Source organism: Paenibacillus sp. N3.4 (genome assembly GCF_008017805.1).
In the GTDB taxonomy this organism is placed as follows: Bacteria; Bacillota; Bacilli; order Paenibacillales; family NBRC-103111; genus Paenibacillus_E.
Window position 1 is genome coordinate 57,672 of sequence record NZ_VRTT01000020.1, and the last position, 48,958, is coordinate 106,629.

At 42.1% G+C, this 48,958-nt stretch carries 48 protein-coding genes and 6 pseudogenes (1 of these 54 running past the window's edge); 43 read left to right on the top strand and 11 right to left on the bottom strand.

The genetic code is table 11. The annotated features are described in order from the left end of the window. The 4 genes from FU659_RS12420 to FU659_RS12435 all read left to right on the top strand — a co-directional run. Positions 1 to 575, top strand: partial view of an ABC transporter ATP-binding protein gene (locus FU659_RS12420; protein ID WP_147947870.1) — the 3' portion only. The gene continues 265 nt to the left of window position 1, outside the view; only the last 575 of its 840 coding nucleotides appear in the window; its start codon lies off the left edge, out of view; the stop codon is at positions 573 to 575. Next, positions 550 to 1,263 carry an ABC transporter permease gene (locus tag FU659_RS12425; RefSeq protein ID WP_261807798.1) on the top strand — a complete coding sequence of 238 codons (714 nt, stop codon included), beginning with the start codon at positions 550 to 552 and terminating at the stop codon, positions 1,261 to 1,263. The genes FU659_RS12420 and FU659_RS12425 overlap by 26 nt, the downstream gene beginning before the upstream one ends. A gap of 131 nt (positions 1,264 to 1,394) precedes the next feature. Beyond that, entirely contained in the window at positions 1,395 to 2,423 is a 1,029-nt protein-coding gene (locus FU659_RS12430; RefSeq protein ID WP_147947871.1) for an ABC transporter substrate-binding protein, read from the top strand. A gap of 27 nt (positions 2,424 to 2,450) precedes the next feature. Then, a complete protein-coding gene (locus tag FU659_RS12435) occupies positions 2,451 to 3,371 on the top strand; it encodes an MBL fold metallo-hydrolase (RefSeq protein ID WP_261807799.1) in 921 nt (306 codons plus the stop codon). A 388-nt stretch (positions 3,372 to 3,759) separates the two neighbouring features. On the opposite strand, the gene FU659_RS12440 is transcribed toward FU659_RS12435, so the two are convergent. Continuing rightward, a complete protein-coding gene (locus tag FU659_RS12440; protein ID WP_147947873.1) occupies positions 3,760 to 4,161 on the bottom strand; it encodes a hypothetical protein in 402 nt (133 codons plus the stop codon). 267 nt (positions 4,162 to 4,428) lie between these two features. Here FU659_RS12440 and FU659_RS12445 point away from each other — a divergent pair, with 267 nt between their 5' ends. The 12 genes and pseudogenes from FU659_RS12445 (at position 4,429) to FU659_RS12500 (ending at position 14,443) form a co-directional block, all read left to right on the top strand. Further along, complete coding sequence (locus FU659_RS12445; RefSeq protein WP_147947874.1) at positions 4,429 to 5,073, top strand: chromate transporter; 645 nt, start codon at positions 4,429 to 4,431, stop codon at positions 5,071 to 5,073. Between the two features lie 20 nt (positions 5,074 to 5,093). Continuing rightward, positions 5,094 to 5,636, top strand: coding sequence for a chromate transporter (locus FU659_RS12450; RefSeq protein ID WP_147947875.1), 543 nt, complete (start codon positions 5,094 to 5,096; stop codon positions 5,634 to 5,636). 210 nt (positions 5,637 to 5,846) lie between these two features. Then, entirely contained in the window at positions 5,847 to 6,458 is a 612-nt protein-coding gene (locus tag FU659_RS12455; RefSeq protein WP_147947876.1) for a helix-turn-helix transcriptional regulator, read from the top strand. A 27-nt stretch (positions 6,459 to 6,485) separates the two neighbouring features. Continuing rightward, positions 6,486 to 7,274: a pyruvate, water dikinase regulatory protein gene (locus tag FU659_RS12460; protein ID WP_147947920.1), complete on the top strand. Its 789-nt coding sequence runs from the start codon at positions 6,486 to 6,488 to the stop codon at positions 7,272 to 7,274. A gap of 43 nt (positions 7,275 to 7,317) precedes the next feature. After that, positions 7,318 to 8,283: a class II fructose-bisphosphatase gene (gene glpX / locus FU659_RS12465; RefSeq protein ID WP_147947877.1), complete on the top strand. Its 966-nt coding sequence runs from the start codon at positions 7,318 to 7,320 to the stop codon at positions 8,281 to 8,283. A gap of 134 nt (positions 8,284 to 8,417) precedes the next feature. Beyond that, positions 8,418 to 9,086 carry a hypothetical protein gene (locus FU659_RS12470; RefSeq protein ID WP_147947878.1) on the top strand — a complete coding sequence of 223 codons (669 nt, stop codon included), beginning with the start codon at positions 8,418 to 8,420 and terminating at the stop codon, positions 9,084 to 9,086. Positions 9,087 to 9,292: 206 nt separating this feature from the next. After that, positions 9,293 to 10,387 (top strand): Gfo/Idh/MocA family protein, encoded by a 1,095-nt coding sequence (locus tag FU659_RS12475; protein ID WP_147947921.1) that lies wholly within the window; start codon positions 9,293 to 9,295, stop codon positions 10,385 to 10,387. Between the two features lie 21 nt (positions 10,388 to 10,408). Beyond that, entirely contained in the window at positions 10,409 to 11,488 is a 1,080-nt protein-coding gene (locus FU659_RS12480) for a Gfo/Idh/MocA family protein (RefSeq protein ID WP_147947879.1), read from the top strand. 148 nt (positions 11,489 to 11,636) lie between these two features. Then, positions 11,637 to 12,418: pseudogene (locus tag FU659_RS12485) on the top strand (SDR family NAD(P)-dependent oxidoreductase). A 497-nt stretch (positions 12,419 to 12,915) separates the two neighbouring features. Next, positions 12,916 to 13,542, top strand: a complete 627-nt coding sequence (locus tag FU659_RS12490; RefSeq protein ID WP_147947880.1) for an HAD family hydrolase — start codon at positions 12,916 to 12,918, stop codon at positions 13,540 to 13,542. A 24-nt stretch (positions 13,543 to 13,566) separates the two neighbouring features. After that, positions 13,567 to 14,250, top strand: coding sequence for a hypothetical protein (locus FU659_RS12495; RefSeq protein ID WP_147947881.1), 684 nt, complete (start codon positions 13,567 to 13,569; stop codon positions 14,248 to 14,250). A 19-nt stretch (positions 14,251 to 14,269) separates the two neighbouring features. After that, the gene (locus FU659_RS12500) at positions 14,270 to 14,443 is read left to right on the top strand and encodes a type 1 glutamine amidotransferase family protein (RefSeq protein WP_187274115.1); all 174 of its coding nucleotides are present in this window, start codon (positions 14,270 to 14,272) and stop codon (positions 14,441 to 14,443) included. A gap of 77 nt (positions 14,444 to 14,520) precedes the next feature. Here the strand turns inward: FU659_RS12500 and FU659_RS12505 are convergent, their stop codons facing one another. Both FU659_RS12505 and FU659_RS12510 read right to left on the bottom strand, forming a co-directional pair. Continuing rightward, entirely contained in the window at positions 14,521 to 15,885 is a 1,365-nt protein-coding gene (locus FU659_RS12505; RefSeq protein WP_147947882.1) for a hypothetical protein, read from the bottom strand. A gap of 147 nt (positions 15,886 to 16,032) precedes the next feature. Next, positions 16,033 to 16,461, bottom strand: coding sequence for a cell wall hydrolase (locus FU659_RS12510; RefSeq protein WP_147947883.1), 429 nt, complete (start codon positions 16,459 to 16,461; stop codon positions 16,033 to 16,035). 256 nt (positions 16,462 to 16,717) lie between these two features. Between FU659_RS12510 and FU659_RS12515 the strand changes: the two genes are divergently transcribed. The 3 genes from FU659_RS12515 to FU659_RS12525 all read left to right on the top strand — a co-directional run bounded on the left by FU659_RS12515 (position 16,718) and on the right by FU659_RS12525 (position 18,483). Then, complete coding sequence (locus tag FU659_RS12515) at positions 16,718 to 16,939, top strand: hypothetical protein (RefSeq protein ID WP_147947884.1); 222 nt, start codon at positions 16,718 to 16,720, stop codon at positions 16,937 to 16,939. A gap of 14 nt (positions 16,940 to 16,953) precedes the next feature. Continuing rightward, the gene (locus tag FU659_RS12520) at positions 16,954 to 17,592 is read left to right on the top strand and encodes a hypothetical protein (protein WP_261807800.1); all 639 of its coding nucleotides are present in this window, start codon (positions 16,954 to 16,956) and stop codon (positions 17,590 to 17,592) included. 216 nt (positions 17,593 to 17,808) lie between these two features. Next, complete coding sequence (locus FU659_RS12525; RefSeq protein ID WP_147947885.1) at positions 17,809 to 18,483, top strand: hypothetical protein; 675 nt, start codon at positions 17,809 to 17,811, stop codon at positions 18,481 to 18,483. 363 nt (positions 18,484 to 18,846) lie between these two features. Here FU659_RS12525 and FU659_RS12530 read toward each other — a convergent pair whose 3' ends face one another. Continuing rightward, positions 18,847 to 19,029: a sporulation protein Cse60 gene (locus FU659_RS12530; RefSeq protein WP_147947886.1), complete on the bottom strand. Its 183-nt coding sequence runs from the start codon at positions 19,027 to 19,029 to the stop codon at positions 18,847 to 18,849. Between the two features lie 337 nt (positions 19,030 to 19,366). On the opposite strand from FU659_RS12530, the gene FU659_RS12535 reads away from it, so the two are divergent. Beyond that, positions 19,367 to 19,822, top strand: coding sequence for a GreA/GreB family elongation factor (locus tag FU659_RS12535; RefSeq protein WP_147947887.1), 456 nt, complete (start codon positions 19,367 to 19,369; stop codon positions 19,820 to 19,822). An 83-nt stretch (positions 19,823 to 19,905) separates the two neighbouring features. Here the strand turns inward: FU659_RS12535 and FU659_RS12540 are convergent, their stop codons facing one another. The 3 genes and pseudogenes from FU659_RS12540 to FU659_RS12550 form a co-directional block, all read right to left on the bottom strand. After that, positions 19,906 to 20,958: a Ger(x)C family spore germination protein gene (locus FU659_RS12540; RefSeq protein ID WP_147947888.1), complete on the bottom strand. Its 1,053-nt coding sequence runs from the start codon at positions 20,956 to 20,958 to the stop codon at positions 19,906 to 19,908. Further along, on the bottom strand, positions 20,955 to 22,025 hold the full coding sequence (locus tag FU659_RS12545) for a GerAB/ArcD/ProY family transporter (protein WP_147947889.1): 1,071 nt from the start codon (positions 22,023 to 22,025) through the stop codon (positions 20,955 to 20,957). Before FU659_RS12545 ends, FU659_RS12540 begins: the two co-directional genes overlap by 4 nt. Then, positions 22,018 to 23,351 (bottom strand): annotated as a pseudogene (locus tag FU659_RS12550) (spore germination protein). The gene FU659_RS12545 and the pseudogene FU659_RS12550 overlap by 8 nt, the downstream one beginning before the upstream one ends. A gap of 429 nt (positions 23,352 to 23,780) precedes the next feature. Here FU659_RS12550 and FU659_RS12560 point away from each other — a divergent pair. From FU659_RS12560 to FU659_RS12630, 16 genes are all read left to right on the top strand, one after another. Continuing rightward, complete coding sequence (locus FU659_RS12560) at positions 23,781 to 24,620, top strand: MurR/RpiR family transcriptional regulator (protein ID WP_483874506.1); 840 nt, start codon at positions 23,781 to 23,783, stop codon at positions 24,618 to 24,620. Next, on the top strand, positions 24,613 to 25,647 hold the full coding sequence (locus FU659_RS12565; RefSeq protein ID WP_147947892.1) for a serine hydrolase domain-containing protein: 1,035 nt from the start codon (positions 24,613 to 24,615) through the stop codon (positions 25,645 to 25,647). The genes FU659_RS12560 and FU659_RS12565 overlap by 8 nt, the downstream gene beginning before the upstream one ends. A 28-nt stretch (positions 25,648 to 25,675) precedes the next feature. After that, on the top strand, positions 25,676 to 25,846 hold the full coding sequence (locus tag FU659_RS35430) for a hypothetical protein (protein WP_187274117.1): 171 nt from the start codon (positions 25,676 to 25,678) through the stop codon (positions 25,844 to 25,846). Next, positions 25,839 to 26,987 (top strand): ABC transporter substrate-binding protein, encoded by a 1,149-nt coding sequence (locus tag FU659_RS12570; protein ID WP_187274118.1) that lies wholly within the window; start codon positions 25,839 to 25,841, stop codon positions 26,985 to 26,987. Before FU659_RS35430 ends, FU659_RS12570 begins: the two co-directional genes overlap by 8 nt. 22 nt (positions 26,988 to 27,009) lie before the next feature. Next, positions 27,010 to 27,939: a carbohydrate ABC transporter permease gene (locus FU659_RS12575; RefSeq protein WP_147947893.1), complete on the top strand. Its 930-nt coding sequence runs from the start codon at positions 27,010 to 27,012 to the stop codon at positions 27,937 to 27,939. Between the two features lie 15 nt (positions 27,940 to 27,954). Next, positions 27,955 to 28,779, top strand: coding sequence for a carbohydrate ABC transporter permease (locus FU659_RS12580; protein ID WP_147947894.1), 825 nt, complete (start codon positions 27,955 to 27,957; stop codon positions 28,777 to 28,779). A gap of 1 nt (position 28,780) precedes the next feature. Further along, the gene (locus FU659_RS12585) at positions 28,781 to 29,803 is read left to right on the top strand and encodes an N-acetylglucosamine kinase (RefSeq protein WP_147947895.1); all 1,023 of its coding nucleotides are present in this window, start codon (positions 28,781 to 28,783) and stop codon (positions 29,801 to 29,803) included. A gap of 33 nt (positions 29,804 to 29,836) precedes the next feature. Continuing rightward, a complete protein-coding gene (murQ, locus tag FU659_RS12590; RefSeq protein ID WP_147947896.1) occupies positions 29,837 to 30,760 on the top strand; it encodes an N-acetylmuramic acid 6-phosphate etherase in 924 nt (307 codons plus the stop codon). 268 nt (positions 30,761 to 31,028) lie between these two features. Beyond that, a complete protein-coding gene (locus tag FU659_RS12595; protein ID WP_222708534.1) occupies positions 31,029 to 31,493 on the top strand; it encodes a hypothetical protein in 465 nt (154 codons plus the stop codon). Positions 31,494 to 31,769: 276 nt separating this feature from the next. Then, entirely contained in the window at positions 31,770 to 33,092 is a 1,323-nt protein-coding gene (locus FU659_RS12600; protein ID WP_222708535.1) for an ABC transporter ATP-binding protein, read from the top strand. Then, the gene (locus FU659_RS12605) at positions 33,074 to 33,865 is read left to right on the top strand and encodes a cyclic nucleotide-binding domain-containing protein (RefSeq protein ID WP_147947899.1); all 792 of its coding nucleotides are present in this window, start codon (positions 33,074 to 33,076) and stop codon (positions 33,863 to 33,865) included. The genes FU659_RS12600 and FU659_RS12605 overlap by 19 nt, the downstream gene beginning before the upstream one ends. Positions 33,866 to 34,257: 392 nt before the next feature. Further along, positions 34,258 to 34,761 carry a TlpA family protein disulfide reductase gene (locus FU659_RS12610; protein ID WP_147947900.1) on the top strand — a complete coding sequence of 168 codons (504 nt, stop codon included), beginning with the start codon at positions 34,258 to 34,260 and terminating at the stop codon, positions 34,759 to 34,761. 149 nt (positions 34,762 to 34,910) lie between these two features. After that, positions 34,911 to 35,288 carry a hypothetical protein gene (locus tag FU659_RS12615; protein ID WP_147947901.1) on the top strand — a complete coding sequence of 126 codons (378 nt, stop codon included), beginning with the start codon at positions 34,911 to 34,913 and terminating at the stop codon, positions 35,286 to 35,288. Between the two features lie 76 nt (positions 35,289 to 35,364). After that, complete coding sequence (locus FU659_RS12620) at positions 35,365 to 35,856, top strand: nucleotidyltransferase domain-containing protein (RefSeq protein ID WP_147947902.1); 492 nt, start codon at positions 35,365 to 35,367, stop codon at positions 35,854 to 35,856. A gap of 61 nt (positions 35,857 to 35,917) precedes the next feature. After that, positions 35,918 to 36,619, top strand: coding sequence for an HAD family hydrolase (locus FU659_RS12625; protein WP_147947903.1), 702 nt, complete (start codon positions 35,918 to 35,920; stop codon positions 36,617 to 36,619). Then, positions 36,603 to 36,998, top strand: a complete 396-nt coding sequence (locus FU659_RS12630; protein ID WP_147947904.1) for a hypothetical protein — start codon at positions 36,603 to 36,605, stop codon at positions 36,996 to 36,998. Before FU659_RS12625 ends, FU659_RS12630 begins: the two co-directional genes overlap by 17 nt. A 146-nt stretch (positions 36,999 to 37,144) precedes the next feature. On the opposite strand, the gene FU659_RS12635 is transcribed toward FU659_RS12630, so the two are convergent. Then, positions 37,145 to 37,927: a DUF3888 domain-containing protein gene (locus FU659_RS12635; RefSeq protein WP_147947905.1), complete on the bottom strand. Its 783-nt coding sequence runs from the start codon at positions 37,925 to 37,927 to the stop codon at positions 37,145 to 37,147. A gap of 418 nt (positions 37,928 to 38,345) precedes the next feature. Here FU659_RS12635 and FU659_RS12640 point away from each other — a divergent pair, with 418 nt between their 5' ends. Beyond that, positions 38,346 to 38,969: a HEAT repeat domain-containing protein gene (locus FU659_RS12640; protein ID WP_147947906.1), complete on the top strand. Its 624-nt coding sequence runs from the start codon at positions 38,346 to 38,348 to the stop codon at positions 38,967 to 38,969. Between the two features lie 155 nt (positions 38,970 to 39,124). On the opposite strand, the gene FU659_RS12645 is transcribed toward FU659_RS12640, so the two are convergent. Then, positions 39,125 to 39,490 (bottom strand): hypothetical protein, encoded by a 366-nt coding sequence (locus FU659_RS12645; protein ID WP_147947907.1) that lies wholly within the window; start codon positions 39,488 to 39,490, stop codon positions 39,125 to 39,127. Next, on the bottom strand, positions 39,487 to 41,094 hold the full coding sequence (locus FU659_RS12650) for a glycosyl hydrolase family 28-related protein (protein ID WP_147947908.1): 1,608 nt from the start codon (positions 41,092 to 41,094) through the stop codon (positions 39,487 to 39,489). The genes FU659_RS12645 and FU659_RS12650 overlap by 4 nt, the downstream gene beginning before the upstream one ends. 684 nt (positions 41,095 to 41,778) lie before the next feature. Between FU659_RS12650 and FU659_RS12655 the strand changes: the two genes are divergently transcribed. The 5 genes and pseudogenes from FU659_RS12655 to FU659_RS38290 all read left to right on the top strand — a co-directional run. Beyond that, positions 41,779 to 43,734, top strand: coding sequence for a GTP-binding protein (locus tag FU659_RS12655; RefSeq protein ID WP_147947909.1), 1,956 nt, complete (start codon positions 41,779 to 41,781; stop codon positions 43,732 to 43,734). A gap of 332 nt (positions 43,735 to 44,066) precedes the next feature. After that, positions 44,067 to 44,360 (top strand): MbcA/ParS/Xre antitoxin family protein, encoded by a 294-nt coding sequence (locus FU659_RS12660; RefSeq protein WP_187274119.1) that lies wholly within the window; start codon positions 44,067 to 44,069, stop codon positions 44,358 to 44,360. Positions 44,361 to 44,414: 54 nt separating this feature from the next. Then, positions 44,415 to 44,879, top strand: a complete 465-nt coding sequence (locus FU659_RS12665) for an SRPBCC family protein (protein WP_147947911.1) — start codon at positions 44,415 to 44,417, stop codon at positions 44,877 to 44,879. A 121-nt stretch (positions 44,880 to 45,000) separates the two neighbouring features. Further along, positions 45,001 to 47,925: pseudogene (locus tag FU659_RS38800) on the top strand (ATP-binding cassette domain-containing protein); the annotation flags it as partial. Next, positions 47,905 to 48,357, top strand: a pseudogene (locus tag FU659_RS38290) (formylglycine-generating enzyme family protein); the annotation flags it as partial. The pseudogenes FU659_RS38800 and FU659_RS38290, both read left to right, overlap by 21 nt. 120 nt (positions 48,358 to 48,477) lie before the next feature. On the opposite strand, the pseudogene FU659_RS12675 reads toward FU659_RS38290, so the two are convergent. Next, positions 48,478 to 48,726, bottom strand: a pseudogene (locus FU659_RS12675) (ABC transporter); the annotation flags it as partial. Between FU659_RS12675 and FU659_RS37135 the strand changes: the two are divergent. Beyond that, a pseudogene (locus tag FU659_RS37135) lies at positions 48,715 to 48,958 on the top strand (hypothetical protein); the annotation flags it as partial. The pseudogenes FU659_RS12675 and FU659_RS37135 sit on opposite strands and share 12 nt — an antisense overlap.

The window sequence follows — 48,958 nt, forward strand, 5'->3', positions numbered from 1 at the left end:
GGCTGACGGTACTCGATAATGTAGCTTTTGGTTTGAAACAACAAGGGTTATCGAAGAAAGAGCGATATGTACTTGCTGTTGAACAAATTAAAGCGGTGCATTTGAGCAAATTCACCGACCGCTATCCTCATGAGCTTTCAGGGGGGATGAAGCAGAGGGTAGCCATCGCGCGGGCGCTCGTCATGGACCCTGACATTCTTTTAATGGATGAACCATTTGCTGCTCTAGATGAACAAACGCGATTTATTTTGTTGAAGGATTTGGAAGAAATTTGGCTTAAAACGGGCAAAACGATTCTGTTTATCACACACAACATTCGTGAGGCTGTCATCTTGTCGGATCGCGTTGTGGTGATGGCCACGCAGCCGGGCAGAGTGAAAAAGCAATTTACGGTGCAAGCTTCCCGACCGCATCAACATGGCGATCCGCTTATTCATGCTTTGGAAGGTAAAATCATGGAGGCACTGACGGATGAGCTAGAGAAGGTTGTCAGAGAGGAGTTGGGTTATGCATACAGCCTTAAGAAGGACGCTGTTTCTCATAGCGCTGTTGATCGTATGGGAGCTGGGATTTAGAATTTTTCAGTGGGGGTGGAAATTCCCTTCTCCGCTGCAAACATTCCAAGCTTTTTATGATGGTTTCGCTCATGGACATCTTCTTAGCGCTATAGGCGCAAGTCTTCGCCGTTTGCTCATTTCATTTATTATATCGATCGGTCTGGGAACGATACTGGGTTATTTGTTTGCGCGATATCGTTTTTTTGATGAAACCTTTGGTTTTGTGGTTGTGGCGCTGCAAACAGTACCAAGCATTGCGTGGCTGCCTTTTGCCATCATTTGGTTCGGCTTGAATGATACCTCAGTTATCTTCATAACGACGATTGGCGCCACATGGACGATGTCCATGGCGAGCCGAACAGGTATTTTGAACATATCGCCACTTCATCTGCGAGCCGCCCAAATGCTCGGGACAGGCAGTGGATACCGCTTATTCTTTCAAGTTCAGCTGCCTGCTGCATTTCCTCATTGGATCACCGGCATTCGAGTGGCCTGGGCATTCGCTTGGCGAGCCCTTGTCGCTGGCGAGCTGATTGCCAAAGGAGTTGGCCTTGGTCAAATGCTGCAAGATGGACGCGGCCTAGGGGATACGGCTTCCATTCTGTGCGTTGTTATCATAATCGCGGTTATTGGCACGATATCGGATCATTTCTGTTTTAAACAATTGGAAGACAAGATTGTGCTTCGTTTTCAGCTTAAAAAATGAATGAGGAATAACGAAGTCAGTTTTCTGACGAAAACTCTAGGATTATGCTTACGAAGTCAGTTTTCTGACGAAAACTCTGAGATTATGCTTACGAAGTCAGTTTTCTAAAGAAAACTCTAGGAGGATTACATATGAAAAAGATCGGGTTGGTTTTAAGTTTAGCTATTATTGCATCGTTGGCTTTATCCGCTTGCGGTCAGAGTAAAGACACGGCTTCCATAGAAGCGAGCACAACGGTGAAGATTGGTATTCTCAAAAATGTTACGCATGCTCCGGGTTTCGTGGCGTTGCAAAATAATTACTTTCAACAAGCGTTCGGGAAAAATGCCAAAATTGAAGTGACTGCTTTCGATAACGGGGCGGACTTCGCCACCGCAATCGCAACGGATCAACTTGACATTGGTTATGTCGGACCAGGTCCTGTGATCAATCAATATTTGAAAAGTAAAAATATTCGAGTCATAGCCGGTGCCAATAATGGCGGAGCTGTTTTGGTAGCTCGCAAGGATGCTGGCATTAAATCCGTGAAAGATCTTGTCGGCAAAACGGTAGCCGTCGCAGCTAAAGGCGGAACACCTGATCTTTCGCTTCGGTTGCTTCTCAAACAAGAAGGACTGAAAGTATCCACAGATACTTCCGGAGTACAAATTGTGACCCGAGCCCCGGCGGATACGCTCGTTGCTATGCGCCAGAAAGAGGTGGATGCCACGTTAATCGCAGAACCCTGGGGCACCCAAATGATTCAGGAAGGAACAGGCACCATCTTAGTTGATTGGAACAAAATCCCCCCTAAAGACGGCAATTATCCGTTAACCATTTTAGTTGCCAGCGATAAGTTTATAAAAGAACACAGGGATTTAGCCAAAAAAGCGGTCAAAGCGAACAAGCAAGGCATTGATTTTATTCAGCAAAACCCGACCAAGGCCTATGAATTGATCAGTGATGAGCTGAAGCAATTAACCGGTAAAGGGATGGAGCCTACGCTTATTAAAGCCGCTATCGATCATTTGAAATTAACCCAAGATATTTCACTGGATGATATAAATGAGCAGGCAAAAGCTTCTTTTGACTCCGGGTATTTGAAAGTAAAGGCGGAAGAGTTGGATTTCTCCAAGTTTCTCGACTTATCTCTATTAGATGAAGTGAAAAAAGAAAAATAAGATTCAATCCATAAGGAGGCCATTCATTTGTTTATACAACCACAAGAAAACCTTTTGCCGGACTTTCATGAGCACCTCAAAGTAGTGATTCTTGGCACGGGAACACCAAGGGCCTTTTATGGAAGAGCCAAAGCAGGCGTGGCCGTACTCGCAGGAGACAAGGCGTTCCTGTTTGATTGCGGCGGCGCAACGGTTGACCAACTGATTCGAACAGGGGTTATGCCGCAGCGCATATCGGATGTCTTTTTTACCCATCATCATAGTGATCATAATTCTGGATTCTTTGATGTGTTCATTACGAGCTGGCGCACGCATGTGATTGCTGATCGGGTTTTTGAAGGGCGAAATGTCCCAATGAACGTATATGGACCTACAACGACGAAAGCGATTATCGGTAAAATGAGAGAGGGCTTTGATTTTGATGTCAACCTTCGTGTTACTTATAATGTTTCAGCCGGTGAGGGGGCTAACATTAACTATTTTGAGAACAATGAAGGTGTTGTTTATGACCGAGATGGGGTCGTTATTACTGCATTTGAGGTGGATCATCGACCGGTTGCCCCGGCTTTGGCTTATAAAATCGCGTATAATGGTAAATCTGTCGTTATTTCCGGTGATACGATCCCTGTGGATAAAATGGTTGAATATAGTAAAGGGATTGATTTACTTATTCATGAATCTTATAACAAAACCTGGTTGGACGCGCTCATTGCGAAGTTTCCGGAGCAAACGGTTGGCCTTTCCAATCCGGCTAAGTATCATTCAACTACGCTTGAAGTAGCGGAAATCGCTCGCCAAGCAGGGGTTCCTCATCTAGTGCTTACCCACCATATTCCAGCACCAGCTGCGAATGAGGAAGCGGAAGCGGCATACACGGAAGGCATGCGTGATATCTTTGCAGGTAGAATAACGATGGCCAGAGATTTAATGGCATTTGAACTTGTATAAATATGGCTTTCCTCGACATGGTCGGGGAAGAAGCATCCCAAGCGTGCTGCCACTTTTCGCATCAATAAGCAGGTTTTTCGTGCTTACAGAGCCATCGGCGGTCACCATGTCCTCTGTAACGCTGAAAAACCGAGTTACAAGTGAAGCATCCCAAGCGTGCTGCCACTTTTGGCATCAATAAGCAGGTTTTTCGTGCTTACAGAGCCATCGGCGGTCACCATGTCCACTGTAACGCTGAAAAACCGTGTTACAAGTGAAGCATCCCAAGCGTGCTACCCCTTTTTTGCAATTTTTCCACCGCTATCCGATCTAACTAACGCGACCACCTAAAAATCCTAATCCACATTGATTAGGGTTTTTAGTGTGGTCGATCAACTGCACATTTCAGTTAATCCAATTTCTCCAGATGCCCATGATTGTGGCGAAGCAGGCTGACGGCTTCTGAATAATCGGCTTCTTTAACTTTTGCCGAAAGCACATAGTGAAGATCTTTGAGATCTTCTTCTTTAAATTCATCGGTATACGCAGGATCATGGATGGATACGTCATCTCCTAACAGTGAAGCAACAGCCCCATAGCTGCCAACAATACCGACCCCATTGTTAATACCTGATCCTCCCACTGAACCAGCGCCAGCTATTAGCGGGATAAGCAGACGTCCTTCGCCTGAGTAGCCTGCTTCAAGACTGCCCACCTCCAACAATTCGGGGTCATATTTCAATAGTGAAATTCTTGCGTCCTCCGCTTCATTTTCAGTATGGAAATAAGCTTGTATCATTTTACTCATCATAGATCACTCCTTCAATAGTTATAGTAGGTTGTGCTTATCTTATGCTTACCCAAAAGAACGAAAATCGAAGCAGGAGAGTCGGAGATAGGGAAGCCCATCTTATTTTCAAAATGAATTAAACTTAGCTGATTAATCGGGATGGTTGGTATTGATTTGGAAAGTGTCTCGCATTATAAGCGCAAATATAGAGAGGGATTAATATAATTGATTGGACATTTCCTCTACTTTAATTCAAAATAGAATTAAGTGCAGAGGAGGTCAACCATCATGCGAACTATAAATGTAAAAAAAATACTATCTATTTTCTGGACTTTCCTTCAAATCAGCCCACTGACCTTCGGTGGCGGCTATGCGATGATTCCAGCTATTGAAAGAGAAGTCCTTACTTCAAAAAAATGGATGTCTGAGGAAGAGATGTCTGAGGTGCTCGCCATCGCTAGTGCTGCTCCCGGTGGAGTGGGCGTCAATGTATCCGCCATGGTAGGTTATCGGATTACTGGAATTTGGGGAGCAATAGCAGCCGTCATCGGCATAACGCTTCCTACATTTTTCATTGTTATCTTACTAAGTATCGTTTACTCTTATCTCCAAGATTATCCGAAAATGCAAGCAATTATGAAAGGGATCCATGCCGGAATTGTAGGACTTATTGTCGCTGCTGCCTATAGAATGGCTAAATCATCAATTATTGATAAATTGACGTTACTTGCTGCTGTTTGCACGGTTATCGTTCTTATCGTTGTTCCTATACATCCAATCTTTGTGATTATTTTTGGTTTAGTGCTTGGTGTTGCCGTTGTCTTCCTGAAAGAAAGGTTGGGGATGCCTAGCCCGCTTGAGAGATCAGAAGCCAAGGTTCACGGTGCTAATCGTTACGCTTCGTCTGATTACTTCATGGCTGACGGCATTTAAGAGATGAGGTGTTCAATCCAATGCTTTTTAGTCTGTTTCTAACATTTTTGAAGATCGGTTTCATTTCTTTTGGCGGTGGATATGCGATGATTCCTGTCATTCAGCGGGAAGTGGATATTCACCAGTGGATGTCGGCCGATGATTTTAATGAGATTGTTACATTGGCAGGCACCGGACCGGGACCTATCGCAACGAATTGTGCAACATTGATAGGCTTGCAAACCTCCGGAGTGACCGGAGCCATAGCTGCCACATTAGGAATGGTTCTTCCGTCGCTATTACTGATCATTCTTTTAGCTGCTTTCTTATATAAGTGGCATTCGAATAAATGGTTTAAATCTTCTTTTTATGGTTTGAAGCCAATCGTGACCGGATTTATTATTTTCGCCGCCATTCACTTTGGTTGGTCTGGCCTTGGTGATGTTGGTTTTCATATTTCTTGGCATCAAATTGCAATGATTCTGATTGCCGTTGGGGCATTTACAAGTATCATTAAATACAAGCTGCACCCTTTTTTCGTCATCGTATTAGCAGGGGGCATGGGAATTGTTTTTTTTCAATAACCATAAATGAATCCGTATCCTTTATTCCTTTTGACAGGGGGTAAAGGTTTTTTTATTTATTGTGTATGATTAATAGGGAAAGTTGATAAAAAATTTTTTTTGTGCTATAAACAATATTATATTTCAAAAATTTGTTATATAATATACAGTATATAATTAATAGTACACATTATTTAGGAGGGAATCATCATCGAGCTAACATCTCGCCAGATGGAAATTATCGAACTCGTTAGTAAACATGCGCCTATAACGGGTGAGCGTATTGCTGAGCTTTTGGGAATAAGCCGCCCGACGATCCGTTCTGATCTTGCTGTATTGGTCATGCTTCGGCATATTGATGCCAAACCAAAGGTTGGTTATTTCCTAGGTAAGGCTGCATTACAGATAGATTCACCTTTCAAGCATGTAGAAGCTATGAAAGTGAACGATGTAATGGGAATACCTGTTGTTCTAAGGGAAACAGTTAACGTAAGTGATGCTGTTGTTACTCTTTTCCTCGAAAATGTAGGTTCTCTACTCATCGTGAATAGTCAGGGAGCATTAGTCGGAATTGTTTCTCGTAAGGATTTACTTAAAGTCACGTTGGGTCAAGCTACAGCTTCCTCGATGCCAGTATCCTTGGTCATGACCCGACATCCCAACATCGTGACAGTTACCCCGGAGGATAGCGTGTTGGAGGCTGCACGGAAAATGATACACCATCAAGTGGACAGCTTACCTGTTGTGAAGGCTGTTGCGGGCCTAGATCATGAAGAAGTAGTCGGGCGTATTACGAAAACAACGATGACCAAATTGCTGCTTGAAGCAGCGCTGGGAACTTAATCAGGAGGAGTTCGAGTGGGAGAGAAGATGCATACGATATTCGTTTGTTCGGATGCGGTAGGGGAAACAGCCAATTCCGTCGTGCAAGCAACGATTCGCCAGTTTAACGCAAGTCAAGTGGAAGTCAAACGTTTTGGATTAATCCGTACAGAGGATGAAATTAAAGCATTAGTGGAAGAAGTGTCGCGAGTAAATGGATTTATCGCTTATACGCTCGTGCTGCCAGAGCTTAGAGAAATGATGAAGCAGGAAACCCTTCGACTCCAGGTGAATGCGATTGATATTATGGGACCGATGATGCAAGCTTTTATCGACACCTTTAAAGATTCTCCCAAACGGAAAGTCGGTCTGCTTTATCAACTGGATGAACAATATTTTCAACGGGTGGAAGCCGTTGAATTTACCGTGAACAGTGATGATGGCAAGGAACCCGCCGCAATGAAACAAGCGCATATTGTATTGCTTGGGGTTTCGCGAACGTCTAAAACACCGCTTAGCATTTATTTGGCGCATAAGGGCTATAAGGTGGCCAACTATCCGCTTGTCCCAGAGGTAAAACCTCCTGATCTTATATATGATTTAGACGCTAGGAATCTGATCGGCTTAACGATGAATCCAGATCAATTGGTACGAATTCGTACGGAACGCTTAAAGGCAGTAGGACTACCTTTTGGTGCTAAGTATGCGACATTGGAGCGTATCGAAGAGGAATTGGAATTTGCAATGAAGGTATATCGTCAATTGGGTTGCACCGTCATTGATGTAAGCGGCAAAGCGATTGAAGAAACAGCTGGTTTGATTCTGGCAAATAGGTAAGTGGATCGCTTGAACATTTCCTAATGAGAGGATGGATGAAGGTATGGAAAGAGATTTGTCTTTAGACATTGTGAGGGTAACGGAGTATGCTGCTTTGGCGTCCGCGCGTTGGACCGGAAAAGGAAACAAACACAGTGCCGATGAAGCCGCTACCTCTGCTATGCGTTCCCTATTTAGTTCAATTTCTTTTCGTGGAACTGTCGTCATTGGTGAAGGAGAAATGGATGAGGCTCCGATGCTTTACATTGGAGAGGCAGTAGGCAATGGAACGGGGCCCGAGTATGATGTGGCTGTTGACCCATTGGAAGGAACCGATATTGTAGCTAGCGGCAGAAACAATGCACTCTCCGTTGTAGCCATTGCAGAAAAGGGGAATTTGCTACATGCTCCGGATATGTATATGGAGAAACTTGCCGTAGGTCCGCGATTAGCAGGTCAATTGAATTTGGACGATTCACTTGAGAATACCATTCGCAAAGCGGCTGTTATTTTACAAAAAGATCTGACCGAAATGTCCGTCTCCATCTTAGATCGGAAGAGACATGCTGACAAAATTTTATTATTAAGAATGCTCGGAGTGAAGATCCATTTGCTCAGTGATGGGGATGTGGCCGGCGCGATGGCTGCTGCTTTCCCAGAAGCGGGAATTGATATTCACATTGGTTCTGGAGGTGCACCGGAAGGCGTGCTCGCGGCTGCTGCGCTGCGCTGTATGGGCGGTGAATTTCAAGGACGCTTGCTTCCCGAGAATGAAGAAGAGAAACAGCGGTGCATCAAAATGGGCATCATTGACCCTTCAAAAGTGCTGGGTATGCGTGATTTAGTAGGTGAATCTGATATTTATTTTGCTGCTACAGGTGTGACCTCAGGGGATTTTCTAAGCGGTGTGAAGTTTCTGACTGGAAACCGCGCCGAAACGCATTCAGTAGTCATGAGGGCAAAGACGCAAACCGTGCGTTTTATCCAATGTGTTCATCAGACGTATGAGTATCAACTAGGAAGCGCTTGAAGCTAAACGGATAAACAGGCCATAAAAAAGACGATCGAAGCTTCGATCGTCTTTTTTTTATGGCCTAATTTTCATAGGTCAAGTTCTATGCCGCATATACTTTAGTTGACAATGAAACGAAAAGAGGGATAACGATGAGTTCAACTGACATTGACTTCCTATCGGTGGTGAGGGGCTGTATACCTAAGGAAGCTGAAATCGTCCTGCTGCGGCAGCAAGGCAATCCAGCTGCTATTCTGTATGCGGATGTGGATGGGGATGGTGAGGACGAAATTACTGCGTTGTACAGATACTTAGATAACCAATACTTGTTTACGGTAAAAAGCTATGCAGACAGTTGGTTTCCTATTGGCTCGTCCACAACAGGCAAACTTCAAGAGGTAACTGATTTCATTGCTGCTCCTGTGACAAGAACCAGGGGGTGGGATCTGTTAATCGGTTGGGAAAATCGTGGAACATCTTCAGAACTCGACATTATTCAATGGACAACAAGCGGATTCCAGCGTTTAATTCCACCAGGTACGTTTTATAATCATATAGAAATTGAAGATATGCCGAGCCGAGAGGGCAGGGACGGTCTTTGCGAAATCGCGCTTTGGGTACACGATCAGGATAAAGCATATCGAGTTGAAACCTATCGATGGAATCCGTATAAGCTAGTCCCGACGCAGGACGTACATCCTTATTATTTTCAGAAGGTAAGTCGATATTATGAAGATTTGACGCGTCAATATCCCGATCAGGCTGCATATAGGAGTTATCTGGAAGATGCTCAATTCAAAGCAAGCCAGAATAAGGGATGAACAGGGATTTCGAGCACGCATGTAGGGAAATGCTGAATAGCAGCAAGGCGTAAGGTCCAATAGTTGCTATTGGGCCTATTTTTATTTATTTATTTGTCGTAATTCCTGAGCTGAATTGTCCTAAACTTACACTAAAAATATAACTTTTCCTGTGTTACATTTATGACAGATGTCTTAATATCATATAAGATGATGAGGTTATCATGATGAGCAAAAAGCTTAAGATTGGCATTATTGGCAGCGGCGGCATCGCAGGCGCCCATGTACAGGCGTATCAAGAATTAAATGAGGTAGAGATTGTAGCCGTTGCGGATATGATTCCGGGCAAAGCAGCCCAATTCATTGATTTTTGGAAAATCCCGTCGGCAATAGCTTTCGACGATTACCAACAGCTGTTGGAGCTAGAACTGGATGGGGTCAGTATTTGCACACCGAATGTGGCTCATCATCGGACAACCGTGGATTCCCTGCTGGCGGGTAAGCATGTCATGTTGGAGAAGCCGATGTCGGTTACGTTGGAAGAAGCGGTTGAGATGGCTCAAACGGCTAGGAAAACGGGGTTCATGCTTAATGTAGGTTTCCAGCCCAGATACGACCCGAATATGAAAATTATCCAAGATGTCGTTCAATCGGGCCAATTGGGGAACGTGTATTACGTGGAAACAGGCGGAGGACGCCGCAGAGGTATGCCGGGCGGCACATTCATCAGCAAAGCCATTGCTGGTGCGGGAGCCATGGCGGATATTGGCTGCTACTCTCTGGATATGGCATTAAACGCACTAGGTTATCCGAAACCGCTTACCGTATCTGCATACAGCAGCAATCATTTTGGGACTAACCCGTTATATCATAACGAAGCGAGTAAATTCGATGTGGAAGATTTCGGAGTCGCCATGATCCGATTAGAGGGCGATCTTGTTTTGAATTTCAAAATATCATGGGCGATGCACATGGATTCACTCGGGCCTACTTTATTCCTAGGTACGGATGGCGGACTTAAAGTGACGCCTGCAGGCAAAGGCCCATGGAGCGGTGTGTTTGACGGCTCTGTCGGAGCTATTACTTATTATCACGATGTCAGAGGACATCATACAGAAAGCCCAATTCCACTCATTGATCATAAGAAGAATTTGTTTCATGAGAAAGTCCGCGATTTCGTAGAGGCTGTCCGTGATGGGAAGCCGGCACCGATTCCTGGTGAACAAATCGTACGTAATCAAGCTATTATCGATGGTATTATCCGGTCCTCTCTCGCTAAACGTGAGGTCACAATCGAACTTCCTAATGAATTCAAAAACTAAACAACCTTTGGAGGTATTCATATGTCACGTATTTTCCGTATTGGTATTATTGGTTGTGGAGGGATCGCAAATGGAAAGCATTTGCCAAGCTTAAAGAAGCTTGCAAATGTTGAATTAGTTGCCTTTTGCGACATCGTAACGGATCGTGCAACAACAGCTGCAGAGAAATATGGTGTAGAGGAAGCTCAAGTCTTTAGTGATTACAAAGAGCTGCTCAATGATTCTTCCATAGAAATCGTACATGTGCTGACGCCAAATGATTCTCATGCTGAGATCGCGATTGCTGCTCTAGAAGCAGGTAAGCACGTGATGTGTGAAAAGCCGATGGCGAAGACGGCTGCCGATGCGAAACGCATGGCTGAGACAGCTAAACGCACTGGCAAAAAGCTGACGATTGGCTACAACAATCGCTTCCGCGCAGATAGTCAGCATTTGAAGCGTGTATGTGAAGAAGGTGAGCTTGGCGACATTTATTTTGCTAAAGCACATGCGATTCGTCGTCGTGCTGTTCCAACTTGGGGCGTTTTCCTAGATGAAGAAAAGCAAGGTGGAGGACCGCTGATCGATATCGGTACCCATGCTTTAGACTTGACGCTTTGGATGATGGACAATTATAAGCCGAAAGTGGTCTTAGGAACGGCTTATCATGAACTGTCCCAAAAGGAAAATGCCGCAAATGCTTGGGGCCCTTGGGATCCTAGTAAATTTACGGTTGAGGATTCCGCCTTTGGGATGATCGTGATGGAAAACGGCGCTACCATTATTCTTGAATCAAGCTGGGCGCTGAATACACTTGAAGTTGATGAGGCGAAGTGCTCATTGAGCGGGACAGAAGGCGGAGCCGATATGAAGGGTGGACTTCGCATTAATGGTGAAAAACACAGCCGTTTATTCACAACAGAAGTTGATTTAAAAGCAGGCGGCGTAGCTTTTTATGATGGTGCCAAAGAAAGCGATGCTGACTTGGAAATGAGAACGTGGATCAAAGCGATTGAAAATGATACAGAACCTGTCGTGACACCAGAACAAGCCTATGTCGTGTCCCAAATTCTTGAGGCTATTTACGAATCCGCGCGCACAGGCAAGGCTGTTTATTTATAAGAACAAATACAAAGTATAGATCAGGCTTTATTAGACTCTTTTTTAATTGCTCCCTGTGGCTGCTCTTCTAGTTCTTAGTATTTGTAAAATGCTATGAAGAAAAGTATGCTAGAAATATTCAGGTGTAAATACAAAGGAGTGTGCAGCTATGCAATTGGGATTGCAAGGAAAAGTTGCCTTAATCACAGGCGGAAGCAAAGGAATAGGTCTGGCGACAGCAATATCTTTATCTCGAGAAGGTGCTAAGGTCGTAATCTGCGCTAGGAATGAAGATCAGCTTCAAGAAGCCGCCGTTCACATCGGTAATCTTACAGAGGGTGAAGTGTTGGCTGTTCAAGCCGATGTCACCTCAGAGGCTGATTGCAAACGGGCTGTTGAACAAGCCGTGGAGCGTTCGGCTCTCTACATATTCTCGTGAATAATGCCGGAACATCGGCAGCCAAACCGTTTGAAGATGTGGGGACTGATGCTTGGAGAAATGATCTAGAATTAAAACTATTCGGAGCCATTCATTGTTCCCGTTATGCGATTCCTTTCATGCGTCAAGCTGGTGGCGGTTCGATTGTCAACATTACGACATCCGCATCCAAAACACCGCCTGCTTCTTCCTTGCCAACCTCGGTTAGCCGTGCGGCTGGACTTGCTTTAACGAATGCGATGAGTAAAGATCTCGCTGCAGACCAAATTCGTGTCAATACCGTTTGCATCGGCATGATTAGAAGTGATCAGCTTGAGAAGGGCTGGAAAAACCGGGCGCCTGAACTTTCATGGGAAGAATATGCGCATGATCCACGCCATGACATCCCACTTGGACGAATCGGGTCCGCCGAGGAAGCAGCCAATGTCATCACTTTCTTATCCTCATCTGCAGCTTCCTATGTAACCGGAACTTCTATTAACATTGACGGCGGCAAAGGCGCCGCGTTGTAATCGTTCATATTTCTAAGAAAAGCTCTTATTTTCATGATGAATGTCATGTGATAAGCGGCTTTTTTTTTGTTAGATTTGCAGAAACGAAAGAAACTTATTACTTCATCTTCCGTCTAATATCTAAGATCCTGTCATGAGAGGGAGAAGATGATGCTTTACTTTTTATTGGAAATTTTACGTATCATTTTACTCATTGTTCATTTTTTGTGGGTTATTTTCAATGGTATTGGGCAAATTGTATGCTTCGCTTGGCTTTCCTTTAGAGTACATGGCATATTCCTGGTTAGCATGGATTGCAATCATAAATGTATTTTTTGTCCTTTACAGAAATAAACTACAGTTTTCGGGCTGGTATAAAGGGAAAGGCGTAGAAAAACTTTCCCAAAAGACGACTCTTATATTGCTGAGTTGTTCTGTTTTGTTCATTGTGTTAAGCCCACTTCTAAAATAATGATGATTTTCATATAAAGACAACTAAAATTAGGGGAGAAACACTTATGTATAAAACAATCATTTTTGATGTTGACGGAACTTTAATTGACACAGAAGAAGCTGTACTAGGTTCGCTGCAGAAGATGTTGAAAATAGACTATGGGAAAGAAATCGACACGGACGCCTTGTCTTTTGTTCTCGGAATCCCTGGTTCGAGGTCCTTGCCACAATTGGGCATTGAAAACGTTGATAAAGGGAACGAGAGATGGAATTATTTTATGAAAGACTATGTTAGCTCCATGAAGGTGTTCAACGGGATTCCTGATCTGTTGGTTACCATTAAACAGATGAATATCGTTCAAGGAATCGTTACTTCGAAGACGAATGTTGAATTAATGGATGATTTTGTACCTTTTAATTTAATGGATTATTTACCCTACATCGTTTGCGCAGATGACACGTTTAATCACAAGCCTCACCCAGAACCTCTGCTGAAATTTTTGGAAATATCGGGCGCGGACCCTGAAACCTCTATATATATCGGTGATACGATTTACGACTATGAATGTGCTAGGGATGCAGGTATTGATTTTGGTTTAGCGCTTTGGGGATGTAAGAATCATGAAAGCATAAATGCCAAATATAAATTTACTAGTCCTCAGGAAATTAAGAAGTATGTACAATTGCTCTGATTCTTGGTATTTAGGAGGCTAGATATGAAAAAAACAGTGTTTACAAGCGTTGTTATTGCCAGCTTAATATTTGTTCTTACACCTACAATTCGTACAATAAAGGCCATGGAACCCCCACCAAAAACGGGAACATTTTTTGAAGAAGTAAATGTTTACAATGAGCCAACTGATGACCAGAGTACAACGCCTATTGCCACGCTAGCTCCGCAAACCGTTACTCTTGTATATGAAAATGACGGTGCAGCTAAGACGATTATGAACAGATCATGGTATCGAATACAAACCTGGTTGGGTGTAAAGTGGATTACCCCAGAAAATATGTTTTTGCGAGAAGAAACAACCGAAACAGGCGTAACCAATATGCTTTTATCTGCAAAGGAAACACCTTTGTACGATAAGCCAAGTAAAAAGTTCCCTTCCGGCCAAAGCTTATCTGTGCAAATAATTAAACCCATCAGTTATTGGGGGGGATATTTTAAAATAGATACTTGGGAGGGGGTAAAATGGGTAGAAGGGATAAATATTCATTTCTACGATGTGGAGCCTAAACAAATAGAATTGAAATCAGAAACACCATTTTCATTCCAAAGAGGCCAGCCAGCAGCTGGAACACTTTCTCCTCAAGTGGTTACCACTTACCAGCAAGCTTGGAACTACTATTTAATTGAGACATGGCTTGGTTTTGCTTGGATTCAACTAGAGCCATAATCATAAGAGGAGGCAAACCTTGCTCAACATTAAACATGTGCTGGCATTTATCCGAAAAGTGAACCAAGCCGGTACGCTAATAGCAGCAGGGGGCACCTTTTTAGATAAAGAAGTAGTCGTGGACGGTAACCTGATTACTCCCGCACACCGGAGGATGAGCCGGCTTTTATCCAGGAAATCATTGATAAACTAGGTGTGAACGCCTATTAAAAAATCCGGCAAAGGGTCTTACACCCGATGTCGGATTTTTCGTTTCTATATTTCCGAGAACTATTTAATTCCTTTGTTATAGATAAAATCCTGTGGAATTTGGCCTAGCGGAATCTTCTGTTCCTTTTCTAGGTCAAAGGCCCATAACTCTTTCCCCACCATAGCTTCGGTTTCCATGTTTCGATACAAAACGTACCTCCCATCCTTGGATAAGGCCACTAAATAAGCATGAAGCGGATATTCGCGAATTTCTCCCGTAAGCACATTAACATCCAGCAAGGAACGTTTCTCTGTAGAAGCTATAAGGCGATCGCCGAGCCCATCGAGGATCACTGTATCTCCGTATTTGGAACCTGGTATCAATACTTTTTCGTCCTTGCCATCCAAATTAATGAGCAGCACATCAAAGTAACTTGGATCATCCATAATTGTATTTTTATTGGATTCAAAAGCAATCAAACGCCCATTGTTCACCGGTGTAGGACGACCTGCCGCAAATAAGAGTGTTTTGGCTTCACCGGAACCTGGTTTTTCCTTGCGAATGCGATCCCAAAGATCAGCAATCTCTACGGTTGATAGCAGCATTCTTTCCTTTCTGCCGTCCTTTGCAATCAAAGTAATATTGTCATAAGAGCCGTCACGCTTAATTTTTTCACCTGTTGCAACACTTACAGCATTGCCAGGAACCGTGAATCCCATCTCATGGGTGCGAAAAACGATATCCCGTTCCTCAGAAAAATAATACGCCATCTCACTCGGCAGCAATACCGGATTTCCATCCAGTATATAGAAATGCTCTCCATCATCATAGATATAACTTTTATATCCGATCCCTTCGCCCGAATCCAGCACGACCCGATATCTCTTCGAATCTCCGTTCACTCTACTGGGTGTATAGGAATCAGATTGGACGCCACGGTTTAATACGGACATAAAAAATGCCGCGCTGCCACCACTAAGCTCAGTTATTGTTTTTACTTCCTGGCCATACGAGTCTTCTTCCGAAATTCGGACCTTTTTTACCTGCTCGTCTGCTGGTTTAACGAAGTTGGATTGTTTATCCCGATCTACAAAAAAGCGATATCCATGAACGCCAAGCGGGTCTATGACAGCAATTACTTCTCTATTGGGGTAACCGACGACTTCGAAGATGGCCGATCCCTTTTCTAAAAAGGCAGCATCTCCATCCTTGATTTTGTAGTTCGGGTTGTCTACATTTCCTTCGAGTTTAAAACGCACCTTGCCAATCTCTTTGCCGATCTTACTGGGGTCAGTTAGCGCGGCATTCCAGGCTCCCTGGTAGGTGACGCCATTTAGTTTAAGGAAATCAACCCAATCGATGATTGTATGATGTACGTTTCCAAACTGGCACCCCGATAGCAGAATTAGCCCAATTAAAATCGCTGCAGCCCATTTCATTCTCATTGATCTTCCCCCTTGCTCATTAGACGTTAAATGGGCAACGAAGTTGCAAATAGAATCCAAATATTGCCATTATCCCGGATCAAATGATGACTGCAGACGATTAACTTTACGGTTCAATAAAAAAATGAGCCTCTCGGCTCAATGAAATTAATACGTATTGTAAATATTTTCGCATTCTACCCCTGTTGGCTGATAAAAGCAATGGAGCTTGTAACGAGCTACTAAAGGCTGATTGTACCAAGTAGGCGGACAGTCTCCTTGTGGTCTAAAATACCATAAACTAAATTTGGCGGGCCAATATCTTTCCCCGTTAATTGACCTGCGTGCTAAACGTTTTTCTCGTTCTCTGGCACTTTGATAGTAGAATCCATGCAGCAGGGCTTCGAAGGCATGTGGTTGGTTGATCATTTGCGGAATCGTACGAATTCCTTTGAAGTCTGAGCAATTGGCTCTTATTCGATTGATCCCTACATTGCCTACAAGCAGCATACCCTTTTCGCCTTCGCCCACAGCTTCTGCACGAAGTAATCGGGCTAACATATCAATATCCTGTTCTCTTGCTTTAACCACTGCCATGATGTCACCCCATTTAATGTCTAGTTACCATAATATATTGTGATTGCTCGACTAGGTGTCTGTCTAAGCGTATAAATGGGCGATATCGGAAGTTTAGGGCAGTTTTATTTTCAAGTGTAAAAATAAACCATAAGATGTTACTATAGTATAGATGTGGGTTACAATTGTATGAGTTGAATGGATAAACAGAATGACCAGAGGCAACGAGGAAGATACATCATGTAGAAAATTTGGACCTACTTGGAGGGAACTATCAATGATAAAAATATATGTAAATAAAATAGATGAATTTCCAGAAGAAGTATTAGAAAGAGTTGAGAAAGAAGATTTGCTGGATTGGCACCTCATCCTTATTCCTGAGTCTAAAGATAGTGAATTCGAAGCAAGTAAATTAGCCAGCAGCCTTGCTGAAGATGGCAGCTTTGAGACTTATAATTTTGAAACCGGTTTGGAGTTTTACATCACATTTTACGAATGAAGGACGTATGACAATTGGCTAGAATATTCGTAAGTCTTATAACACTATTAATGATGATATCCCTTATAGGTCTCGTTCCTGGAACTATCCAAGCAGCAGAGAATGATCCTTTCACGGACAAAAATATGAAGGTTGTTTTGGATGCGAATCCCATTACTTTTGAATATACGACTAACGACGAGAAGTTTCGTTTCACTGCATTTGGCCTATGGAGACATATGGCAGGCCTAGCTAAAGTCCAATCTGAAGTGGATGAGCGGGTACAGGATTTCGCGAGTGTTGAAGATGTTGCTAATATTCAGTTAGCTATTCGTTACTTTAACTACACGATGTTGTTTATCTCTGCGGAACCCAAGAAGGACGAGACAAGAGTTGGGACATTGGCTTCATATCTGGAGCAAGCCAAAAAGAAGGCGGCTATATCCAGCGCTGATATCATGGAAGAAAAGCAAACAAAGCTGTTTGGCTTTGATGCTGTGCAGTTGACTTATGTGAACCACGGTGACTGGGATAAACGAATTGACACGCTACTCATATTCATGTCCGACTCCCACATATACACCATTAGGAACTCTTCTTATGAGGTTACGTATAAAAGCTCGGTTCAAGAATTCAAGACACTGCTTGAAAGCATGGAATTTCATGAAAAGTAGTTGAAAGTTGGCAAAAACCAATCTCTCATACCAGATTTTCTGGTTGAAAGATTGGTTTTTTTAGATGATTTAAAGTACAGGGACCTTTGGAATACCGTTACTATAAGGTAATAGGTTCCGCAGCCTCCTAATGAGTGAGTAATTTCAAGGTTTTTTAACATATTTCAGCGGGAGGACTTATATTCTGATAATAGGAGTATATGGAGGTGGTTTTTCTTGTATATTGGTCATTATTCAGTCAGTTATGCAACTAAAAGATTAGAACCTCAATTGCCTTTGTGGTTGTTATTTCTGGCCGTTCAATTTTTAGATATCATATGGTCAGTATTCATACTTCTCGGGGTTGAAAAAGCATCCATATCCCACGAAGTACCGGGAATGCCTTTGGATTTAACCTACATGCCGTTTACTCATAGTTTAGAAGGGGCACTCTTTTGGAGTCTTTTTGTCTATTTGTTTTCTCGTTATTGGCCATCATGGAAGAATAGATCAACCAAAAAATCTGCTTTGTTAGCTTTTGCTGTGTTTTCACACTGGATATTAGATTTCGTAGCGCATAATAGTGATTTACCTCTATGGGCCGATAAATATAAGGTGGGTTTAGGTCTTTATGAGAATGCGTTACTTAGTTTTGTTATTGAAGTATTACTCTTATTCGTATCCTTGATCTATTATAGTCGTTCAACGCATGGGCATGGTTTTTTGGGGAAATACGGCATGTACATCTTTTCAATATTTATGATACTCCTTGATGCAAACACAGTATGGGGAATCACTCCTCCGAATTCTCAGGTTGCGGCTGGATTTCTTTTGTTTAGCTATTTTTTATTTTCTTTTATTATCGCAAGGCTAGAGCCATTACGAAGTCAGAAGAAACAAATAGCATCGTAATGTGTTTCATGAGAATAAAAGCAAAATACCCGCACCACATAACTTGCTTCGCGGCAGTGCTAGCGTAGCTGTCAATTAGGGCAGTGCGGGGTAATACTAAATACAGATTCGCTCAGATCAGGACTATAAGATTACAAGGCACCTCTAGAAAGAACCTCATAACTATGGTTCATTGTAGATCACTCTAGATACATAAACCACTTGAAATAGGACAAAGGATTTCACCGAAACATACCTCCTGTATTTGAAACTATTTATTCCAAATCGAGATGATAATCAAGTAAATGCCGGCAACTACGATGAATACCGTAGAAACAATGGATAAATATCGAAAAAATAATCTACACTTATCTTCTCTGTCTTTCATGAAGCCCTATAAACGATTAATATGGTGCTTCGTTGGTATTCTCCCGTAGGGGTTGACTTCATCACCGAGCCATAACACACATTAATGATTTGGTTATCTTCGAGCTTTGCCAAAAACTCATTTGCTTTATTTTCAGCATAAATATTATCCGTATCTACAAATTCTTTCACTTGAATCATGCTAACATCTCCTTATTCTTTTGTTATAAGTGCGATGAATCTTGTGAATACTCCATGATGCAAAACCCCTTTCTTTTATGAAGTCTCATTTTAAAAAATATAAAAATAGAGCAAGGCATCCCCATCTCAATATGGAATGCCTGCACTATAGACATAGCTTAGCGCCATAAGAGGGAAGTGTCAATCTATAGGCGTATTGGTTTTACCAATTATTCTTGATATACTGATTGGAAGGTCTCCTTTTGGGAGACCTATATGTACTTAGGAGGGTTAAATATGGTTAGTCGTTTTTATTTCAGTGATTGTAGTGTGCTTCGTATAGGGGGAGAAGTCTACTATGAACCATAGTTTTATGCACCAGGACGCTAAGTCGCGCCTAGTTGATCAACTCACCTACTTTGATGAGGAGAAGATCAATTTCCTGCATCAATATCTCCCTGAACACAATCAAAAGCGTCGCTTGGTTGAAAAAACATTATCTGATTATTCGTTCTTTCTTAAAAAGTTGATTAACAACCTGAACGAAGAAGATCTTAATGCTAGGGCTCTTATAGGAAGTGAATTAGAACTGCGTTTTCTGGAGGATGATTGTTCAGAAACGTTCACAATTGTATTTCCACATCATGCTGATCCCGGTAGGAATCGCATATCGTTCCTATCGCCAATCGGATTTCAACTGTTGATGACGCAATCAAATCAAACGTATCAACTGGATATACCTTCCGGAGAAATGTCCGTGAAGGTGGAAGGAATTAAGTTTGTTCATTGTGACGATAAGAATGAGAATGAATGAATAACAAAAAATAGCTCATAAAGGTGCAGGTAAGTCCTAGTTTTAGGATTTACCTGCTCTTTGCATAGAAATTTTTGTGTATTTTATTTTAAATTTCCATTATCACGAATGGTTACCTTAATCTTCAGCTCATGCTCTAACTTGGGGTACCATTCAGCTTTCCAGCTGTTTCTCTGCTCCTCCGTCATGATATTGCGGAAGTATTGGCCAAATCCCAAAATGTCCGAGTCGAAGGTTTGAAGCTTTACAAGTAGGCTGTTAAATTTCTTTTGCAGCAGCTTTTCCAATTCTGTTTGTAGATCAGGTTTACTCATGTTCACCAATTCTTGATCTAAAACAACGGTTAATTGAATCGTACTAGCAGCTTTAGGTGCGTTAATCCAACTAACATGATGGGTTACAGAACATCCTACAATGACCACGGAGGTGCTGCTTTGAACTTCAATAATTCCACCCGTACTTTGATTTTTGAGCAAGTTAAAATAAAAAGTTTCCTCTGAGGAGATTTGTCCAACCATTCGGTCACCATGCATAACGCCTGAGCCCTTAATATCAAACAATGTATCTGTTCCTTTAGCGACGATTGGGATGATCCCATCTTCGGTTTCTGAGTAAACATTACGATAATTTCTCCATAACGGAGATTGCGATATTTGTGATGTCCAGCCTGCTTCTTTTCTAAAGAAATCAATACCCAAAGAACCTGCATTCGTTTTTCGCTTATCATAGAAAAAAGAGACAAAGTCGCCGGAGATAATCGTCAAAAGCACTTTAGGTGTAATTTCCCTTGAACGAAATGCATAGTCCAGAACATGCGATATGCCGTTTTTTGCAATATTTTCACTCACAAAAATGAGCTTGATATGCAGCAAGTCAATGTCTAATTCTGATTTCGTTCTCATATTGTCAATAGCTTTTGAGATCGTCTTAGATTCAGCCTCAAGAATTTTCGTCGTGTCTTCTCCTGGTTGTGGAATTCGCAGGGCCACTTTAAAATTGCCATTTTCGACTTTCGTAATGCCCATTGCAATAGGTAGGTAACGTTTATTAATGTCCTTATGTATAGAGGAGCAGCCGCTCGAAAGCAAAGTAGTTATCAGAATAATTATGGTATATGGACATGTTCTTCCTTTCATCTCGCTTCTCTCCGTTTTATGCCCGCCATGATAAGAATACCCAGAGGAAGACCTAGCATACAAGTCAGCGTAGGAATTGAATTCAGCCCATACAAAGTATCAATACTTGATAAAGTTGGTATCCATATTCCTAGAATAAATATCCCTAAGGTAAGAACTGCCGTAATGATTGTTTTATTCATAGAAATGTAAAGCTTATGGATAACGGTAGTCATTGCCCATAGTGAGATCGCACCATAAACATACGAACTGATAAGGGCCATCAAAACATAAAAGATCGTGATCCGGTCGAAAAATAACCATGAGATATTAATCGTATCCATGACAGAAACCATCGGGAATTTCAGCTTGGAAGCCGATTTCACCCCATAAAGCGTTATTGGCAGGTAGGCTGCAAGCAAATAAAATGGCAAAAGAGCTGCATAGGTAATAAGAAGGTAACGTAACCTCGGCATCCCTATATTCTGTTTAGAAGGCACCAAACCCAAAAAAAGGAACGAGGAAAAGGAAATAAAGCAGCTATAAAAGTCAGGTGACTGTAAGAAGGAGAATTTGTCGTTCCACAAAGGAAGTGCGTAATGAAAATCGACATTTTGAAGACAAGCACTGAACGTTAGCAGAAAAAACGGTATGCAAAGGATGCTGACGATTAAACTGGCTCTTATAATGGCATGAATCCCTAGAATAGCTCCAAACATGAGAATTAGCAGGGTAGGAAGCAGAAGGGTCCAAATAGGGAAAGTGGGATGAAAGGTGATAACGAGTAATTGAGCGTGATGACGGGGTACAGTGACCAAGTAGATGAAAAAGTACAGAGTAAATGGAAGGAAAAGGATGCGCGCTATCCATTTGCCTACGACTGAACTTGTAATCTGAATAATATCCATGGCCGGGAATAACGATAAACCTTTGAAGTACATATAAAGAAAAACTCCCGAAATGACATAACTGACTAACAAAGGCTTCCAATGAGTACTTGAAGTAGCACTAATCAACCGTTCCGAATAGATGAGAAGAATTAGACTGATTTGTGCTAGAAAGAATGCATTTAATAATGATTTATTCATCAAATTCACCGCCGGTTTTCGCGTTATTCCCTAAAAATGGAACTTTAAATGAGGTGATTCCAGCGATATAAAGAATAAGTCCGATCGCTCCATATAAAATGCCCAAAATGCCATAGAACGCACTCAATACCAAAATGATATACTTCATGATACGTACTGAGACGGTATTCAGAAATCCGGGAAGAGTGAGGTTGGCAATTGTCGTTGCGGCTAAAATAATAATGAGTAAATTGCTGACAAGCTTTGCTTGAACAACTGCTTGACCCAGTACGATACCTCCAACCATAGTAATGGCAGGACCGATACTTTTGGGCAAACGAATAATGGCTTCAATGATCATTTCGAGAATAAGCAGCATCATGAGGGTTTCCACTAGTGCCGGATAAGGTACCTTTTGACGGCTTTCTGATATCGCTAGAGCTAGCTGAAAACTAAGCACCTCCGGATTTGTGGACACTATAGATACATAGATTGCAGGTGTAAATAGGGCAATAAGTAATCCTAAGATGCGTATGTATCGAAAAAAATACATGAAGATAGAGGGGAAGTTTTCATCTATTTTAAGTGACCAAAAATCCGATAATTGCACGGGAAACGAGAGTGCAATAGGGTAATGATCGATCATGATGATAACTTTCCCATCCATCAAGTTATGAAAAGTTTCTGCTGTCAGCTCTGTGGTGAGATAATTAGGGATAAGCGAATACTTCGAAAGGCCGAGAATTTTTGTTAGCAATTGTGAGTTATAACCTTCTTGAGCCTTTCCTTGTTCCAGTTTGGCTGTAATTCCTCGTACAACCTCTTTATTCGCTTTCGATTCAATATAAAAAAGGCCTACGTCACATGGATTATCAGTCCCTACCAAAAATTTCTTCACGGTAAAATCTTTAGCTTTTAGTTTGTTCGTAGTAAACCAATATTGGTTTGCAAATTTTCAGTAAAGGCGTCATAAGAGGATAAAAGCACATTTTCATGCTGCGATGTGGTTATATCTCGCGTGATGGAGGCACTTACGGGTTCAATGACCAAAAAGCTGGAATCATCCTCCATAAAAACAATGAACTTTCCTTCTAAAAGGGCAGGCATTAATTCTGATGATGAGGAATAACTGTTGGCCCCTAATGTAGCGGCGATAGACTCGATCATGTCACCACGTTCATTATGTTCCACTTGCAACTGATTTAAAAGTTCTTGTGTTTTTTGAAGATCAACTAATGACGATAGAAACCATACGTGTACTTCATGTCCAAATATCCTTATTTCAGTTGAAATGAAATCCCTATTTCGGGCGAAATATTCATGTATTTGCTCAAAGAATTTAGTGATATTGACTGACTCATAATCTCACTCCCATCACACCTTAATATGGGAATTTAATCCTTTGGTTATACGGAATCGTTTCAATAATTATTTGATGTTGGTATGCTGAGTTTTCTAAAATTAGAATAGATGTTGACGATAAATGTTCAAATGATGAAGTGGATTTATTTGTTATATTTATGTTAGGTATATTCACTTATGTGTGAAAATAAAGGGGGAAACTCTAATTGATTAGATGAATTTCTACTAAAAACATCTTCGTCGTCTATTTATATGAGGTTATTAAAATTATTTGATAGGTTACATGACATGTAAAGAAATAATATTTCATAAATGTATTTACAAAATGAAATAAAACTTGTTATAATGAACTCAAGAAGTCGAGGCGTGCAAATGAAACGATAGAAGGTGATTCCTATATTAAAAGGTGGATTAGTGAGCATAGAAGCGGCCATGGCTAGCTTATCGCCGATGGAACGTAAAGTAGCAACGTATATTTTGGAACATCCTCAAGAGGTCGTTAGTCTTTCTGTGCAGAAGCTGGCCGAGTTCGCCAATGTAAGTGAAGCGACGATCGTGCGGCTCTCACGCTCTCTTCACTGTAAGGGGTTTCAAGAACTCAAAATGCGAATTGCCGGCGATTTGTCACAATCGTCACTGCCAACAGAAACGTATCAGGAGATTCATACGGACGGTTCCATAGGTGATCTTATTAAATCGGTAACGAATAACAATATAGTGTCTATTCAAGACACGTTAACGGTGCTTTCACCGGAAAGTGTGGAAAAAGCGATTGCAACCTTAAGCAGCGCAAGAAAAATTGGTGTTTTCGGCGTCGGAGCATCAGGGGTAATTGCCGAGGATTTTAAGCAAAAGCTTACGCGTATTAATCGCTGGTGTGAAATAGGCACTGGATTCGATGCTCAAGCTACCATTGCAGCCAACCTGCTTCCCGGGGATGTCGTATTCGGTATTTCGTATACAGGCCAGACGGAAGACATGATTCGTTCGTTGGGCGTAGCAAAAAAAAACGGCGCCTCTGTGATTACTTTGACACGTTTCGGTTCAAATCCCGTTTCGGATCTGGCGGATATCCAACTGTTCATTAGTACTTTGGAGAAAAGTATACGCAGTGGGGCAATGGCTTCAAGGATCGCACAGCTCAATGTGATCGATATCTTGTATGTTGGAATCGCCGGTTCTCACTATGAGGAAAGCGTTAAATCTCTGGAAATGACCCGACAAGCGGTCAAGGTTGGGAAACGCAATGGATAAGGTGGATCGCTTAGTTGAAGGCTGGCTGCAAGAGGGGCATCTGCCCGGTGCTGTTCTTGATATCACGCTGATGAATCGCATTCGATTCCAAAAATCGTATGGCTCCTTCTCAGATGGCATTATGCAGCATCCCATCCGATTAGACACGTTATTCGATATTGCCTCTTTGACTAAAGTAACCGCAACACTTCCGGCCATTCTCCTCTTAGTGGCTCAAGGCAAGGTTTCACTAGATAACTCTGTGAGCGCTTACTTGCCTGCATTTCGTCATCAACAGGTTAGCGTGCGCCATCTATTGCTGCATGCATCCGGATTGCCGTCTGATTTGCCAATGCGCTCACGGAAAGAAAAGCGACCTGATATCTTCGAGGAAACTCTCGCGCAGGAATTAATTTTCCAACCTGGTGAGGACATGCGATATAGTGACCTCGGCATGATCCTGCTCGGGATTATTGTAGAGCGTGTTGCTAGCGTTCCTCTGGATCGTTTCGTCAAGCAGCATATATTCGACCCGCTCGAGATGTACAGCACTGTATATAATCCCGGTCCGGAGTTTCAAGAGCGCATAGCAGCTACAGAACCGCTGGATGGAACATTCATTAGGGGAGAGGTCCACGACGAGAAGAGCTTCCAACTTGGAGGTGTCTCTGGCAGTGCAGGATTATTCGCCACAGCTGATGACTTAACACGCTATGCCGCATGGTGGATGAAACCTGAAAGCAAAGATATTGTTCCACCATTGCTGCTGCGTGAAGCCATCGGACATCCGGTCCGTGGCCGAGGACTTGGCTGGGAGGTTAGTCATGATCCCGCCTTCGTACCCAGTTGCGGCATAAGCTGGCCTACCGGCGGTTTCGGTCATACAGGGTTTACCGGAACGAGCATATGGGTAGAGCCGAATCAAGGTATTAGCGTCATATTTCTTACGAATGCGGTTCATCTGGGACGAAACAACAAGATTCGAGAGTTGCGTCCGATTTTGCATGAAGCGGTTTTGTCCTCTTGTTTATCTGGAGGTTTAACATAGAAATGATAATTAAAGGGAGGCTTTTCTTATGAAACGTTTATTCAGTGGGGCAGTATTAACAATGGTCGCTGCATCTTCCATGCTTGTCGCTTGCAGCAGCAACACCGCAACTCCAAGCACAACTCCAAGAACAACCCCAGGTGCAGCAAGTTCTGCACAACGGCAGCGCCACAGGAAAAGTAAAGTTGACTATGGGTAGCTGGCGAACCGAAGACACGGAAGCTTACGCGAAAATCATTGCTGAATTCAAGAAGAAAAACCCAAACATTGATATCGAGTTTAAACCAACCAAAAATACGGAATACAACACAGCTCTAAACACGGCGCTGCAAAGCGGAAACGGTCCTGACATTATCCATCTTCGTCCTTATGCGGCAGGTGCTGCATTAGCGGATGCCGGCTACTTGGAACCTTTAACTAGTCTGAAAGGAATGGATGTTTTCGCGAAGGACACTCTCCTCGCTGCTACAGGAAAAGACGGCAAAGTATACGGCGTGCCGACTGTGTTCAGCTCAACACAAGTATTTTACAACAAAAAAATATTCCAAAAATACAATCTTGCAGAGCCAAAAACATACGATGATCTCCTGAAAACAGCGGATACACTGAAGAAAAATAAAGTAACACCGTTTGCATTCGGTTCCAAAGAAGGATGGCTTCTTTCTTTAACACAAGGGACGCTAGCACCTTCCGTTTATGGGACAGATTTCGTGAAGAAAATACTTTCCGGGGATGCCAACTTCAAAAGTCCGGAATTTGTAAGTTCCATTAAAATGCTCAAAGACTTGACTCCTTACTTCCCGGATAATTATGTGGGAATCGGTATGGATGACATGAGAAATATGTTTGTTACCGAGCAAGCAGCTATGATGGTCATGGGCGATTGGGAGTACGCGGTCATGAAGAAAACGAATCCGGATCTGCAAATGGATGTGTTCCCAGTTCCGCCAATGAAAGCAGATGGCAAAGCAACTGTGACAACTTGGGTAGATGGATCTTTTTCCGTGAATGCGAAATCTGCGCATAAGCAGGAAGCTCTTAAATTCATGGAGTTTTTAACTACAAAAGAGTTCGGAGCCCTGGCTGTTAACGAATTGCAAAAACCGAGCACCATCCCTGGTGTGGCAGCAAACGATCCACTGGTAGCCAAAATTGCAAAAAATGCAGATACCATTTCCACACCTTACGCAGCGGTCGTATATTTCAATGCCGGTAACCCTACAACGAAAGCTACATTGGAAAATTCGATTCAAGGAATGTATTTGAACAAATTGACACCGGAGCAAGTCACAGAAGAAGTTCAGAAGAGTGCAGATACTTGGTTTAAGCCTAAGAAATAAGTAAAGAAAAGGTGTGGGGGACATGAATAACTTGGCCAAATCGTCCGGGTGGAAAAAGGGAACAGTTCATCTGTTCCCGGTTCCTGCCCTCGCAGTTTACATTATGTTCGTGATTTATCCGATTCTTTCCGCTTTCGGTTATAGTTTTTATGATTGGAAAGGGCTCGTCCGCGGGGAATTTATTGGGGTTAGCAACTTTGTAGACTTGTTTACGAAAGAACCGTTCAACCATCTGTTTTGGAATGCGTTTGGTCATAATCTTTATTATTTTGCTATAGAAATGGCTGTGCAGAATGTGATTGCATTTGTGCTCGCTTATCTTGTATATAGTAAACTTAAAGGTTCGAACTTTTTGAAAATGGCCTATTTTTTACCAAGATTGCTTTCTGTCATCGTAGTCGGATTTTTATGGAAGCTTATGTTGAACCCGAATAATGGTGTCGTCAATGTGCTGCTCAAAAAAGTCGGTCTAGTTTCATGGGCCAAACCTTGGCTCGGGGACCCTTCTACGGCGTTAACCTCGATTACCATCGTCAACAGCTGGTTTGGTGTTGGTTTCTCCATGTTGATTTTTCTTGCTGGTTTACATGCCATTTCCACGGAAGTCATTGAAGCAGCACGACTTGATGGCGTTAAAGGGTTTCGATTAATCCGATCGATCATCTTGCCGATGATGAGTCAGTCTTTGATCATCATTACGGTATTCACGTTTATCCATGCATTCGAAGCATTCGAGCTCATTTATGCGATGGAAGGTTCACAGGGGGAACCCTATAATTCTACAGACACATTGGCTGTGTTCTTTTATCGGATTGCGTTTGGCGGTTCGTCCGGTGGCGATTCAGTTGCCTTGGGTCTCGGATCGGCATTGGCTGTTGTACTATTTTTCATTATTGCATCAATTTCCGCATTGTTCCTGTACTTCACCAGGAATCAATCTGCGCAGCATTAAGACAGGAGGCAGACCATGAAAACCAACAAATCTTTTCGGGGGCTCCAATACGCTGCGGCGTACTTGGGAGCGCTGGTCAGTTTGTATCCGATTTTTCTGATGCTGACCTCCTCTTTAAAGACGAATATGCAGATTTTGAAAAATCCGATGTCACTGCCAACGTCGATATCGTTTGCGGCTTATAGCAAGTTAATTCATCAAATTCCGTTCATGACCTATTTTTGGAACAGTATTGTGGTAAGTGTCGTGTCTGTCGTTTTCATTTTGCTGTTTGCCGTGATGGCTTCGTTCTATATTGCCAGATACCCGTTCCGATGGAATGGCGCCTTGTTCTTCTTTTTTCTCTTGGGCATGATGATTCCTATTAAGCTTGGCATCGTACCCCTATTCCTTTTGATGAAGCAGCTCGCGATGTTGAACAGCATTTGGTCGCTAGTTAGCGTGTACACGGCTATTGGCTTGCCACTCGCGATCCTCATTCTAACCGGGTTTTTCCGTACACTGCCGAAGGAACTGGAGGAAGCGGCTCGCATCGATGGTTCTTCCGATTTCGGTGTGATGTGGCATGTATTGCTGCCGCTCATTCGTCCAGCTTTAGGGACAGTGATGATCATGAATTTTATAATGGCGTGGAACGATTTCTTTTTCCCACTCATTTTTATTCAAGACGATATGAAAAAGACGATTCCGGTCGGCATGCTTTCCTTATTCGGACAGTACTCGACGGATTTGAGCATGCTGTTCGCTGGGCTAACATTGGCTTCCGTGCCGATGATTATTATGTTTTTCCTAGCATCCAAGCAGTTTATGGAAGGCATGACGGCAGGAGCGGTGAAGTAATATGGATGAAAGTAAACGTTATATAGGCATAGATGGCGGAGGGACTAAAACGGTCTGTATCCTTGGCGATAAGGAAGGCCATATTTTGGCCGAAAGTCGCGGAGCATCCAGCAGTGTGAAGTCACGGCCGTGGGAAGATGTGCAGCAGGTTCTGCTTACTCTCATTCGTGATGTATTAGAGCAGTCGAGTACAGATATGTCCCGATTAGGCGGGATTTTCCTCGGACTTGCCGGGAGTGATCGGCCGGAAGACCGGAAGCGAATGCATGATTGGCTGCAAACCGAGCTGCCTGACGGTGTTCCTATCACGGTGCATAATGATGCCGTGACCGCGTTGACAGCGGGAACCTGGGGACAAAAGGGTATTGCGCTCATCTCTGGCACAGGTTCGATTGCCTATGGATTCGACCCGGCAACCGGAGCGTTCGTCCGAGTCGGAGGCTGGGGTTATTTGCTTGGAGACGAAGGAAGTGGCTTTGATCTTGGACGCAAAGCGCTAGCAGCCGTCATGCGAGCATATGATGGCCGAGGAAAACCAACAGCTTTAACGGAGTTAGTTCTAAGTCATTGGTCGCTGCAGCATCCTGGTCAACTCATTAATATGATATACGGTCAGGAAAATGTCCGCACAGCAATAGCAGATGGATCCAAGCTTGTTATGTATGCTGCGGCTGATGGAGATCCGATTGCTGTTAATCTTGTAGAAGAGGCGATCCGTGAGCTCGAAGATCTGGTCTATACAGTTGTTACTTCTATGGGCATAGAAGAGGCTGTGGATTCGAGCGAGCGTGGACAATTTGCGGGAAATGCCATACCGCTTGTGATTACGGGAGGCTTATTTTCAGATAAAGCGTTTGAACAACGATTTATGCAAACTAGAGCGATACAATCCGGTATGTTCAATGTATGTTTGCTTGAGCGACCTCCAGTCATCGGAGCCTATTTGCTTGCTTTACAGGAACAAGGCTTTGAATTGACGGAGGTTATGCAGCAGCGGATAGCGGCATTTGTCTTTCGTAAATAAAACAATATATCCAAATAAAGGAGGCAAGGTAACGTGGAAAAACAGGAGAAGAAACAACTGGTTACAGAACAGAGAAATGAAAAATCACAGCACCTTGACCGACTGAGTGTTCAGGAAATCGTGACATTAATGAATGAAGAAGACCAAACGGTAGCCTTATCGGTAAAAGGTGCTCTTCCACAAATTTCAACGGCCATTGAAGCAGTCGCTGAGGCGATGACAAGCGGCGGCAGACTTTTCTATATCGGAGCGGGAACGAGTGGACGTCTTGGTATTTTGGACGCTTCGGAATGCCCTCCTACCTTTGGTGTAGAGACAGATTTGGTGATCGGGCTTATTGCCGGAGGAGAAAAGGCGATCCGCTCAGCCATCGAAAATGCTGAAGATGACGAGAATGCTGGGGTTCGCACCATAGCAGAAGTTGCCAAAGCAGGCGATGTCGTCGTTGGCATTACAGCAAGCGGGACGGCTCCCTATGTGATTGGTGCCATTCGTGAAGCGAATCGGCTTGGGTTAGCCACGGTCGGTATTAGCTGCAACCAAGGTACACCACTGAGTGCCGTCGTAAAATATCCGATCGAGGTGCCTGTCGGGCCCGAAATAATTACAGGATCGACACGCCTAAAAGCAGGAACTGCTCAAAAAATGGTGCTTAACATGATCTCCTCCACGGCGATGATCCAAATGGGCAAGGTTTATGGCAATCTAATGGTCAATGTTCAAGCGACGAATCAAAAGCTCCGGGTACGTACGGTTCGCATTATTCAAGAAGCGACGGGGGCGGATGAAGAAACAGCTGCACGTTTTGGAGCTGAAGCGAACGGTGATGCCAAAGTCGCTATTTTGATGATTATGTTCAGTGTCAGTCAGCAGAAAGCTTCGGCAGCGCTTGATCAAGTGCGCGACCATTTCGGTGATGCAGTTAAGCTGCTTGAACAAACAGAGGCTCAGGTTTAAGAATTGTTGAATAAAGCGAATGAATAAAACGAAGTATCGAGACAGTCACTCTAATGAGTGCTGTCTTTTTTAGGTCTTAATGGTATAATTTAACTATAGATAAAGTTCATACTAAGTCTCATGGATAGTGGAGGAGGTTGCAATGAGAAGAGTAAAGAATTTCATATTAGTGATGCTTATAACAGGCATATGGACGGGGTGCAGTTCGCAAAAACCTCTAGAGAGCCAATCTCCTGTTTCAGTAAAAGAGGAGATTTCTCCTAAGATCGTGGATACGAAACAAAATGTTTTAATGGGTATTAAGGAAGAAGTAAAGAATGGCCGAATGAAGGGGATTGAGATTCCATTAAATTCGACCTTTCAAACAGTAGTCAAAGTATATGGTGAGCCAAAAGGGATTTCAAATAACGAGTGTTGGACCTATTCGTACGATCATTCGAAAATTAATGCTATGTTTTATTATGATCATGATTCTTGCAGCAATGAACGTAATCTTCTAAAACCAGAATCGATTCTCAATCAGATTTCAGTAACGCCAGATTTTTTTCATATCTCAATAACAGAAGAAGACGTAAAGAATGCGTTAGGAAAACCAAACAAAGAATATTTGAATGAGGCGTACGGTGGCTATTACCTTATTTATGAGATAAGTAATTCCAAGCTGATCTTCATAACAGAGGAGGAATCTTCCGCAAAAAAAATCGGCAAAATAAACGTGGAAATGAAAACTTAAACGGCACAGATACTTTTGATCTGGATTTGAAAAAGTGGCTGAAAAGGAGGGATTCCTACTCAGCCACTTTTTCGTATTATCAGCAGGTTTTTATCCATTTGGTCGGCATTGAGTTCCTTAATATGTATAAGGCGGATGAATGTTAATTTTATGTAAATGTCGGATATTCCCCAATAAAAATGATAAACTCATTCACAACAAATTCTCTAAATTTACTAAAAGTTATTAAATCTATGAAGGAGGTCAGTGAACATTAGAAAGTTAATTCGATTTTCGATGAAACAATTTTGGAAGTATAAAAGATATAGTGTGGGCATTGCCCTAAATGTATTGATATCCTTAGCCGTTTCCTCACTGTTTGCTTTAAGCTTTAAATACATTATTGACGAAGTCACGATTGGGAAAAATGACTCCAAGCTTTTCATTCTGTTTTTCGCGATGATCTTGGGATGTATCATTTATCTGGCGAGTCAAATAGGGGGAAGCTATTGGCTGTCCAAGATTGCCGAACGAATGAAGGACGATCTCCGTCTGGACATGTTTGAGCATCTTCAGAAATTGCCGATATCCTATCATAACAATGTGAGCAAAGGAAGTTTAACTTCTCGTTTTACAACGGATTTGGCGTCCATGCAATCCTCTTTTCTTTCACTGGTTCCTTCAGTGTATGCTATATTGTCCATTGGTTTGACTTTGGGCTTAACAGCTTGGCTCCATTGGGGGTTGGCGGTGATCTCTTTTCTGGGCATCGTTTTGGCGAGTGTCCTTCCCGCTTATATCAACCGCAAAGCTATTGGTTATAACGATAATTTAAAGTCTGAACAAACCATACTGAACGATTATATTTTAGAACACTTAACAATTCATAAAACAATTCGTGCTTTTAATCTCATTGAATGGGAGCTTAACCGCTTAAAACGAGCAACACTGTCGATTTTCCCTTTGGCGGTGAAATCTCATTTCACGAGTCAGACTTCCCCCATTTCCGTTTCAATGGCATTGTTTTTTTTCAACATCGTATCTGTCATGGTCGGTGCCTATTTGGTTACGAAGGATATCATGTCCGTAGGTATGCTGGTCGCATATCAAAGCTTATATCTCACCATGAGCCAGCAGTTGAAGGAACTGAGCCGCCACTTGCCCTTGCTAGCCGCCACAACCGCAAGTTACAGCAGGATTGAGCAGCTACTAAACGAAAAGCCCGAAAAGACAGTCTCGTCAAAGGACATTAAAACCGTTCAACTAGATAAAATAGTAAATGACATTACCCTTCAGGATGTCAGCTTCGCTTATACGGAGAACTACCCGATCCTCCACGAAGTTAATCTAACGATCGAACAAAACAAATATGTTGCGGTTGTAGGACGAAATGGTTCAGGAAAAAGCACGATTATGAATTTACTAATGAGATTTTATGAACCGACAAGAGGTAAGGTTGAGTTTGACGGCATGGATGCACGCTCCATAAGTCTGGATTCCCTTCGAAATACGATTAGCTATGTCTCGCAAGATACAGATCTCATGAATTTGTCGATTTTTGATAATATTAAATTGGGCAAACTCGATGCAAAGAAATCGAGGTGCATGAAGCGGCAATAACGGCCGGTATTCATGATTGGATTACTCAGCTTCCCGATGGCTATCATACAAGCACTGGTGAGGAAGGGAAGTCCCTTTCAGGGGGACAACGGCAACGGATTGCTATTGCGCGTGCGTTGATACGTAATCCAAGCATCTTATTATTCGATGAAGTCACTTCAGCGTTGGATCCGGAAAACGAAACTTTAATTCACGAAGCAATTCGAGATCTGGCAGGCACAAAAACCGTCATCAATATTACGCATCGATTAACTTCAGTTACGAATGCGGATACCATTATTCTGATGGATGGCGGCAAAATAGTGGCTGCTGGAACACAAGAGGAATTACTTGAGAATTGTGAGCTTTATCGCATGTTATGGAACAAGCAGAGCGGATTTACCATAAACGGTGATGGGCGCAATGCACAAATCAATGCGGAGCGTTTACAGAAAATTCCTTTATTTAATGGGTTGGATTTGGAATTTTTGCAATACATTTGTAAGTATCTGAGCTCGGAGTTTGTAAAAACGGATGAAATTGTCGTAGAAAGGGGCAGGGATGGCGACAAATTTTATATTGTGGTTCGCGGAAAGATTGAAGTCCTCAAGCTGAAAGAAGATGCAACGGAGGAACGAGTGGCTGTTTTGGAGGACGGTGATCATTTCGGGGAAATCTCGCTGATGATGTCTATGCCTCGAACGGCAACCATTCGTACATTGACCCCATGTACGTTTTTACCATTCAACGGGATATGTTTCAAACAATATTGGATAAAGCCGATCCCGAGCTGAGATGGCGTCTTGAGCAATCCTGTCGGGAACGTCTGATTTATTGATGATATGCTTTTGGGAACTTTGTGGTTCTCAGGAGCTTTTTTTCTATATGTTACTCTGCTAGCAACAGGCTAATCATCCATAGTGCTAGCCCTTTTTCATTGTTAGAGTGTGTGCTTGTTTTCACTGATGGGAGGGGAAGGCATCTTGTTTTTAATTTGCTTTTGGCAGGAATGTAATGGAAAATTTAAAGCTGAGAATATATACTGGGATAAGAGCAATAGTGATTATTGGCTTTGAATGAATGATTTTAAATTCGAAGTCATCTTTGCATATTCGATGGTGGTTGTCTTCTGGGACATTGGCTTCATTGACGTACATACATTCTTTTTGGGGAGTTGTATTACTTAGTGTTTCGAAAAAAAATTGCAAGTATGATTTTAATTTTGATTTTAGGTATCCTAGCAGTAACCATTTTTAATAACTTTCAGAGTAGAGATACAAAGGATGTAGTTATACCCTTGAAGGATCTGGGAGGAAACGAAGAGCGCATTATTTTTAGAGATAAGCCAACAGCTATTCTTTTCTTCACTTCATGGTGTCCGTACTGTAATGAAGATGCTCCTAAAATTGTATCAATTTATGAAAAGTACAAGAACGAAATTAACTTATATGGTATTAATCTGATCAATCGAGATGATCGTGATAAAGTGGATAAATATGTTCAGAAATATAATATTGGTTATCCAATACTACTGGATGAGGACAGTATCTTATATAAAAAATACGGATCACCGGGATTTCCCACCCTTGTTTTTTTTGATAAAAATGGGAAAGAAACTAAAAGGATTGTTGGCTCTACAAGCCAGAGTATAATTGAATCACAATTTAGAAGAGTGTTGACAAATTTTTGAGGAAATAAAATACTGAGAATAGTGGAGACGCAGATTGGATCTATTTCTGCCTTGTACAGAATATGAAAAGCTTTTTGAATTAGATGTTAAGGCTCAAAAGATACTTGAAAAGTTAAAACGGGAATAGATTGAAAAAAGGGGATCTACAGGTGAACATTTTAAAACGATTCAGTATCTTATCAATAATTGTTGGTATTAGTGTTGATATGGTTGGGACAATGATAGCGTCAAGTATATTTACAATGATTTATATATGGACTAATCACATAGACATTCGCAATATAAAAGAATTGTACACGAATAACTTGTTTATTTCTTTAAGTTTGATCATCGGTGCCATTTTTAGTGTTTTGGGAGGTTTTGTAGCTGCTCGAATTGCGAAACAATCCAAATTAATGCATTCAGCATTTATTGGGTTTGCATGTGAATTGGTGGGCATTTACAATATATTCAATGGGAATAGGTTGATAATAATTAATGCTGTTAATCGCTCGCAAGCCTTGCTACATAAGGCTTTACAGAGTTGATGGCATTGAAATTCCACCTACACCTGCAACAATAGAGTGCAAAAAATTACTCTCTTTTATTTGCGTTGTTTAGCGAATAGATCAGCCATGGTGCATTGCTGGAGGTTGGGCTATTGATCTCTTCCTTGGAAAAGTAACAAGAGAACATCAAGATATTGAAATTTTAATACTAAGAGAAGATCAACATCATTTACAGAAGTATTTGGTAGGATACTCCTTTCAAAAAGTTAAAGATGGACATATTGAACCATGGCTATTTGATGAATGGCTAGAGTTGCCCATACATGAAACCTATGCACAAGATATGAATAACAAAATAGAAATCCTTTTGGATGAATCTGATGGCATGGATTGGGTTTTTCGTAGGGATTCAAGAGTTAGAAGATCATTATCAGAGGTAATAATGTATTCAGGTCAAGGGATTCCCTATCTTAACCCTGCAATTGTCTTGCTATATAAATCAAAGAATCCAAGAGAAAAGGATGAACAGGATTTGAACAATACCATAGATTACCTTGATAATAAGGACAAACAATGGTTTAAAGATGCTATTCAAACATGTTATTAAGAGCATAATTAGAATCATTTACCAAGATAACCAAAGAACGATTTTATTAGGAGGGTCAGTTGTGATTTTCTTTGATATTGACGAAACTTTACTTGACCACGATTATGCGGAAAAAATGGGTGCAATTGATTTCTTTCAAAAACTTATAGATGTATTGAATTTGCAAGAAGACGAGTTTGCAATCCAATGGAACGCTTTATCCAAAAAATACTTTGAAAAATATTTAGCAAAAGAATTATCCTTTCAAGAACAGCGTCGAATGAGGATGAAAGAAATGTTTGCTTATGTAAATGTAGAATTATCGGATGAAGAAGCAGACATGAAGTTTGAAATATATCTTGCTTGTTATCAGAATAACTGGAAGTCATTTGAAGATGTAATTCCTTGCTTAAATGAAATTCAAGGTGGACAATTAGGAATTATAAGTAACGGTGATTATAAGCAACAGATCGAAAAGCTAGAGAAAATGGGAATTAGACAGTTCTTTTCATTCATTATTACTTCAAGTGAAGTGGGCTATGCAAAACCTGATGTTCGTATATTTGAAAAAGCTAGATCAATAGCAGGACAGAATTTACGAGAATGTTTTTATGTAGGGGATAGATTAGAAGTAGATGCTATGGGAAGTAGCAATGCAGGAATGAAAGCCATATGGTTGAACCGTAAAGGTGAATCATCTCCACATAACTTAAACGAAGATATTATTGTTATCCAGAGCCTTGATGAATTAGCAACAGTAATAAATAATGCAACAATTAAATAAAACATGGATTTCATTTAATTCACTGGCAGAATTGCGTAACACAAAACTAATTGGCATCGAAACAAATACAAGCTACGTAGCGTTAAGTAAAAGAGGGAATTTGGTTGCAAAGGTGGTGGCAGTATTAATGACCTTAATATTTATTTTAGTCATAAGTCTTGTAATAGCTGTTGCTTTATCATTGTTGATTAATACAATTTTGAAACGAAAGTCGCTTACTGAGGTGTTACTGGTATCTTTCTTGTTTATACTCACAGGTGGATTTTTGTTAATTGACCAGCACATCGGCGACAATGGTATCTACTTGTCAATTAATTATGGACTAATATTTATTGGGTTTATCACAGGAATATTAAGCTTTATAATAAAAAAAGACTGATACCAAGAAAATAGGTTGATATTAACCTAAACGATGAACGTTTGTTCAATAAAAGAGAAAGTTTCATTTAGAAGCATCATCCGATGGTGCTTTTTCTTACGCTCATGAAAGTGTAGATGCAGTACATGTGTTGATGCGGATGGGACTCAATCATTCATCAAACGCTTAAACATGTACCAAAGAAGTTCTTTTGGCATTACTTTGCCTTGTTTACTTTCCTTTTTGATTATTACCCAATTATTATCCTTCTTATTTAAAGAATAAACGAAGTTAGTTCCGTCAGCTTTTTTAAACAAAATGTATGCCTTATCGTCTTTTACAAAGGCGAATGGGGCTACGAAGTTTTTATATGGTGGTTTTATATCCTTGTTTAATTCATTATTAATTTCCTCATTTACACTATATAGTGATATTAAATCATCTTTCTGTTCAGCTAGGTACTGCAACTGTCTATACTCATACTTTTTGTAAGAAGATAAATCTAAATTGAATGTTTTAAAAATATCTTCAAGGAGTTCCATTTTAAATTTTTCTATTTTCGCTTCCCATTCATCACCTTGGTGTTCATAGCTTATTAACTTAACTCCAAAGGGGCTTACACTCATAGTCAATATTTCGATTCCAATGGGTGAGGAATGTGCGTGTTCAAATGTCTTGGCTTGTAATTTTACTGTGAAAGTATATCCACCTTGCTGTTCCCTTTTTATATTCAATATTTTCGTCCAAAATAAGGCGAATTGTTTGGGGTAACCATAATAATTAGCAATCGCTTCTTGAATGTGTGGGGAGAGTGTTGTAAGCAAGGTGTCTTGGGTTAATTTTTCTTGCGTTTCTTGAGATGGTATTTGTGGTTCAGCATGGACAGCGTAATTAATTGTAGTAGTAGCTATAGTCAATGACAGTATGAACATAAAAAAGGGTTTTCTCATTTAATCACCTCATGGATATGCTTTCCAGAAAAGGTGAAAAGCATGAACAAATAGCATCATCATTCGATAGTGCTTTTTCTTATGCTCATGAGAGCGTGTAGGATGGTTTATGGAAACAACCCACGGTTATCTTAACAATTGTTACAAGCTTTTGTTTAATAATTGCATTCTATATGTTATTGAATGCGAAAAAAGAAATTGAGGATAATATTGGAATACTTTCTTCTATTGTTGCCTTGTTATCTTCTGTTTCTGTCATAATCCTAAATATTATTAATTTAGTAAAGAAAAATGATCAAAAGAAAAATAGTTTATGGTTTCTGATTATTAATTCAGTCATTAGCATTTTTATAATATCTGTTACTGTATTAGGTATCATTTTAAGTAAATAGATCTAAAAGTTAAAGGAGAATGACAAATGACCATCATCGACAAACTAGCAACCTCGCTCAATCGAAAAGACGAGAAACCTAATCAAGAACTGGCGAAATACATAGCCGATCAAGATGATAAGGGGGCTGTGAAGGAGCTTGTAGAAAACTTGAAAAACAGCGATAAAAACATACAAAGCGACTGCATTAAAGTTCTCTATGAAATCGGAGATCTCAAACCGTCTTTAGTTGCTGAATACAGCAAAGAGTTGGTAGATTTGCTTGATCATAAGAACAATCGACTTGTTTGGGGGGCTATGACAGCATTAGATGCGATAACTCTCGAAAACCCGGAAGCCATTTATTCAGCTCTTTCAAAAATTGTCGATATTGCTGACAAAGGGTCGGTAATCACCAAAGATCACGGAGTAAATATCCTAATTAAGCTTAGTTCTGTCAAACAATATGCTGATCATACTTTCACCTTACTCATCGAACAGCTTAAGAACTGTCCGACAAATCAACTTCCTATGTATGCGGAGAATGCATTAGCCATCATTAACGATAACAACAAAGCGCTTTTTATAAAGACACTTTTTTCACGACTCGACGATATTGAAAAAGACACAAAACGTAAGCGAGTGGAGAAAGTGATTAAGAAATTGAGCTGAAAGATTGCCAACCACCCGGCCTTCCAGGCCAGATGGTTGGCAATTTTTTTCATTTTCCCTATGACTTCGTCAATTTAATGTAATCGGAATTATAGCCGAATTCAACATTAGATGCGCGTATTTATTTTGCATGCTTGATTGGCCCATTTTCCGAATTAATACGTTTTGGTTCCCGTAATATCGACTGGGCCGACTGTCGGAAGGTTCGGACTGTCATGCATGTAGAAGCTTTTCACCGTATTTTTTAGCAGTACTCTGGAGCCGATGCCCATACCTTTGGCCATCGAGAAATTGTTGAACTCGATTTTCTCGGCGTCGTCGACTGCGACTGCATACCGGTCGTCGTTCGATTCGAAGTTGACGGTGGTGTTGTTGAACGTGATCCCTTTCACGTGGCGCAACCACCATCCATACGACGGCCGAACGCCAAAGTCCTTCACATTATATTGTCCTTTCGCCAGTTCAGGCGGCGTTACGGAGGCGTCGGAATTCGGATGGCTGCCTTTTGCCGTAATTTTCACATTGTTGAGCGTAATATTTTCCGCGTAATACGTTCCGTTGCCATCCTTGAAGCCGGCGATCGTGACGTGTATTCGCCATTCGAGCTTTTCGCGTTCGTAGCCGTTACGTTGTTGATCGTCACGTTCTTGATCTTGCCGACGCCTGCGCCCGGAGCGCGCCCTCGGTTAGAAATTTCGATGAAGATGGGGGCTGTCGTACCCGTCATCGTGTTGATGCCGTCCAACACGACTCCGTCCACGATGCTGCCGTCATTGACCGATATGCTGAAGCCGGCTTTGCCCGCGCCGAGCACAGTCAGGTTTGACACATGAACGTTCGAAATATCTCCCGCCGTCTCCGAGCCGATCTGGAACACGTTGCAATTCGTAAGGCCGACAACCTTATCGACGCGAATATTGCTCATCGGCCTCTTGTAGCCAAGGGAATAGTCGCTTCCCAGCTTGACGATGTCATCAGAGCTGTTCTCTGAATAAATGTCCGTTACTTTTACGTCGTTGCATTGCATAATATCGAACACGTCCCGTTGGCCTGAGGAGAAATTCGGCACGTGAACATTGTGGATGTTCAGCGTGTCGACTCCAGTAGCGAGCACAGCAAAATGTCCGAACCGCTGCAGATTGAGCCTGTGGGCGTCGTCCAACCCGCCGATTTCGACATCGGTGCTCAGCTTGAGGGCGATCGCCTTATCGCCTTGGCCGCTGCCAGGGTTGTCGCTTGTTGACAGCACGCCATTGCCGTCGATAGTGCCGGTGCCGGTAATTTTGACGTTGTGCAGGTTTTCTCCCCACATTAACGCATTATGCCAATGACTATGTCCGAAATCCTGATAGTTGTCGTACGAATTGGATTCGGGACTGTCGATGCCCGATAAAGCTTTGATCGTCGCCCCGGTGTTGATATACAGCTGAATATTGCTCTTCAAATGAATGGAGCGCGTCGAATAGGTGCCCGTAGGGAATACGACCTTTCCGCCTCCAGCAGCATTAGCCGCCGCTATTGCACTATTGATGGCGTTGGTGTCATCGTTGCTTCCGTCGCCTTTGGCGCCGTAATCTTTCACATTATAGTCGCTGGAGCTTGCGGCCGACGTCAGCTTGAAATAATCCACCGTCATGGCATAGCTGCTGCTGCTCGCATTCTTGCCTGTCACCGTGAACCGGAACTTGTGGCTGCCGGACGATAAAGAAACGATGCCGAGATCGGACGATGTGAACGCTGCGACGCTTGCATACTGATCGACGGAGCCACCCTGGCTTTTGCCGTCGACGCTTAATTGACTAATCCCTCTGCCCGTATTTTGCTTGTAGCCGAATTCGATGCTGTACGTATTGGCCGCAGGTACATTCACTGTAAACTCCACCCAGCTTCCGACTGCCGTAGATGAGCTCGTCTGCAAATATTGTCCGCCGCTTGCACTCGAATCGTTCGAGTTGGACGTTGTAATGCCGCTTGTCGTATTCGCGGTTGTCTCGCCCTCGAAATTCAATGTGGCCGCCGATACTGCTGGCACAGGAAATGGCCCTGCCCCGAACAATGCTGCGACTGACAAGACCAACGTGAGAGCCATCGAGATTGCAGTTGTTTTGGACACTTTGCGCAACAAAATGAAACCTCCTTTAATTTGGGAATAAGCCCATTATATAAAAGTGGTATGCGTGAAAGAGTGTAAAATTATTATATGTTTGTTTGAAATCTTCTCATGATGAGCCGTTGTGATAAACGCCTTAAGGCCGTTCAGAAGGATCTTGTCGACTGTTGCCGTATTGTTGTTTTTAATTCATCAAATCACTTGGTTTAACACTTTGTTATCCGCGGTTTTGTACGTATGATAAGCTTACATAAAGTGGTTGATAGTGAAATTCGGATCAAGCGCCAGCCCGAGCAGGCTGCCTTCGCTGTTTGGCATGTAATAGAACGGTGCGCCGCATGATGGCCTCTTTCGAAGGATCGCAGACATCGAGCGTTTTAACGAAATAGCCGGACCGCTGGTTAAAGGGAGTTATAAGAAATAAATAAAGCATAGAAATAGACCGCATCCTACAAACAGGATGTCGGTCTATTCCGTTTATGAGAAGTATCAGCACAATCATAGTTGCGAATGAAATCTAGCCCCCAAAGGTAGCTTCGTCCATGTGAAAATCCTCAATCGCCAAATGAGAGTGGATCAGTGTAATTTTCATTTCTGTTTATTCAGCTTGTGAAAGAGGCCCATAATTCCTCCGATATGATATGATAATTGGGCAGGCGTTACGAAGTCCAACCTATAGCAAAATTAAAGGGGATACGCATGAACCAAATAACGATTGGCATGTTCGCCCACGTGGATGCGGGCAAGACCACATTGGCCGAACAATTGCTTTACCATACACAAAGCATTCGGGAGCGGGGAAGGGTTGACCATAAGGATGCTTACCTCGATAGCCATCAGATAGAGCGGGCAAGAGGCATCACCGTGTTTGCAGATCAAGCCGTTATGTCCTATAAGGGTTCCACCTATTATTTGATTGATACCCCTGGGCATGTAGACTTCTCACCAGAGATGGAACGGGCCGTCCAGGTCATGGATTATGCGGTGCTAGTCGTCAGCGCGGTGGAAGGCGTTCAGGGTCATACGGAAACGGTCTGGCAGCTGCTGCAGAAGCATCGTATCCCAACGTTCTTTTTCATAAACAAGACGGATCGGGTTGGGGCGGATGCGGACCGAGTCATCGAGGAAATTCAGATGCATTTGACCACGGATACCTGCTGGATAACCGGTGGCTTCGCAAACGGCGAATTGGGGGAAGCCTTGATGGAAAACATAGCGGAGCGTGACGAAGCTGTGTTGGAGGCGTTTCTAGCGGGTACGGAAGACCAAATCTTTTGGCTGCGGACGCTGAAGGACATGATACGAGGCCATCGGATCTTTCCTTGCGCAAAGGGGTCCGCGCTGCAGGATGTCGGTGTGATTGAATTTCTAGACCAGCTTCACCTGTTAACGACCGCTGATTATAACGAGCTGGCTCCATTCGGGGGACGCGTATACAAAATCCGCCATGACCTTAATGGCCTGCGTATGACGTATATCAAAGCATTAAGCGGCACCCTAAAGGTTCGCGATGAACTCTGCTACCTAGGCGGGGAGGAACGAATGTGCGAGAAGGCGACTCGACTACTCATTGTCAATGGGAGTAAATCACTGGCGGTCGACCAGGTATCGGCAGGCGATCTGTTCGCGGTCATAGGACTTTCGAGTGCAGAGACAGGGCAGGGCCTGGGTATCTACTCGGACAAGCTGGTCTACGATCTGGTGCCTACGCTTACGTCGAAGGTGATGTTCGCCGATTCTCTGAACGTGAAGGATGTGCTGAAAGCTTTCAAGACCTTACATGCTGAGGACCCATCCTTGAATGTCATCTGGGAGGAAAGTCTGCAGGAAATCCACATTCACGTGATGGGGCTTATTCAACTTGAAGTGCTGCAGCAGCTTGTGAAGGAACGTTTCCAGTTCGACGTCACTTTTGGCAGTCCTGAAATCTTGTATAAAGAAACGATACTGTCCACCGTTAGAGGATATGGTCACTTCGAGCCACTGAAACATTATGCCGAGGTGCACCTGCTGCTTGAACCAGGGGAACGGGGCAGCGGAATTACATTCGCAAATGCGTGTCATGCGAACGATTTAAGCATAGGCAATCAAAACCTGATCAGGACGCATCTTTATGAGCGTGACCACCATGGTTTATTGACGGGCATGCCGTTGACCGATATCCGAATCACGCTGCTGAAGGGTGGCTCTCACAATGAGCATACGCATGGAGGCGATTTCCGGGAGGCAACGTTCCGTGCGTTAAGGCAAGGCTTGGAGAAGGCGGAGAACTTGCTGCTCGAGCCTTATTACGAGTATAAGATAAAAGTGAAAATCGATTATCTGGGCAAAGTGTTATCTGATATTCAACAAGCGTCTGGCCATTTCGATCCGCCCTACACTACGGCTACACGCGCGATCATTACAGGCAAAGTCCCCGTGGCTACCTTCATGGACTATAGTACTGAGCTTGCCGCTTTTACGCATGGCAGAGGTATCATTCAATTGCTCTTCGGCGGTTATGATCGTTGTCATAATGAACAAGAGGTGATCGATCGCAAAGCGTACCGCAAGGACGCCGATCCGCTGTATAGCTCATCATCGATTTTTTGTGCAAAGGGGCATGGGTACACGGTGCCTTGGGAACAGGCGGAAGCGAAGATGCATTTAATCTAGTAGAAAAGGAAGCCGGAAGGCTTCCTTTTCTGCGTAATCAAGGACAAACGTTAGAAGAGCACGCGTAAGAGCCTCTCGATAAGCCGAAGAAGCTCTTTTTGTGTGCGGAGAGAGTTGGGAACCCAAAAAACTGGCTCCCTGTTGTGTTCCAGCTAACTATCAACTCCTGTTAAGATATCTTCACGTTTGTTACACCCTATTGTCAGGACGGTTATAGAAATACACAGTTTTAAAATTAGGAAGTGAATGATAAAATGTTGAGTTATATAAGTCCGGAACTAATCTCCAATAAAACATGGAATTTATTAAATTTTCCCTCGGGGGTATTCCTAATGAACGGTGTAGAAGTTTTAGCAAGGGAATATAAGGAATCGACATGGTTGAATTACTTGAATTACTGTAAAATCAGAATACTAAGTTTAACTAATGAGTCAAGGAACTGTTTGGATGATTTAGAAATTGATACAGAAATAAAAATAGTTTTGATTGTTCGATTTCAAAGTTATGCGCGAGAATGGTTACATAAAAAGGTACCAGCGTTAGATGAACAAAAACCCATGGAATTGCTGGCAACAGAAAGTGGAACTAAAGCGGTAAAAGAAGCGCTATTAAGAATTCCTGACTAGATTGTGTAAATAAAAAGAAGTTTTAATTTTTGATTAAAGAAAGAAGAGATATAAGTGCCGATCATTAGGACAGAAATACCAATAAATTCCACAATAGAGGTTTGTTTTGACTTAGCCAGAAGTATTGACATTCATGCTCTATCTACTTCTCAGACAAAGGAGAGGGCAATTCGTGGTGTCACAAGTGGTTTAATTGAATTGGGACAAACAGTAACATGGGAAGCGGTTCATTTTGGAGTAAAGCAACGTCTTACAGCCAAGATTACGGAAATGGTACGACCAAATTATTTTGTAGATGAAATGGTCAGTGGAGCATTTAAAAGTTTCAGGCATTCACATGAATTTGTTGCTGTTGAGGGTGGAACGTTGATGATCGACGCTTTTGATTATATGGCGCCTCTTGGCATTGTAGGAAAAGTAGCGGATGTCCTGTTTTTAGAAAAGTATATGAGGCGCTTTTTGTTCAAGCGGAATTGGTACATCAAACAAGTTGCCGAGGAACAAAAGATACGAAGTTAAATTTGTAAGGGGAAAAAATAGGGAATCCGAAATTTCGCCTTATTTCAAAAAACCAATTATTACTTTTAACACTGTGCTAACATGGAAAGACTAAGTTTATAAGAATAGAAAGGATGTACAAATGAAAATAAATCAATTAATTTCGAACAATATTAACCTATTAGATGCAGAACTACCCACAGATAAATCGTTAGGAATTGCTGGTTTGTCTGGCTCTGGTAAAACAACTTTTTGTCAAACCATTGGTGAAGAATCCAAGAAGCGTCTCGTTTCTTTATTGCCGAAGGCTGAATATCAATATTTATTTCCTGAGATTATGGAAACCAATTTCAGTGCCATCAAGATGGAAGAAATGCCTTTAGTCCTTTTTCTCGGAAAATCATCGATTTCATCCAATCCTCGTTCAACCATTGGCACTCATACTGGTGTTTTTAAAGAGATTCGTGTGTGCTTGGCTGAAAGGTTTAATCTATCTCCAGAAGTTTTTTCCTTCAATAATGCCTTAGGCTGGTGTCCAGATTGTAAAGGGCGCAGTATGACCCAAAACGTCGAATGTCCAAAGTGTGGGGGTAAGCGTTACAATCAAGAAGTTGAGCAATATAAGATAGAATTAAGGAATCAACCACATAGCATTTCCGATCTTAATAACCTAAGCATTGAAACGATTCTCTCTCTTGCAGAGGAACTACAAATTAGTGAAGCGAAGCAGCATATTCTCCGAAATATCATTAATATGAATATGGGTTACTTAACCATAAATCGCATTATGGGTACTTTGTCCGGAGGAGAAATAACGCGACTTTACTTGGCAGAATTCATGGCAACAAGTGAGAATACGGTTATTATTATTGATGAAATCTCTGTGGGTCTTGATCACCAAACGTTGTTGAAAATTTTGGGAGAGATCAAACAACTAGGATATAAGAATCAAATTTGGCTCATTGACCATTCGGATACGGTGCTGGACACAGCGGATGATCAATTATTCTTTGGGCCTGGCAGTGGGAAATACGGTGGGAAAATTGTTGAAGAATCACCGCGGCCACAACCCATTCATCGGGAGCTAAATAAGGCGACGCCTACAGCTAACTATCAGTTTCAGGATCTTTACTGTCGTAATATTCAAATGGCTGATCTACAGATCCCCCAAAATAGACTGGTCACCTTTACGGGGGAATCGGGATGTGGGAAGTCTACGCTTGTTAATGAGTGTATGGTCAAAGATTTTCAGAAGCGTTACCCAAAAGATAAACTGGTCGTGGTTGGGCAAGATCGAAATCAATCGATTTCCAGTCGGTCAACCGTGGCGACGTTTCTTGATATTAAAAAGAAACTCACCAAATATAGTGAGGATATTGATGATATTTTTCAACGCTCAATTGAAGATATTATTGATGAATTACCGAATGAAGACATCGCTCATAAACGCTTGAGCTTATTGATCAAACTTGGACTTGGTTATTTAACGTTGGATAGAAAAACACAGTCTTTATCCACTGGTGAATTTCAATGTGTTCATTTAGTTTCTGAGCTGTTTACGAATTCAAGAAACCCACATACCCTTTTTATTTTTGACGAGCCTTCCAAAGGTTTATCTCAAAATATTTTAAACCAATTCATTGATAGTGTTAGAGACATTCTACAAGATGAATCTGTCTCTATCCTGATGATCGAACATAATGCTTATATGATGGAAAGCTCTGATTTTATCATTGATTTTGGCAAAAGGCAGCCTGAACCTGTTCGACATCTTGATGTTGTCAGTCATGAGGATTATTATCGTCAAAAACATGTGGAAGAGAGCCATGCCCCATTGCATATTTCCTCCACACTACAGCAGCGGGAAGGTATTCATTACCTGCAAGAAAATCAGTTGGACTATTTTAAAAAGGCAGAAAACGTCTATAAGGGTGGTATTTTAAAAAGTTTATCGCCAATAGCCCGTGTGATTTATGGTGAATATGAATCGGATACCATTGCGCCTGTCGTCGCTATTGATCTTGAACGACATCTGTATAGTCAATATAGTTTTCTCTATGAAATCGGTGGGCTGATCAACCATATTGTGGCTGCCCATCCGACCAACAAAGATACAAGAAGCTTCGATTTCTATTATCAAGACAATCATTGTCCGAGTTGTTCGGGCCGCCGTGTCATTGAACGTTTTGATATGGATGTTCTCATTCAAGACAAAACAGTGCCATTCTGGGATGGCTTATTCCTTCCAGAGGTGATGGATGTCTTGAAATATTATCAACATGCCAAATTACGCTTCATTTTTGAAGAGATAAAGAATGAACTGGGTCACGATATGAGTAAAAGCTATAATGAGATGTCTGAAGTAGAAAAGCATACATTCTTATATGGGTATTGGGAAAAGTCATTTTATGATAAAGCAGGGAAGGCTTCGCGAACATGGGAAGGCTTTAATCTCATCCTTGGGCGTTATATGGTGATTTCGAAGAATCTGGAAATTAAAGAAGCTATGAAAGCCTCCAAAGAAATGATTAGCTGCCCAGTTTGTCAGGGAACCGTGCTAAACCATCATAAGAAGCTCAAATTTGGCGACAAGGATATTCGCGAGATTATTCAGCAGCCGATTGATCAGGTCATAAAAATTGTAGGGAAGCTGCCCCAACTAGAAAAACTAAAATCCATTGTTGGCGGTGATCTTGCACTTACGGAAGATGTCTCCTTGCTTCCTAGGGAAACACAAGTTGCGCTGAAAATGCTTGAACTGGAACTTGCAAGCTTTGTAGGCTATGAAGTGGTTTTACAAAATGCCGTACCATTTTGGGACAAGATTAAAGGTAACATCGAGGCGATCAGCAGCAAAAACTTGATTACCGTCTGTGATTTTGCCGATATTGCTGAAACTAGAGAAACCATCATTGATAAGTATTTCACGAATGGAAAATACAAGAAACTGACCTATGTCTATGAAGCGTTCGGTTACAATAAAATTGTTACACAAATTAATAAGATCAAAGCAAGTCATCCATGCCCATTCTGTAACGGGAAGAAAGCCATTTGCTTATGCAATCTACTTTCTCAGAAAGCTGGACTGAACGAATGTTACTCGATAAGTCATGACAGTGAGGAAATCATCTGTGATTGGGAATCTGACGGTTACCGCCTTCCTTCAGAAGCAGAGTGGCAGTATGCCTGTAAAGCAGGAACAAATGGTTATAGGTACGGAGAAATGAATAAGATCGCTTGGTATAATGAAAATTCAGAAGGCGAAATCCATGAAGTAGGAAAAAAGGAACCAAATGCATGGGGTCTATATGACATGATAGGAAATGTCTGGGAGTGGTGCTGGGATTTATATGACGAGAACGTATATGGTTCCTACCGAATTTTTCGCGGCGGCAGCTGGGCTGAAGAGGAACGAGCTTGTGGGGCTTCGTGTCGTCGTCGCAGTCACCCGTCATTTTGCATTGATGACCTTGGATTCCGCCTGGCCAGGTCTTTTTAATGGGGCTGCTGGATGGTGATGATTTGCAGGTTATTTTATCACCTGAAAAAAGCCCAAGTGCTGATTCCACTTGGACTCTGACGGGTTAGATATGCTTTACCAGTATACTCGATATGGCATTTACTTCAGGCTATGATAAACCGCCATCATATCTCGTTTATTCAACTCACGAATACGATTGAAGATAGGAATATCTGCAACTGCCTCCGTCCGCAAGTTTTCAGAAACAACATCACTTACTTTGCCGGTTAGCCATGTTTGTACGTCTACGCCATCGACCATTTCCTTGCGCCCTTCATCATTAATGCCACTTACATAACAGCTAATACAAGGTACCGATAACTTGAATACGCCATCATGGAGACCATCATTGATAAGTATTTCACGAATGGAAAATACAAGAAACTGACCTATGTCTATGAAGCGTTCGGTTACAATAAAATTGTTACACAAATTAATAAGATCAAAGCAAGTCATCCATGCCCATTCTGTAACGGGAAGAAAGCCATTTGCTTATGCAATCTACTTTCTCAGAAAGCTGGACTGAACGAATGTTACTCGATAAGTCATGACAGTGAGGAAATCATCTGTGATTGGGAAT

Coding starts and splice junctions, on each gene's coding strand:
- FU659_RS12430 (WP_147947871.1), top strand. CDS start 1,395: ATGAAAAAGATCGGGTTGGTTTTAAGTTTAGCTATTATTGCATCGTTG.
- FU659_RS12440 (WP_147947873.1), bottom strand. CDS start 4,161: ATGATGAGTAAAATGATACAAGCTTATTTCCATACTGAAAATGAAGCG.
- FU659_RS12445 (WP_147947874.1), top strand. CDS start 4,429: ATGCGAACTATAAATGTAAAAAAAATACTATCTATTTTCTGGACTTTC.
- FU659_RS12450 (WP_147947875.1), top strand. CDS start 5,094: ATGCTTTTTAGTCTGTTTCTAACATTTTTGAAGATCGGTTTCATTTCT.
- FU659_RS12455 (WP_147947876.1), top strand. CDS start 5,847: ATGGAAATTATCGAACTCGTTAGTAAACATGCGCCTATAACGGGTGAG.
- FU659_RS12460 (WP_147947920.1), top strand. CDS start 6,486: ATGCATACGATATTCGTTTGTTCGGATGCGGTAGGGGAAACAGCCAAT.
- glpX (WP_147947877.1), top strand. CDS start 7,318: ATGGAAAGAGATTTGTCTTTAGACATTGTGAGGGTAACGGAGTATGCT.
- FU659_RS12470 (WP_147947878.1), top strand. CDS start 8,418: ATGAGTTCAACTGACATTGACTTCCTATCGGTGGTGAGGGGCTGTATA.
- FU659_RS12475 (WP_147947921.1), top strand. CDS start 9,293: ATGAGCAAAAAGCTTAAGATTGGCATTATTGGCAGCGGCGGCATCGCA.
- FU659_RS12480 (WP_147947879.1), top strand. CDS start 10,409: ATGTCACGTATTTTCCGTATTGGTATTATTGGTTGTGGAGGGATCGCA.
- FU659_RS12490 (WP_147947880.1), top strand. CDS start 12,916: ATGTATAAAACAATCATTTTTGATGTTGACGGAACTTTAATTGACACA.
- FU659_RS12495 (WP_147947881.1), top strand. CDS start 13,567: ATGAAAAAAACAGTGTTTACAAGCGTTGTTATTGCCAGCTTAATATTT.
- FU659_RS12505 (WP_147947882.1), bottom strand. CDS start 15,885: ATGAGAATGAAATGGGCTGCAGCGATTTTAATTGGGCTAATTCTGCTA.
- FU659_RS12510 (WP_147947883.1), bottom strand. CDS start 16,461: ATGGCAGTGGTTAAAGCAAGAGAACAGGATATTGATATGTTAGCCCGA.
- FU659_RS12515 (WP_147947884.1), top strand. CDS start 16,718: ATGATAAAAATATATGTAAATAAAATAGATGAATTTCCAGAAGAAGTA.
- FU659_RS12530 (WP_147947886.1), bottom strand. CDS start 19,029: ATGATTCAAGTGAAAGAATTTGTAGATACGGATAATATTTATGCTGAA.
- FU659_RS12535 (WP_147947887.1), top strand. CDS start 19,367: ATGAACCATAGTTTTATGCACCAGGACGCTAAGTCGCGCCTAGTTGAT.
- FU659_RS12540 (WP_147947888.1), bottom strand. CDS start 20,958: ATGAAAGGAAGAACATGTCCATATACCATAATTATTCTGATAACTACT.
- FU659_RS12545 (WP_147947889.1), bottom strand. CDS start 22,025: ATGAATAAATCATTATTAAATGCATTCTTTCTAGCACAAATCAGTCTA.
- FU659_RS12565 (WP_147947892.1), top strand. CDS start 24,613: ATGGATAAGGTGGATCGCTTAGTTGAAGGCTGGCTGCAAGAGGGGCAT.
- FU659_RS35430 (WP_187274117.1), top strand. CDS start 25,676: ATGAAACGTTTATTCAGTGGGGCAGTATTAACAATGGTCGCTGCATCT.
- FU659_RS12570 (WP_187274118.1), top strand. CDS start 25,839: ATGGGTAGCTGGCGAACCGAAGACACGGAAGCTTACGCGAAAATCATT.
- FU659_RS12575 (WP_147947893.1), top strand. CDS start 27,010: ATGAATAACTTGGCCAAATCGTCCGGGTGGAAAAAGGGAACAGTTCAT.
- FU659_RS12580 (WP_147947894.1), top strand. CDS start 27,955: ATGAAAACCAACAAATCTTTTCGGGGGCTCCAATACGCTGCGGCGTAC.
- FU659_RS12585 (WP_147947895.1), top strand. CDS start 28,781: ATGGATGAAAGTAAACGTTATATAGGCATAGATGGCGGAGGGACTAAA.
- FU659_RS12600 (WP_222708535.1), top strand. CDS start 31,770: ATGAAACAATTTTGGAAGTATAAAAGATATAGTGTGGGCATTGCCCTA.
- FU659_RS12630 (WP_147947904.1), top strand. CDS start 36,603: ATGCAACAATTAAATAAAACATGGATTTCATTTAATTCACTGGCAGAA.
- FU659_RS12635 (WP_147947905.1), bottom strand. CDS start 37,927: ATGAGAAAACCCTTTTTTATGTTCATACTGTCATTGACTATAGCTACT.
- FU659_RS12640 (WP_147947906.1), top strand. CDS start 38,346: ATGACCATCATCGACAAACTAGCAACCTCGCTCAATCGAAAAGACGAG.
- FU659_RS12655 (WP_147947909.1), top strand. CDS start 41,779: ATGAACCAAATAACGATTGGCATGTTCGCCCACGTGGATGCGGGCAAG.
- FU659_RS12660 (WP_187274119.1), top strand. CDS start 44,067: ATGAACGGTGTAGAAGTTTTAGCAAGGGAATATAAGGAATCGACATGG.